Origin of the sequence: Virgibacillus profundi, from assembly GCF_002287375.1 — a bacterium.
In the GTDB taxonomy this organism is placed as follows: domain Bacteria; phylum Bacillota; class Bacilli; order Bacillales; family Amphibacillaceae; genus Virgibacillus_K; species Virgibacillus_K profundi.
The window spans coordinates 57672-115342 of the sequence record NZ_NPOA01000010.1 but is presented as its reverse complement, the minus strand read 5'-3'; the positions used below and the strand labels follow the sequence as shown (position 1 = coordinate 115342).

The 57671-nt window shown below is 38.4% G+C and carries 39 protein-coding genes, 1 pseudogene and 1 riboswitch; of the genes and pseudogenes, 26 read left to right on the top strand and 14 right to left on the bottom strand.

All coding sequences use genetic code 11. From position 1 onward, the window contains the following. Nucleotides 1-529 precede the first annotated feature (529 nt). Together CIL05_RS14705 and CIL05_RS14700 are read left to right on the top strand one after the other, a co-directional pair. The gene (locus CIL05_RS14705; RefSeq protein ID WP_095656308.1) at nt 530-1723 is read left to right on the top strand and encodes an exonuclease SbcCD subunit D; all 1194 of its coding nucleotides are present in this window, start codon (nt 530-532) and stop codon (nt 1721-1723) included. Nucleotides 1724-1747: 24 nt separating this feature from the next. Beyond that, nucleotides 1748-4840: an AAA family ATPase gene (locus CIL05_RS14700; protein ID WP_095656307.1), complete on the top strand. Its 3093-nt coding sequence runs from the start codon at nt 1748-1750 to the stop codon at nt 4838-4840. Nucleotides 4841-5007: 167 nt separating this feature from the next. Here the strand turns inward: CIL05_RS14700 and CIL05_RS14695 are convergent, their stop codons facing one another. Further along, the gene (locus tag CIL05_RS14695; RefSeq protein WP_095656306.1) at nt 5008-6486 is read right to left on the bottom strand and encodes a glycine betaine uptake BCCT transporter; all 1479 of its coding nucleotides are present in this window, start codon (nt 6484-6486) and stop codon (nt 5008-5010) included. Between the two features lie 294 nt (nt 6487-6780). Here CIL05_RS14695 and CIL05_RS14690 point away from each other — a divergent pair, with 294 nt between their 5' ends. After that, nucleotides 6781-9522 (top strand): UPF0182 family membrane protein, encoded by a 2742-nt coding sequence (locus CIL05_RS14690; protein ID WP_240510205.1) that lies wholly within the window; start codon nt 6781-6783, stop codon nt 9520-9522. 74 nt (nt 9523-9596) lie between these two features. Here CIL05_RS14690 and CIL05_RS14685 read toward each other — a convergent pair whose 3' ends face one another. Then, complete coding sequence (locus tag CIL05_RS14685) at nt 9597-10976, bottom strand: sigma-54 interaction domain-containing protein (RefSeq protein ID WP_095656304.1); 1380 nt, start codon at nt 10974-10976, stop codon at nt 9597-9599. Nucleotides 10977-11254: 278 nt separating this feature from the next. Here CIL05_RS14685 and pruA point away from each other — a divergent pair, with 278 nt between their 5' ends. The 10 genes and pseudogenes from pruA to CIL05_RS14635 all read left to right on the top strand — a co-directional run bounded on the left by pruA (nt 11255) and on the right by CIL05_RS14635 (nt 21856). After that, nucleotides 11255-12802 carry an L-glutamate gamma-semialdehyde dehydrogenase gene (gene pruA, locus CIL05_RS14680; protein WP_095656303.1) on the top strand — a complete coding sequence of 516 codons (1548 nt, stop codon included), beginning with the start codon at nt 11255-11257 and terminating at the stop codon, nt 12800-12802. Nucleotides 12803-13125: 323 nt separating this feature from the next. Continuing rightward, on the top strand, nt 13126-14133 hold the full coding sequence (locus CIL05_RS14675; protein ID WP_095656302.1) for a proline dehydrogenase family protein: 1008 nt from the start codon (nt 13126-13128) through the stop codon (nt 14131-14133). A 161-nt stretch (nt 14134-14294) separates the two neighbouring features. Then, the gene (putP, locus tag CIL05_RS14670) at nt 14295-15779 is read left to right on the top strand and encodes a sodium/proline symporter PutP (protein WP_095656301.1); all 1485 of its coding nucleotides are present in this window, start codon (nt 14295-14297) and stop codon (nt 15777-15779) included. Between the two features lie 149 nt (nt 15780-15928). Further along, nucleotides 15929-16037: riboswitch (SAM riboswitch) on the top strand. A gap of 138 nt (nt 16038-16175) precedes the next feature. After that, the gene (gene ssuE, locus CIL05_RS14665; RefSeq protein ID WP_095656300.1) at nt 16176-16727 is read left to right on the top strand and encodes an NADPH-dependent FMN reductase; all 552 of its coding nucleotides are present in this window, start codon (nt 16176-16178) and stop codon (nt 16725-16727) included. A 20-nt stretch (nt 16728-16747) separates the two neighbouring features. Next, nucleotides 16748-18124, top strand: a complete 1377-nt coding sequence (locus CIL05_RS14660) for an LLM class flavin-dependent oxidoreductase (protein WP_095656299.1) — start codon at nt 16748-16750, stop codon at nt 18122-18124. Nucleotides 18125-18281: 157 nt separating this feature from the next. Next, a pseudogene (locus CIL05_RS14655) lies at nt 18282-18471 on the top strand (GNAT family N-acetyltransferase); the annotation flags it as partial. 3 nt (nt 18472-18474) lie between these two features. Continuing rightward, nucleotides 18475-18888 carry an HIT family protein gene (locus CIL05_RS14650; RefSeq protein ID WP_095656298.1) on the top strand — a complete coding sequence of 138 codons (414 nt, stop codon included), beginning with the start codon at nt 18475-18477 and terminating at the stop codon, nt 18886-18888. Nucleotides 18889-18943: 55 nt separating this feature from the next. Beyond that, the gene (locus CIL05_RS14645) at nt 18944-19864 is read left to right on the top strand and encodes a DUF4349 domain-containing protein (protein ID WP_095656297.1); all 921 of its coding nucleotides are present in this window, start codon (nt 18944-18946) and stop codon (nt 19862-19864) included. 391 nt (nt 19865-20255) lie between these two features. Next, nucleotides 20256-21161: a hydroxymethylglutaryl-CoA lyase gene (locus tag CIL05_RS14640; protein ID WP_095656296.1), complete on the top strand. Its 906-nt coding sequence runs from the start codon at nt 20256-20258 to the stop codon at nt 21159-21161. 137 nt (nt 21162-21298) lie between these two features. After that, nucleotides 21299-21856: a helix-turn-helix domain-containing protein gene (locus tag CIL05_RS14635; RefSeq protein WP_276245348.1), complete on the top strand. Its 558-nt coding sequence runs from the start codon at nt 21299-21301 to the stop codon at nt 21854-21856. A gap of 242 nt (nt 21857-22098) precedes the next feature. On the opposite strand, the gene CIL05_RS14630 is transcribed toward CIL05_RS14635, so the two are convergent. Then, nucleotides 22099-23496, bottom strand: a complete 1398-nt coding sequence (locus CIL05_RS14630; RefSeq protein ID WP_095656294.1) for a purine-cytosine permease family protein — start codon at nt 23494-23496, stop codon at nt 22099-22101. 511 nt (nt 23497-24007) lie between these two features. Here CIL05_RS14630 and CIL05_RS14625 point away from each other — a divergent pair. Next, complete coding sequence (locus tag CIL05_RS14625) at nt 24008-24703, top strand: coiled-coil domain-containing protein (RefSeq protein ID WP_095656293.1); 696 nt, start codon at nt 24008-24010, stop codon at nt 24701-24703. Nucleotides 24704-24911: 208 nt separating this feature from the next. Here CIL05_RS14625 and CIL05_RS14620 read toward each other — a convergent pair whose 3' ends face one another. The 4 genes from CIL05_RS14620 to CIL05_RS14610 all read right to left on the bottom strand — a co-directional run bounded on the left by CIL05_RS14620 (nt 24912) and on the right by CIL05_RS14610 (nt 29356). Beyond that, nucleotides 24912-26453: a multicopper oxidase family protein gene (locus tag CIL05_RS14620; protein ID WP_095656292.1), complete on the bottom strand. Its 1542-nt coding sequence runs from the start codon at nt 26451-26453 to the stop codon at nt 24912-24914. 219 nt (nt 26454-26672) lie between these two features. Further along, on the bottom strand, nt 26673-26861 hold the full coding sequence (locus tag CIL05_RS22870; RefSeq protein WP_338066946.1) for a hypothetical protein: 189 nt from the start codon (nt 26859-26861) through the stop codon (nt 26673-26675). 338 nt (nt 26862-27199) lie between these two features. Beyond that, nucleotides 27200-28750, bottom strand: a complete 1551-nt coding sequence (floT, locus tag CIL05_RS14615; protein WP_095656291.1) for a flotillin lipid rafts scaffold protein FloT — start codon at nt 28748-28750, stop codon at nt 27200-27202. 63 nt (nt 28751-28813) lie between these two features. Next, nucleotides 28814-29356 carry an NfeD family membrane protein gene (locus CIL05_RS14610; RefSeq protein WP_095656290.1) on the bottom strand — a complete coding sequence of 181 codons (543 nt, stop codon included), beginning with the start codon at nt 29354-29356 and terminating at the stop codon, nt 28814-28816. A 216-nt stretch (nt 29357-29572) separates the two neighbouring features. Between CIL05_RS14610 and CIL05_RS14605 the strand changes: the two genes are divergently transcribed. Then, entirely contained in the window at nt 29573-31525 is a 1953-nt protein-coding gene (locus CIL05_RS14605) for an elongation factor G (RefSeq protein WP_206207785.1), read from the top strand. Nucleotides 31526-31548: 23 nt separating this feature from the next. Here the strand turns inward: CIL05_RS14605 and dpsA are convergent, their stop codons facing one another. After that, on the bottom strand, nt 31549-32442 hold the full coding sequence (gene dpsA / locus CIL05_RS14600) for a dipicolinate synthase subunit DpsA (RefSeq protein ID WP_095656288.1): 894 nt from the start codon (nt 32440-32442) through the stop codon (nt 31549-31551). A gap of 189 nt (nt 32443-32631) precedes the next feature. On the opposite strand from dpsA, the gene CIL05_RS14595 reads away from it, so the two are divergent. Continuing rightward, nucleotides 32632-32994: a YuzC family spore coat inner layer protein gene (locus CIL05_RS14595; protein WP_095656287.1), complete on the top strand. Its 363-nt coding sequence runs from the start codon at nt 32632-32634 to the stop codon at nt 32992-32994. 104 nt (nt 32995-33098) lie between these two features. After that, on the top strand, nt 33099-33536 hold the full coding sequence (locus CIL05_RS14590) for a CBS domain-containing protein (protein ID WP_095656286.1): 438 nt from the start codon (nt 33099-33101) through the stop codon (nt 33534-33536). Nucleotides 33537-33625: 89 nt separating this feature from the next. On the opposite strand, the gene CIL05_RS14585 is transcribed toward CIL05_RS14590, so the two are convergent. Further along, on the bottom strand, nt 33626-34921 hold the full coding sequence (locus CIL05_RS14585) for a S8 family peptidase (protein WP_095656285.1): 1296 nt from the start codon (nt 34919-34921) through the stop codon (nt 33626-33628). A 399-nt stretch (nt 34922-35320) separates the two neighbouring features. Here CIL05_RS14585 and CIL05_RS14580 point away from each other — a divergent pair, with 399 nt between their 5' ends. Then, entirely contained in the window at nt 35321-36148 is an 828-nt protein-coding gene (locus tag CIL05_RS14580) for a 3D domain-containing protein (RefSeq protein ID WP_095656284.1), read from the top strand. A gap of 100 nt (nt 36149-36248) precedes the next feature. Here CIL05_RS14580 and CIL05_RS14575 read toward each other — a convergent pair whose 3' ends face one another. Beyond that, on the bottom strand, nt 36249-37163 hold the full coding sequence (locus CIL05_RS14575; protein WP_095656283.1) for a ketopantoate reductase family protein: 915 nt from the start codon (nt 37161-37163) through the stop codon (nt 36249-36251). A 212-nt stretch (nt 37164-37375) separates the two neighbouring features. Then, nucleotides 37376-38629: a Y-family DNA polymerase gene (locus tag CIL05_RS14570; RefSeq protein WP_095656282.1), complete on the bottom strand. Its 1254-nt coding sequence runs from the start codon at nt 38627-38629 to the stop codon at nt 37376-37378. A 236-nt stretch (nt 38630-38865) separates the two neighbouring features. Here CIL05_RS14570 and CIL05_RS14565 point away from each other — a divergent pair, with 236 nt between their 5' ends. From CIL05_RS14565 to CIL05_RS14545, 5 genes are all read left to right on the top strand, one after another. Further along, a complete protein-coding gene (locus CIL05_RS14565) occupies nt 38866-40458 on the top strand; it encodes a long-chain-fatty-acid--CoA ligase (protein ID WP_095656281.1) in 1593 nt (530 codons plus the stop codon). 107 nt (nt 40459-40565) lie between these two features. Further along, complete coding sequence (locus CIL05_RS14560; RefSeq protein WP_095656280.1) at nt 40566-41756, top strand: CaiB/BaiF CoA transferase family protein; 1191 nt, start codon at nt 40566-40568, stop codon at nt 41754-41756. An 817-nt stretch (nt 41757-42573) separates the two neighbouring features. Next, entirely contained in the window at nt 42574-43110 is a 537-nt protein-coding gene (locus CIL05_RS14555) for a glycerol-3-phosphate acyltransferase (RefSeq protein ID WP_095656279.1), read from the top strand. After that, nucleotides 43107-44744, top strand: coding sequence for a GNAT family N-acetyltransferase (locus CIL05_RS14550; RefSeq protein WP_095656278.1), 1638 nt, complete (start codon nt 43107-43109; stop codon nt 44742-44744). The genes CIL05_RS14555 and CIL05_RS14550 overlap by 4 nt, the downstream gene beginning before the upstream one ends. Next, complete coding sequence (locus CIL05_RS14545) at nt 44716-46569, top strand: LTA synthase family protein (protein ID WP_095656277.1); 1854 nt, start codon at nt 44716-44718, stop codon at nt 46567-46569. Before CIL05_RS14550 ends, CIL05_RS14545 begins: the two co-directional genes overlap by 29 nt. A 45-nt stretch (nt 46570-46614) precedes the next feature. Here the strand turns inward: CIL05_RS14545 and CIL05_RS14540 are convergent, their stop codons facing one another. Then, a complete protein-coding gene (locus tag CIL05_RS14540) occupies nt 46615-47238 on the bottom strand; it encodes a flavodoxin family protein (protein ID WP_095656276.1) in 624 nt (207 codons plus the stop codon). A 215-nt stretch (nt 47239-47453) separates the two neighbouring features. Here CIL05_RS14540 and dacB point away from each other — a divergent pair, with 215 nt between their 5' ends. Both dacB and CIL05_RS14530 read left to right on the top strand, forming a co-directional pair. Then, nucleotides 47454-48812: a D-alanyl-D-alanine carboxypeptidase/D-alanyl-D-alanine endopeptidase gene (gene dacB, locus CIL05_RS14535; RefSeq protein ID WP_095656275.1), complete on the top strand. Its 1359-nt coding sequence runs from the start codon at nt 47454-47456 to the stop codon at nt 48810-48812. A 143-nt stretch (nt 48813-48955) separates the two neighbouring features. After that, on the top strand, nt 48956-51079 hold the full coding sequence (locus tag CIL05_RS14530) for a glycoside hydrolase family 3 protein (RefSeq protein WP_095656274.1): 2124 nt from the start codon (nt 48956-48958) through the stop codon (nt 51077-51079). Nucleotides 51080-51206: 127 nt separating this feature from the next. Here the strand turns inward: CIL05_RS14530 and CIL05_RS14525 are convergent, their stop codons facing one another. Continuing rightward, nucleotides 51207-52043, bottom strand: coding sequence for a TetR/AcrR family transcriptional regulator (locus tag CIL05_RS14525; protein ID WP_095656273.1), 837 nt, complete (start codon nt 52041-52043; stop codon nt 51207-51209). 105 nt (nt 52044-52148) lie between these two features. On the opposite strand from CIL05_RS14525, the gene CIL05_RS14520 reads away from it, so the two are divergent. Beyond that, the gene (locus tag CIL05_RS14520) at nt 52149-55244 is read left to right on the top strand and encodes an efflux RND transporter permease subunit (protein ID WP_095656272.1); all 3096 of its coding nucleotides are present in this window, start codon (nt 52149-52151) and stop codon (nt 55242-55244) included. A gap of 273 nt (nt 55245-55517) precedes the next feature. Here CIL05_RS14520 and CIL05_RS14515 read toward each other — a convergent pair whose 3' ends face one another. Continuing rightward, nucleotides 55518-57140, bottom strand: coding sequence for a BCCT family transporter (locus tag CIL05_RS14515; protein WP_439144842.1), 1623 nt, complete (start codon nt 57138-57140; stop codon nt 55518-55520). Nucleotides 57141-57671 lie beyond the last annotated feature (531 nt).

The window sequence follows — 57671 nt, the reverse complement described above, 5'->3', positions numbered from 1 at the left end:
CCGGTCATATATAATCCTCTTATATGCCCGAACGAAGCTGAACTAGATGCAACCGGGTACATATAGCGCCTCTTTATCTCCGAATGCTGCACTTTACATCTTTTATGACAAAAAAACAATAATTCCTTTTGATGGGTGCAGACAGTGCGTAATCCGAATTTATTTTAGTAAATAATCACGAAAAAAATTTATACTTACATTGGGAAAAAAGATTTTCTGAGCTGGGTTTATGGGTGAATCATGAAAATGATACAATGGAAAAATTAGATAATTATATTTTCACTATATTATACCCCGTTAAAAAGGAAATTTCTGCATTTGCATAAACTGAAGAGACTATTATAATGGCATTAAGACAATTAAAAATTAGATAATGTGAAGCATGGTTTAAGCTGATTACTATTGCACCTCTAAGTGTATTTCTACCTTTCCTACTAGATAAGTTCCTCGTTATTCCACATGATACTAGCAATACTTCTACTGAAAAATATATAACAAAATTCTATTAAAATATGAAAGGAGAAAAATCATGAAATTTTTCCATACAGCAGATTGGCATTTAGGTAAATTAGTACAAGGTGTGTATATGACAAATGACCAACGTTATATTCTTAAGCAATTTTTACAGGCAATAGAAGGGGAGAAGCCCGATGCAGTGATTATTGCAGGAGATTTATATGACCGTGCTGTTCCACCAACGGAAGCTGTCCATCTTTTAGATGAAATACTTGAGACAATTGTCATGAAATTAAAAACACCGGTTCTTGCCGTGGCAGGTAACCATGATAGTCCGGGAAGATTAAACTTTGGGAGCAGTATTATGAAACAGAATGGCTTTCATATTGTTGGAAACCTCACAAAGGATCTAAAGCCGGTTACTTTACAGGATGAACATGGGGAAGTGCATTTCCACCTTATTCCATATTGTGACCCGAGTGTTGTTCGTACTGTTTTAGAAGATGAAGAGATTCGCACACATAATGATGCTGCAAAAAAGATTGTAGAACGAATCACTTCTAATTCAGATCAGGATGCCAGACATGTATTTGTAGGACATGCTTTTGTTACACCGTTTGGGGAGGAAAAGGAGAATACGAGTGATTCTGAGCGACCACTTTCCATTGGCGGCGCAGAATATGTCGATGCCCATCATTTTTCACCTTTCCAATATACAGCGCTTGGACATTTGCACCAGGCCCATTATGTTTTAAATGAAACGATCCGTTATTCCGGTTCCATTTTAAAGTATTCTATTTCTGAAGAAAATCATAAAAAGGGCTTCCACGTCGTTGAGATGGATGGAGAGGGGAGCGTCTCTGTCAATAAGCGACCACTTGATCCAAGAAGAGATATTCGTACAGTTGAAGCTACAATTGAAGAGCTGTTAACACATCCTATTAATGAAGATTATGTTTTTGTTCGATTAATGGACGTGGCACCTGTGCTTTCACCAATGGAAAAGGTTAGGTCTGTGTATCCGAACGCCATGCATGTGGAACGTAGAAATCATTCATTTTCGCCAATGTCCGTTGACGGAGAAAATCTTGCGGATCGCAGTAAAATGAGTGACCTGGATCTGTTCAGAGCCTTTTACAAGGAAGTAAAAGGAGACGAGCCAACCGAAGAAACGGAGCATATTTTTAAAGAAGTATTTGATGAGCTTTTAAAAGACGAAAATGAGCGTTCTAAAGAAGTGAAACAAAAAGAATATATATCGAATTAAGATTTCGTGGAGGGAGAATTCGAATTGAAACCACTGAAACTAAGAATGACGGCATTTGGACCATATAAAAATATAGAAATAATTGATTTTAATGAGCTGGAGCAAAATAATTTGTTTGTTATTTCTGGAAATACCGGTGCTGGTAAGACAACCATTTTTGATGGAATATGTTTTGCCTTGTATGGCAGTGCGAGTGGAACGGACAGGGAAGATAACAGAATGCTAAGAAGTGATTTCGCTGATGACAATACCCATACTTCTGTTGAACTGGAATTTGAATTAAAAGGCAGATTTTATCGTATTTTACGTCAATTGGGTCATGTGAAACTGGGGAATAAGTCCAGGACTGGGGAAAAGTATGAGTTTTTTGAAAAAGTTGATGGAAAAGAGATTCCCTGTGTAGACCGCCAGATGGTCTCAGAGATTGATAGAAAAGTGGAGGAAATTGTCGGCTTGACCAAGGACCAGTTTAAGCAAATAGTAATGCTTCCACAAGGCGAATTCCGTAAGCTGCTAACTTCGGAAACGGAAAATAAAGAGGCGATTTTACGCAGGCTATTTAAAACTGAGAATTACAAGCATCTGAGTGAGCTTCTGAAAAATAAAAAAAATATCATCATGCAGGAATTTAACCAGGTAAATCAAATGAGAGATAACTATATTCAAAGTATATCTAACGTCTTACCAAAGCGGGAAGAGTCTCTCTTATTCGACGTGCTTTCTTCAGAACATTATAATGTGAATCAAATCGTCACAGGTTTGGAAGAGGAAGCTGGATTTTACAGGAATCAAATTGAGCTGGATCAGAAAAAATATGAAGATACTTATCATAAGCATGATGGGAAGCAAACAGCGTTTCATCAGGCAAAAGCTTTAAATGAACGATTTGAGGAATTGGAAAATAAAGAAAATCAGCTGAAAGAATTACACATTCAATCCCCTGTTTTTACGAAGAAAGAAAAACAACTGGAGGACGCAGAAAGAGCCGGTAATATAGAGGTTTTTGAAAAACAGGCTAAAGAATGGCGCAAAGAGGAAAAAGAAAAATCGGTTATTTTAGATAGTGCCAAAAATGCAGGTAAAAATGCTGATGGTAGATTTGAAAAAGCTGAAATGTATTATAAACAGGAAGAAAGCAATAAAAGTAAGCGGGAAGAAACCAGTAAAAAATTAGACCGTTTAACTGAGTATTTGCCGATACTTAAGGATATAGATGAAAGAAAAAGAGGTTTGCAGGAGCTAGAAATTAAGGGGAAAAAGTCGGCAAGCGAACTGGAAATAGTAAAAAAGAATGTAAAAGAGAAAAACGAAGCAATTGAAGAAAATAACGGGAAAATTAAATCAATGGATGATGCTGTCAGTCAATTAACTGAAAAACAACAAACATTGAATGAGATGAGAGAACAGGCAAAGGTATTAATGGATTTCATCAAAATAAACAATAGACAAATAGAACTTGATAAAGATCTTCATGTAAAGGAAACAGCCTTTCGGAAAATAAAAACCAAGTACGATGATCAGGAATTAGTCTGGGTGAATAACCAGGCAAGCTTATTGGCGACCCACTTACATGATGGGGAGGCCTGTCCCGTTTGTGGAAGTCTTGATCATCCAGGCGGAGCATCGGATGAAGAAGAAATGGTAACCAAAGAACAGTTGGAAATATTAAAAAAAGAGCTGGATGAAAAGGACGGTTTATACCGAAGTGCGGTAGCGGATTTAAAAGCAAATTCTGTCCAAATGGAAGAAAAAGGGGAAGAGGTAGCAAACTATAATATCCACACTGATCAGGTTACAGAGGTGAAGAATAGCTTAGTTGATCAGGGAATACGATTAAAAGAAGAAGTAGACCAGTTAAAAAAACTTCGTGAAGCGCTTAAACAGCTAAAAAGCTCTGTGGAAAAAGAAAATGTTGAAGTAAAAGAATTGGATGCAAAAAAAGAGCAGCTTGATAAATTATACCAGGATCTGAGGACGTCCTACGAAACTTCACGGGCCCTATATAAAGAAAAGCTGAATAATGTACCGAAGGAAGTAAGGGTCTTATCTGAACTGGAAAAACAAATAAGCGAAACAAAAGCACTTAAATTAAAACTTGAAAAAGCCTGGGATGAAGCGCAGACTATGTTCCAGCAGGCTAAAGAAGAACAAACAAGGGCTGCTTCCAATTTAGAGCATGCAAAAAATCAATTGGAAGAAACAAAAGCTAAACATGAAAAAGCAGAGAATCAGTTTAAAGATGCACTAAGAAATGCAAGCTTTGAATCAGAAGAAAGTTACCATCAGGCAAAAATGTCTGAGGCTGATCGAGAGAAATGGAAAGATGAGATACGCAAATTCAATCAGCATTTATCTGCCCTGACCCAGCAGGTAAATGAATTAAGAGATGCACTGAAAGAGAAGAAAAGGATTGATTTGACTGTACTTCAACAAGAATTGAAAGAATTAAAGCAGGCTTATGAGTTGGCCCTGAGTAAATTACAGCTGTCAAAAGAAAATTATCAGGAAGCCACCAATTTGAAAGTGAATATAATCGATGCCGAGAGTCAAGTGAAGGAGCATGAATCACAGCTTTCAACGATTACGGATTTGTATGATGTTATCAGAGGGCAAAACAGCCAGAAAATATCCTTTGAAAGATATTTGCAGATTGAATATTTGGAGCAAATTATTGAAGCTGCAAATGGCCGATTAGCACGTTTATCGAATGGGCAATTTAATTTAATCCGAAGTGATCGTCAGGAATCGCATGGAAAGCAAAGTGGACTTGCACTTGATGTCTATGATTCGTATACTGGACAAACCCGTGATGTTAAAACATTATCAGGCGGAGAAAAGTTTAATGCCTCCCTATGTTTGGCACTTGGAATGTCTGATGTTATTCAAAGCTTCCAGGGGAATATTACGATTAATACAATGTTCATTGATGAAGGCTTTGGATCCTTGGATGAAGAATCATTGAATAAATCGATTGATACATTAATCGACTTGCAACAATCAGGACGAATGATCGGTGTTATTTCACATGTTCAGGAACTGAAAACAATGTTTCCGGCAATACTTGAGGTAACAAAAACGAAAGAAGGATATAGTAAGTCTGAGTTTGTTTTAAAATGATCCCGTAGAGAAGTTCTGTTTTATTAATATGCAAAACCCTGTGGGGCTTAATTCACAGGGTTTTTTATGTTTATTATTTTTTTAGAATAAGTCTGTTTCCGCCAAGTTTACCTTTAGAGTAACCTGATTGACCTTAAATAAATCTATGAATCTCATAACCCAAAATCTTATTTGTTTTTTTCTTCACTTAATGCTTTGAACAATCCAATTATCATAAAAATCATGACAAAGGAGAATGGCAGTGCAGCAACAATGATCGTATTCTGAATTGCTGTTAAGCCACCGACATACAATAGTATCAGTGCTACGGCGGATTGTGCCAAGCCCCAAACAATTTTTACAGTTGTTGGTGGTGTTAGTGAGCCTTTTGTTGTCTGCATACCTAAAACGAATGTGGCTGAGTCAGCAGATGTAATAAAGAATGAAGCAATAAGTAATATTGCAACAATAGATAGGAAAAGTGATAATGGAACATGGTCAAACATGTTAAATAACACTAGTTCCGTAGAAAATTGTGTAAGATCTACTGTACCACTATTTTGAATATCTCCTGCTGTTGAACCGAATGCGGCAAACCAAATGGAAATGAATAGAGTTGGTATAACAATTACACCTGTTATAAATTGGCGAATTGTTCTTCCGCGTGATATCCGTGCAATGAACATCCCAACAAATGGTGCCCAGGAAATCCACCATGCCCAATAAAATATCGTCCAGCCATCAAGCCAAGAGCGATTATCTCCTTCAAGTGGTGCGGTACGAAAACTCATTTCCAATAAATTCTGCAAGTACAAACCAAATGTCTCTGTGAACATATTTAAAATCAGTAATGTTGGTCCGACAATGATTACAACAATTAATAGTATTACCGCAAGCACCATATTCGTATTGGATAAATACTTGATTCCCTTGCTCAGTCCTGACCATGCGGATAGGAGGAAAAGCAATGTTACGACAGCAATAATTACAAATTGTGATGTGAAGCCTACTTCAATACCGAATAAATGGGATAATCCTCCATTAATTTGCACAGCACCAAAGCCGAGAGATGTTGCCACACCGAATACAGTTGCAAAAACAGCAAGTACATCGATGAGAACACCAAGCGGTCCATTCATTTTATCACCAAACAATGGCTTCAGTGTTGAAGAAACTAATGCTGGTTCATCTTTACGAAATTGGAAATATGCTAATGAAAGTGCAGTGATTCCATACATTGCCCAAACATGAATCCCCCAGTGAAAATAGGAATAGGATAATCCATCTTTGAATGCTGCTCCTGATCCAACTTCAGCTATTGGTGAATCAAAAGCATAATGGAATAGTGGTTCAGCTGCACCGTAGAATACCAGCCCGATTCCCATTCCTGCCGAAAACAACATGGCAATCCATGAGGGTGTTGAAAAGTCTGGACGTTCATGATCCTTTCCAAGACGTATTTTCCCATAAGGACTTACTGCAATGATAATTGAGAATATGACCATGGCAGACATAAGCAGCATGTAATACCACCCAAATGATGTTGCAACAAATGATTTAATATTTCCGGTTATTGTTTCAAATTGCGCAGGAAATGCTGCACCAAATGTAACCGCTATTGCTACTAATACAAGTGTGATGTAAAATACCTTTGAAACTTTCTTCATAAAACCCCCTAAAAAATTTTGACATTATTACCTTAAATACATTACCAAACTTCGATAAACAAAGCAATTTACTAGGTAGAAATGGTGGGAATACTTGTCTGGGAGTTTGAATATTCATTTTGGGTTGCATATATCTGCCCAGGAGCGATCATCATTCAGCCATGAAGGTAAACAGCAACTTCCTAAATTATGAAACTTCACCCCCCTTTAATCCGTATACAAATAGAAAGATAATATTCCATATATCTGCTATGATAGATATAGATATTAATAGAATAAAGAGGAGGTTAATTGTTGGATTCCAACGTAAATTTAAGTGCGAAACAAATTCAAAAATTAAAGAAAATTGGTAAGATTGCCGGGATTATTCTGGGGGTCATCGTAGTCCTGGGTATTCTATTCTTACTCTCTTTTAATTGGATCACTGATTATATATGGATGGGGTCTCTGGGGTTTGAGAAAGTATATATGACTATTTTGGGAAGTAAAGTACTGTTAGGAGCGATAGGTTTTTTCCTGTTTCTAGTGCTTACATATGTTACCCTTACCTGGATTCGAAAGTCTTACATTGGGCATTTTCATAATAATCAGCTGCCACCAATTATCGAGAGTCGTAAAACAAGCAGAGCAATCATGCTTGGGGTTGCAATTTTCATAGGTGCGATTGGCAGTTCAATTGTACAAGGTATTGGCTGGGAACCATTGTTGAAGCTAATGAACCATGCTTCTTTTGGAGAAGCAGATCCATACTTTAACATGGATATTTCATTTTATATATTTATCCTTCCATTTGTAAAATTCATCGTTTATTTGCTGCTTGGGCTAAGTATATTCTTCCTTGTTTTGGAAATTGGAGCATATTCGGTTTTTAATATGTACCGAATGAGCCGTTCAGCTCAGCTTCATATGGGTGTCACATTGGGATTCATTGGCTTGCTTTTAGCATGTCTCCATTTACTTTCACCATATGAAACGTTGTTGACAAATCAGGTGAATATATTCCAGGAAAGCGTCGTTCACGGATTGAGCTATACGGATAAATTGATCAATATTCCGGTCTCTTACATTCTTGCAGCGGTGGCTATTATCGGTACTGTTTGGATGATTATCGCTTTGAACCGTGGAAAAATAAATTCGATGGCAATTCCTGTCATTGCGTATGTTGTACTAGTTATTGCAGGACAGTTGACATCTGCTGGAGTACAAAACTTCATCGTTTCACCAAATGAATTTTCCAAAGAGAAGCCGTATTTGGAACATAATCTTAACTTTACAAGGGCTGCTTATGATCTGGATAATATTGAAGAGCTGGAACATCCAGGGAATTATACACTGGATGAGGAAATGATAGAGCGGAACGATTTAACGATTGATAACATACGGATCAATGATTCAAGGCCTTTACTGGAAGTATACAACCAGTTGCAGACATTCCGTACGTATTATCAATTTAATGATATGGATATTGATCGATACGAAATTGATGGGGAATATGAGCAAGTGTTTATTGGAGCCAGAGAATTAAATACAGATGGACTCCCATCACAGGCTAAAACATGGGTTAACCAAACCCTGAGATATACACATGGATATGGTATAGCCATGAGTCATGTTAATCAGGTGACAAGTCAGGGACAACCAGAATATATGATGAAAAATGTTCCACCCGAAGGTGTATTTGAATTAAATCGTCCTCAGATTTATTTTGGGGAAGAGGCTTACGGGAATGTTATTGTTAATAGTGAAGTAGATGAATTTGACTATCCATCAGGTGACGAAAACGTATCTAATCGTTTTGAAGCAGATTCAGGAATACCTCTGACAGGAATTAATCGACTCCTGTTTGCCTTTAACGAGGGTTCTTTTCGAATGTTTGTCTCTGATCAGGTAACAGAAGAAAGTCAGCTGCTTGAAACACGTAATATAATGGATCGGGTAAATAGAATCGCTCCATTTTTCCAATATGATGAGGATCCATATGTGTTTGTCAGAGATGATGGAAGTCTGGCATGGATTATTGATGCTTACTTAACAGCAGAACAATATCCATATGCTGAAGCACATCGGGGCGAAGAAAATTATATCCGGAATTCGGTTAAAGTCGTTATTGATGCATATACCGGGGAAGTGAATTTTTATATAGCAAATCCAGAAGATCCGCTATTACAAACATATCAGAATATGTTCCCGGATTTATTTACAGAAGAAATACCGGAAGATGTGCAAAGTCATTTCCGATATCCTGAAATGCTGTTTAAGATTCAAGCTTCCATGTATGGAACATACCACATGTCAAATCTGGAGATATTTTATAACAGAGAAGATTTCTGGCAGTTCCCAACGGAAAAATATTTCAATGAGGATATTGAGGTAGAACCGTACTACATTACAATGAAACTACCTGAATACGATGAAGAAGAATTTATTTTAATGATTCCGTACACACCGAAGAACAGGCAAAATATGATCGCATGGATGGGTGTGCGAAATGACGGAGAAAATTATGGTGAAATGTTTGTACATCGTTTTCCAAAACAAAAAAACATTTATGGAACACAGCAAATTGAGAACAGGATTAACCAGGACAGTACAATTTCTCAACAGCTGAATCTGTGGTCACAAGGTGGATCTGAGGTTATTCGTGGTAATTTGCTGGCGATACCGATAGAGGATACGGTTATGTATGCGGAACCGATATATATAGAATCCTCCAATGAAACATCACTGCCTGAAGTAAAACAGATTGTACTTGCTTATAATGATCATATTGTCATGGAAGAAACATTTGATCTCGCTCTGGATAAAATGCTTAATCTAATTGATCCCGAGCGTAAGGCAGATGAAGAATCGGCTGAAGAGACAGGTGAAACCGATGAATCTGATGAGCCTGAAGAGACAATTTCAGGTTCAGAGGAAATTCTCACAGAGTTATCCGGCATGTTCGATGAATATCAGCAAGCTTTGTCAGAAGGAAATTGGGAAGAAGCTGGAAAGGTTATGGCAGAGATAGAAAGTCGTTTGAATGAAGTTGAATAAGTAAATTAGAAAAAGTGCTCCGTTTTTGCGGAGCACTTTTTATGGTAAAAAAAACAAAATCAGATTGTTGCAGCCTACTGGTTTTCAATTCCATACTTTTTCATTTTGCTATAGATTGTTACCCTGGAAATACCTAACCTTCGGGCTGCATCAGATTTATTTCCATTTGTTTGTTTAAGCGTTTCCTCGATTAGTTGTTTTTCTATATTTTCTTTTTCATTTGATAATGATGGTTTTTTTACACCTTCCGATGTACTCAGATCTTCGGAAACACTTGGAAAATAAGTTAAAAGATCCCGCTTGCTGAGTATAGGCTTTTCAGAAAGTATAATAATTCGTTCCATTAAATTTCGTAATTCCCTGACATTACCCGGCCAGTTGTACTGAAGCAGCAAATGAAATGCATCCTGTTTAAATTCTGGAATTGGTACCTGGTATTTGGCAGCAAATTGTTTAAGAAATAGGTCTGTCAGTTCATGAATATCATCAATTCGCTGTCTTAATGGTGGCATCGTTACTTGAATAACATTTAACCGATAAAATAAATCCGATCTGAATTTCTTTTCTTCCATAAGCTGTTCAAGATTTTGATTGGTAGCAGCGATAAAACGTACATTAACATCTCTCCCTGTAGAATCACCAATTCGGTAAATGCTTTTCTCCTGTAGAACACGGAGCAGCTTAACCTGCATTTCCAAAGGGAGTTCACCGACTTCGTCCAAAAACAAAGTACCACCATCAGCCATTTCAATCTTTCCTGCTTTTCCGTTTCTATCTGCACCTGTGAATGATCCACCCTCATATCCGAAAAGTTCACTTTCGAATAAAGGAGCCGGAATTGCTCCACAGTTTACTGGTATAAAAGGGTCGTCTTTTCGGGGACTTGCGTCATGGATCGCTCTTGCGCAAATTTCTTTGCCTGTCCCACTTTCACCAAGAATTAATGTAGTTGCTTCTGTTTTTGCAGCTTTAAGTGCAATTTGTATGGTCTTTTGTAACTGATGGCTTTTTCCTCGTATTGCCGAAAAGGGCGTCTCTGATTCATTTGCATATATCTTTTGCCTTAATTCATTCAATTCGGCAGAGGTTGTTTCAAGATTATCATTCAGTTTTACAATTTGAGTGATATCTCTTTCGACAGATACTGCTCCAATGATTTGATTCTCCTCATTAAATACAGGGGCAGCATTTATTACTACATGTTTATCTTTGCGTGGTCGATGATAGATGTTGTTTACAGGTTTCTTCGTTTCCAATACTTCTAAAACCATTAAATCATCACTGTTAAAGTAATTTGTGATTTTTTGATAGGCAATATCTGACTGACTTATATTGTATGTTTTTACACTGGCCTCATTCCAAAAAAGGACTTCCTTATTATTATTAATAATAGTTATCGCATCATCTTCTGCGGCAAGGACCGTATTTAAATATGACAATATGTCACGGGACATTGGATTCACCTCATTTAATTGTAAAGTGACTATTTACATAATTGTACAATTTATTTACAATTGTGTAAACAAATCATACTAATTTTTACAAGGAATGAGTAATAATTTGTATATAATAATTTTTTTAACCCTTCAACAGTAAGCGTTTACATTGAAAAGTAAATGTATCGGGAAAAGTTGGCATGTATTTTGCTATATAATGAGTGAAGTGAATAAAGGAACTATATTATAAACTTTTTCATTTTTCAAGAAGTAATAAAATACAGGAGGTTTTTAATTTGGTTTTACCTTTCAAACATGAACCGTTTACAGATTTTACAGACGAAAAAAATAGTGCAGATTTTGAAGCTGCCTTAAACCTGGTGAAGGGCGAATTAGGCAAGGAATATCCACTGGTTATCAATGGTGAAAAAATCTATACAGATGACAAACTTGTATCTAATAACCCTTCCAGTAAAGATCAGATAGTAGGGAAAGTATCTAAAGCAACAAAAGAACATGTGGATCAGGCGATGGACGCTGCATTGACAGCATTTAAAACATGGAGAGAATGGACAGCAAAAGAACGTGTGGATGTTCTTCACAGAGCTGCCGCAATTGTACGCCGCCGTAAGCATGAGTTTTCTGCATGGCTCGTATATGATGCAGGTAAACCGTGGGATCAGGCAGATGGTGATACGGCAGAAGGGATAGATTTCCTTGAATACTATGCTCGCCAGATGGTGGAACTTGGTAAAGGAAAAGCATTAAATGATCGTCCAAATGAGCATAATTCCTATTTTTATCAGCCAATGGGTCCTGGTGTAACAATTCCACCATGGAACTTCGCATTTGCAATTGTATGTGGAACAGTAGCTGCACCAATCGTAGCTGGAAACCCTGTGCTCCTAAAGCCATCGGAGAACACACCAGTTATTGCCTATAAGCTGATGGAGGTATTTGAAGAAGCAGGATTACCTAAAGGAGTACTGAATTTTGTTCCTGGTGACCCTGCTGAAATTGGTGATTATCTTGTTGATCATAAGGATACACACTTTATCAACTTTACAGGTTCACGTGCAACTGGAACACGTATTATGGAACGTGCAGCAAAAGTCCAGGAGGGCCAGCAATTTCTTAAGCGTGTCGTAGCAGAAATGGGTGGTAAAGACACAATCATTGTGGATAAGGATGCAGATCTTGATCTTGCAGCAGATGCCATTGTAAATTCTGCATTCGGTTTCTCCGGTCAGAAATGTTCTGCTTGTTCAAGAGCAATTATTCATCAGGATGTTTATGATGAAGTGCTGGAGAAATCTATTAAACTAACGAAAGAACTAACAGTAGGAAACCCATCTGAAGAAAATGTTTATATGGCTGCTGTTGTTAACCAAAAACAATTTGATAAGATCAAAGATTATATTGAAATCGGAAAAGATGAAGGGGAACTTGCCTACGGTGGAGAAACCGATGATTCAAATGGTTATTTTGTTTATCCAACCATCTTTAAAGATTTAGATCCAAAAGCGAGAATCATGCAGGAGGAAATATTCGGGCCGGTTGTTGCGTTTGCTAAAGCTGCTGATTTTGACGAATTACTGGAGATTGCCAATAATACGGAATATGGTTTAACAGGTGCAGTTATTTCAAATAATCGTGAACATTTGAACCGCGCAAGATATGACTTCCATGTCGGCAACCTTTATTTCAACCGTGGATGTACTGCTGCAATAGTTGGTTATCATCCATTTGGAGGATTTAAAATGTCAGGTACGGATTCTAAAGCCGGCGGACCGGATTATTTGCAACATTTCCTTGAAGCTAAAACAGTATCTGAAATGTTCTAGTTTGTATTAATTTGCGGCAGTTATTTAGCCTGCCGCAGATTATCTATTAATGCGTGTTCAAAAAGGAGGATAAAAAGGACCGAGAAGTTCGAGGCGGCGCAGCTATGAGCAGACGATCTTGCACGCAGGAAAAGTGATTTTCTTTTCCAAGGAGCGGAACGTATGCAGTTAATACGTGAGCAGCGGAATAGCAAGCCAACGAAGAAATTCGATGTGTCATTTTTGCCGGACTTTTTGAACATCCTCTATTAATAAAACAGTGAATGTGTTTTTAGAGACAGACGATAAACTGTATAAAACACATAGTTAAAGGAGCTATTAACATGGCCAATCTTACAAGAGATTTCTTCATCGGTTTATCAAATAATAAAATCTTAAATAAACATGCAAAAAAATGGGGATTTCGACTGGGTGCTGAAAAGTTTGTTGCCGGTACGAATATTGAAAGCGTTACAGAAATTGTGAAAGAGCTGAACCAGGAGGGTATCAGTGCAACACTTGATAACCTTGGTGAATTTGTAGCAGATAAATCAGAAGCTACCATGGCAAAAGATGATATTATCCAGATTCTGGACATAATCCATCATGAAAATCTGGATTGTCATATTTCGTTAAAATTAACGCAGCTTGGTCTTGATATCGACATAGAATTTTGTATTGAAAATATGAAAGAGATTCTGGACAAAGCGTCTGAATATGATATTTTCATTAATATTGATATGGAAAAATATATTCATTATGAAAAAACGCTGGATGTACTCCATACAGTTCTAAAAGAATACAGTAATGTTGGTACAGTTATTCAGTCCTATCTTTATCGTGTAGCGGAAGATCTTGAACAACTAAAAGATGTCAGAATTCGTTTGGTTAAGGGTGCTTATAAAGAAAGTGAAGCTGTAGCCTATCAGTCCAAAGACGATATTGATCGTAATTTTATTGAAATGGCGAAAAAGCGCCTGCTTAAGGATACGTTTACTTCCATTGCTACACATGACCATCATATTATCAATGAACTGAAGCAATTTATCGAGGGAAATAAAATCAGCAGAGATAATTTTGAATTTCAGATGCTGTATGGTTTTCGAACAGAGATGCATTATAGCCTGAAAGAGGAAGGGTACAATTTCTGTACGTATATTCCTTTTGGAGATGACTGGTTTGGCTATTTTATGCGCAGACTGGCTGAACGGCCGCAAAATATGAATCTGATTCTTAAGGATGTCCTTTATACAAAAGAAAATAAACTTAAGAAAAGACCAATCGCAGTTGGTGCACTTGCAATTTCAGCAATTGGATTGTTAAGTATATGTAATAAAAAGAAGAAAAGTTAATAAGTTATCATAAAGGGATAGAAATGAAAAACAAAGACATATTTCCTTCCTATCCCTATAATATAGATGAAAAGAAACAGAGGTTTTTTATAATTTTAGATTTCAGAAGATTCACAGTTTTTAAACAAGGGGTAAAAAAATTACTTTAAAGGGGTGTTAGTATGTCGGGAGATATTTATCAGCTTATATCCATTATTATTTACATGATTGGGATGTTATTGATTGGGTGGTATGCATATAAACGAACAAGTAACTTGTCAGATTATATGCTTGGCGGACGCTCACTTGGTCCTGCAGTTACAGCGTTAAGTGCAGGGGCATCGGACATGTCAGGTTGGCTCTTAATGGGGCTTCCTGGTGCAATTTACTTATCGGGACTTGTGGAAGTATGGATTGCTATTGGGTTAACTGTCGGTGCTTACTTAAACTGGTTATTTGTTGCACCACGTCTTCGTGCATATACGCAAGTGTCTAATGATTCGATTACGATACCGAGCTTTTTGGACAACAGACTGAAGGAAAACTCAAGAATACTAAGGATCGTATCTGGTGTTATCATTTTAGTATATTTCACATTCTATGTTTCTTCCGGAATGGTTGCAGGTGGTATATTCTTCGAGAGCTCTTTCGGACTTAACTATCATACAGGTTTGTTAATCTGTTCTGCGGTTGTTATTGCATATACGCTTTTTGGAGGTTTTCTAGCAGTTAGCTATACAGACTTTGTACAAGGTCTGATTATGTTCTTAGCACTGATTCTTATACCAACATTTGGTATCTTTCTCACAGGTGGCCCTGCTGAAACGTTTGAATCTATTCGTCAGGTGGATCCAAATATGCTCAGCTTATTCGCTACTGCGACAGCTGCGGGTGTTATTTCCAACCTGGCCTGGGGTCTTGGTTATTTTGGTCAGCCACATATTATTGTACGTTTTATGGCGATTAAGTCAGTTAAGGAAACTAAATCAGCAAGACGAATTGGGATTGGCTGGATGATACTGAGTCTTATCGGTGCAACATTTACAGCATTAATCGGGATTGCTTATTTCCAACAAAATCCAAGTGCTTCTCTGACAGATCCGGAAGCAATCTTTATTGATTTGGGTCAGGTTATTTTCCATCCTTTCATAGCTGGAATTCTGCTTGCAGCGGTACTTGCAGCGATTATGAGTACAATATCCTCACAATTGCTTGTTACTTCTTCCGCATTGGTGGAGGATATTTATAAGGATTTATTTAATGCAAAAGCAACTGAAGAAAGATATGTTACATTAGGGCGGATTGCGGTATTGGTTGTCTCCATTGTTGCAATGATCTTCGCATGGCAGCAAAATGATACCATCCTTGGATTAGTTGCATTTGCCTGGGCAGGATTTGGTGCATCATTTGGACCGATTATTTTACTATCCATTTACTGGAGGAAAATTACAGGTATTGGTGCACTATCCGGTATGGTAGTAGGGGCAATAACTGTATTTGTCTGGGGCAACACAGCACTATCCGGGGTATTGTATGAGATTGTTCCAGGTTTCGCATTAAACCTGATTATCACAGTTGTTGTCAGTCTGATGACATATAAACCAAATGCTGAAGTGGATCGTGAATTTGACGAAACACTTAAGATCGTTGAAAACGAAAATAAATAAGGTGATATGGTTAACTTACACGAGAGGTCAGTCCAAATATGGGTTGACTTCTTTTTAGATGAATGAAGAAGGTTTATTTTTAGTTAAAATTAAATTCATACTTGATTTATCGGATTAATTAGAATACAATATACGGTAATAATTAAATATTCTTATCAAGAGAAGCTGAGGGATTTGGCCCTGTGAAGCTTCAGCAACCTCTGACTGCTGTCAGAAAGGTGCTAATTCCAACCAAGAGTGATTCTTGGGAGATAAGAGCGGAAATGTAAATGCAACCCTCTTTTCTCAAACAGAAAAGGGGGTTTTTAATATTTCTGAAGCAGTATTTCAGTATAGATTAGTTTCGTAAAAGGCTTGAAGCGTTATGCGAAATAAAGAAAATGGAAGGATGATTATGTGAGTGAAATCGTAGTTTTATCAGGTAGTCCCTCAGAACATTCCCGCTCAGAGCAGGTATTGAAGTATTTGGGGAAACTATTGAAACAAGAGAATTTTTCGGTCACCCATATTTCTATTCAGGATGTTCCGCATAAAGATCTGTTCCAGGGAAGGTTTGACAGTCCGGCATTTATAGACATTGCAAATTTACTCCAAAATGCAAAAGGTGTCATTGTCGGCTCACCGGTATATAAAGGTGCTTATTCCGGTGTGCTAAAAGCATTGCTTGACGTTTTACCGCGTGATGTACTAAAACATACTCCGGTACTTCCCTTAATGACAGGTGGAAGCATGTCCCATTTACTAGCATTGGAGTATACTCTAAAACCCTTATTGGCAACGTTAAAGGGACATAATTTAAAAGGGTTATATTTTCTGGATAGCCAGATTGATAAATATCAAACGAATCCGATCATTGATAATGCAATTTTAGAACGTACCAAAAAACAGCTTTATTATTTTATTGAACTTGTTAATAATCAGAGATCACTAACTTTGTCAACTTACTAAATATCAAGGAGGAATAGCTTTTGACTAAAAAAAGAATTTATCTGAATGCATTTGATATGAATAGTGCTGGGCATCAATCCCCCGGGTTATGGACACATCCTGATGATGAATCCCATCGATACAAGGATAGTGAATATTGGACCCGGCTTGCTCAATTATTGGAAAAAGGAAGATTTGACGCAGTGTTTATTGCCGATGTTTTAGGTACTTATGATGTATACAAAGGTTCAAGAGATGCAGCTGTTCGGCAGGGGGCGCAGTATCCGGTAAATGACCCGTTATTGGTAGTTCCTTTAATGGCAGCAGTAACGAAGCATCTGGGGTTTGGTGTTACAGCCTCTGTCACACATGAACACCCATATCCATTTGCCCGTCGGATCTCTACATTGGATCATCTAACAAAAGGGCGTGTAGGTTGGAATATTGTCACTTCTTATTTAAAAAGTGCAGCAGTTAATATGGGGCTGGAAGATCAACTGAAACATGATGAGCGTTATGACCTGGCAGCAGAATACCTGGATGTCTGCTATAAGCTCTGGGAAGAAAGCTGGGAGGAGGATGCTGTTAAGCTGGATAAAGAAAATGGCATTTACACAGATCCGGACAAAGTGCATGATATCCATCATGAAGGGAAATATTTTAAAGTTCCCGGTGCACATCTGACTGAACCATCTCCACAACGAACACCGGTTTTATTCCAAGCAGGGGCATCAACAAAAGGTCGCACTTTTGCTGCGAAAAATGCTGAACTTGTGTTTATCGGTGCGCCAACTATCAACGTCGCAAAAGAAACAGTTAGACGGCTGCGGGCTGATATTGAGAAAATAGGTAGATCGCAAGACGAGCTAAAAATACTCACAATGCTTACACCAATCGTTGGAAAGACGGAAGAAGAGGCTATCGAAAAATATAATGATTATAAAAAACATATCAGTCATGAAGGAGCTTTGGCTTTATTTGGGGGCTGGACCGGAATTGATTTATCAGAGTATGATCCGGACCAGGTTATCAGCTATATAGAAAATGATTCGATTCGCTCTGCACTTGAAGGTTTTACTAAAATTGATCCAGATAAGCAGTGGACAGTTGAAGAGATCAAAAACTTCGTAGGGATTGGCGGCATGAGCGCTTATGCTGTTGGATCACCGGAACAAATTGCTGATACATTGGAAGAGTGGGTAAACGAGGCTGGAGTTGATGGCTTCAATATTGCTTATGCCATCACCCCGGGAACATTTAAGGATTTCATTGAATATGTTGTTCCTATTTTACAGGAAAGAGGCCTTGTTCAAAAAGAATATGAAGGAACTACTCTAAGAGACAGTTTATTTGGTCATGGTGATCGATTACTGGATCATCATCCGGGTAAGAATACGAAGGAATTGGTAGTGAAGTAAAAAAGGTGGTTATTAAAATGGAGTCGCTTTTAAAGAGTACTCCATTTTTTTAAATGTATACGATAAAGACAAGAAATAATAAATTAGTAAAAAAAGGCATTTCTGAATTTTTCAGAGGTGCTATTTTTTTGCAGGAATTATAGAATTCTAAATCGAAATAAGAGTATATAGGTTCAAGCCAATGATAACATTGTATTATGGACGGTTTTGTCTGGGTGTGTGATCTGGTTACTGATAAAGACTATCGTTCAAAAGGCTATGGCAAAGAACTTCTTACATACATTCAGAACTGGGCAGCAGATAATGATTATGATAAGGTTAGCTATGTTTTTAAAAAGGAGCTTTAATTTATGAAGAAGGATTGTGTTTTTTGTTACCCCGAGCTTGAAAAAAGACAGAGAGTTATTTTAGAAAATGAATTTTGTATGTTTCTTCGGTTGGAACAAGCAGAAATCAAAGGGTCCCAGTTGGAAGGTGCCGGATTAATCGTTCCAAAGATTCATAGAGAGACTGTATTTGACCTGACGAGTGAGGAGTGGAATGGTCACTTTGAGCTTTTACGGGATGTGAAAGATTATTTGGATAAAAAACATCAACCTGAGGGATATAATCTTGGCTGGAACAGTGAAGCAGTTGGCGGACAGCATATTTTCCATGCTCATTTTCATGTGATTCCAAGATACAAAGATGAACCATTGTCAGGGAAGGGTATCCGGTATTTGTTTAAGAGTGAGGAAAACAAGCGGAATCATTTTTACCTGTAACCTTTTCCAATAAATTCCGTCTATATTTAAAAGACAAATAAAGGGTGGGGTCAAAATGAAAAAGAGATTAATGGTACTGCTTCTTCTCCTCCTCGGGGTCATGATAACAGCATGCAGTAATGATTCAGAGAGTAGTGATTCCAGTAATGAAGTTGTAGTGCAGGAAAGTATGGATGGGGAAGCCGAAAAGTCTGCGGTTGGGACAGATGATTCTGCGAGTGAGCAACAGGATTCCAGTGAAGAGAGTACATCGCCCGAAGAAGCTGAAGTCAGCAAAACCGATCGAAAAATAATTTATACTGCTTTTCTTCATATAGAAGTAAAAGATTATCAGCAGGCAGAAAGTGACATTCAGACACAAACTGCAGATCATGGCGGATATATTGTTGATTCGAATATGCATGTAGATTCTGAAAGCGGATCCGCCAATGGAGAGATAACTGTACGAATTCCTCAGGGTGAGTTTAGAGAATTTGTCAGACTGGTGGAGGAAGGCAGCAGTACGGTTGTGGAGAGTTCAATTTCCGGAGAGGACGTTACAGAAGAATATGTAGACCTGGAATCACGTTTGAAATCGAAACGTGTGGTGGAGGATCGACTGTTTTCTTTTATGGAGCAAGCTGAAAAAACGGAGGATCTATTAACCATTTCCAAAGATTTAGCAAAAGTACAAGAAGAGATTGAACAAATAACAGGTCGGATGAATTATCTTGAAAACAAATCGGATCTAGCCACGGTTACCATCAATATTCGGGAGAATAATGTTAAACTTTCAGGGATCAATGAAGATGATTTAAATACCTGGGAAAAAACGAAGCAGCAGTTTTTAAAAAGCATTAATTTCCTGATAGCAGCATTTTCCGGTGTCATCGTATTCTTCATTGGGAATTTACCTATACTTATTATTATAGCCGGGATTGGGCTACTTTCACTTTGGATTTTTAAGAAAAGAAAGAAAAATAGTGAAGGAGATTAAATAATACCTTTTTCTTTGGGATTGACTATCTTAAAATGAGTGATAATGAATAGCATTCCAGTCATTATCACTCATTATATTTAGTTTTCTTTTGATTCCTTTATTAGTTCCTCCTGCATTTTTTTCAATACCTCTCTTTCGTGTATTAAAAATCCTTCATCAGAAAATAATATTCTAACATTGACATTGTTTGAATATTTATTATATACTTGATTCAACAAAGTTGAATTATAATAAACTCAGGTGAATATATTATATCAAATGGTAAATAAACAGCAAAAAGGGGAATAAACAAGATAGATGCCATTTTTTAAATGGATTATTTGAAAACGCATTCATATTTTTTCATATATTATAGGATCATCAGTTTAAAAAAATGGGAGGTATACTCATGGCACGATTGCCTAATTATGTTCAAATAAAGGAAGTAGCACCTCGTGACGGATTGCAAAATGAAAAAAAGTTCATTTCAACTGCTGATAAAGTAGCGTGGATTAATATGCTTTCGGAAACCGGGGTTAGTGAAATTGAATATTCTTCATTTGTTAACCCGAAATGGATACCTGCACTTAAGGATGCCAAAGAGGTTGGCAAACAAATTAAGCGAAATCCTGACGTAATGTATTCTGCGCTTGTTCCGAATATGAAGGGACTGGAATTTGCACTGGAGGCCGGGATTGATGGTGCTAATGTGTTTATGTCGGCGAGTGAATCTCATAACAAAAAGAATATTAATAAATCGATAGCAGACACGTATCCTGTACTTGATGAGGTTATTAATGAAGCGAAGCAGGAAGGAAAACGTGTAACAGGCTATGTATCTACCGTATTTGATTGCCCATATGAAGGGAAAATAGACCCGGAAGATGTTATTCGTGTTTGTGAAAAGTTATTTGCATCCGGTGTTGATGATATTTCACTTGGTGACACGATTGGTTCCGCGGTTCCAACACAGGTGGAACAACTGCTTTCACCATTATTATCACGCTATCCCAGTGAAAAACTTATCCTGCACTTTCATGACACAAGGGGAATGGCCATTGCTAACATCATGACTTCCATGCATTATGGAATTCATCGCTTTGACAGTTCTGTCGGGGGGCTTGGTGGATGTCCATATGCACCAGGGGCAGCTGGAAATGTTGCTACAAATGATGTTTTGTACCTGTTGGATGGATTGGGAATTGAAACAGGAATGAATGAAAAGCGAATTCAAGAAGCATCCTTATTTATCCAGAAGAAACTGGGAAAGCTGCTGCCAAGTAGGTCATTGGCCTATTTTGCCAACGCACAGTAAAATAAAAATAACTTAATCCGGTTCTAAGGCGATGCCGATGCTTTAGAACCGGTTTTTGTACTTCTTGACTATAGTCTGGGGCTAATTTATGATGAGAAAGACTAGTATCTGAAATTTTCGGAAAGGGATGAGTTTCCATAGAGCTTGGAAGTATTGGAAAAAAGATTAGAGAAATGCGTCTACGAAGAAAAAAAACACAACAACAAATTGCCGATCAATGTGGGATTTCCAAGAGTTTATTATCCAAAATTGAAAATGGACAAACCGCTTCTGCTGTTGCAACACTATCAAAAATAAGTGAGGCACTGGAAGTACCATTATCCTGGGTGCTTGATGATAAAATAGAGCAGGAACTTGTGCTGCAAAGGAAAGATAATAGACAATCCAAAGTTGGGGACGAGAGTATGGGGTATTCCTATGAACTGCTTGCCAACAGATCCCGATACAGTGGAATCGAACCAACCATTGTTTATGTCAGACCTAAAAATATTAATCAGCGAACAGAACCCTTTACCCATACACAGGATGAATTTATCTATATTATTAACGGATCAATCTATCTTGTTTATGATGGCAATAAGCATTATATGGAAACAGGGGACAGTGCATATTTTCAAGGGTCAAAACCGCATCTGTTCATGCCTGTAAGTAATGAAGGTGCACAGGTATTGACCTGTTTTATAGACCGGACTTAGAAAATACATAGGTCATGTTATTTTCTTGTAGAATAAGGCAGAGTAGAAGTCTTAAAAGCAAATATAGTTTATAAAAAAGAGCATAATCCTGAGGATTATGCTCTTTGGCGGGGAAAATATTGAGACTTGCGAATCTAATTTTAAATTGTTTACAATAATAAATCGAGGTTATTTAATGGAAGGTAAGATGAACGATACTGAATAAAATGTAAGCATACCTTGCCTGTTACCTTTGGAGAACCCTATGCAATGTAATCTTCCTTAGAGACGTCATTGGATTCCTTTTTGATATAATAATTTCCTTTTGTATATACAGCCAGGATTACTGTGAGAATTGCTGCAAGAATAGCCGCAAAAAATGCTGCAGTACTTTGCAGGAATGTACCCATAAAACCAAGTGCAGCTATCGTGCCTAAACCACTCGCTACGATTAAGGAGATAACTCCAACAGGGTTCCATTTAAATAGATTTCCTTGTTTAGCTTCGTAATAAGCCGGACCAATTTTCAATAATTTTTTCACAATGAGTGCATCTGTTACTAAAATTGCAGCCCATGTCAATAGGAAAACTCCTTGGAAAGTCATTACTGCAGTTAAATAATCTACTATTCCACTTAGCATTAAAATAATCGCAGCTACCCCGGTTACAACGACCCAGAATCTTCTGCCAGGTTTAAATTTAAAGATATTTTCAAAAAAGTTCGATAAAGATAATGAACCACTGTATATATTGGTAATATTAATTCTAATCTGTGTAAGCATTGTAAATAATACACCGCCAATACCGAGAAGCAATACGATATAAACTCCCGGATTTGGTTCTCCCAAGCGTACACCAAACCAAATACCAAGACCGCCCATAACTCCAAAACAGAAAATTTGTGGAATGAAGCCAATTGCAAGTGATCCTATTTTAAGATCTTTTGGTTTAAGAAAGCGGGCATAATCTGAAGCTAGAAGGGGAGTAAGACCCATAATTCCGTGTTGCATTCCGATACAAAGCAGTAATGCTGTCCCTCCAACCTGTACTCCTTCCGGCATAAATGTCCAGAAACTCCCGCCATACACGGAAGGTGTGTTGAAGGCCATAACGATTGCTGCAATTAAAAACACAAAAAATATCGGTAAGGACCATTTTTGTAATTTATCTAATTGCTTTATACCAAACCAATTTAATGGGATAACGATCGTACCGAAGAAAACGATTAACACCCACTCTGGTATAACGGGGAAAAAAGTATGCACAGCAGATACTAATATTAAGCCTTCCAGTGCACAATACATAATAAAGTTTGTTGCGTAAATAAACGAGGTTAATGACGCACCGATATAACCAAATCCGCCCCCTCTGGATAATAGGTTTACGTTCATACCGGATTTTGCTGATAAATAGGCAATGAATGTACCAAGTATACCTGCAACAATAATGGCATAAACAGCTGATATAATAGCATTAATTGCTCCAAACTGAAGTGCCATGACACTTCCCATTTGAAAATAAAAAATGGCAGTTGCTATCCCAAATGTAATATTTGTGATCGTCAACCAACCCATGTTTCTTTTATCACGAGGCACCCTATCTAAAGAATAATCATCACTTGTTTGTTCAACTTTGTGATCTGCAGTTTTAACAGATCCCATAGTTATCATCTCCTTCTTTGATGTTCATCGATTCACAATGTTTACCCCGCCTTTTTGTGAGAGTTTCACAATCTAGTCCATCAATAACCTTATCAATATAAATGAGAGTAATCAAATACGGTTATGTCATGTATTCTGTTATTAAACCGTGAAAAACTATCGCTATCTTTCAATTCCTACTAATATCATGGAAATAATAGTGCTATCTGATAGATTAGAAGGTAATGAAAATAGTTACTTACCAGAAAACATTGCACGTTTATGAGAAAAGACTTATCTAAATTTATATATTTCTACTGCAAAATTGAAGTACGGTTAAAGCAAATTGTCCAGATCCTAAAAAAAAGTGAATTATCTCATATAATTTTTAAACTGTATAATCATATACCAACACTGACCAAGTGCACTTATTGGGTATTAGATAATATTAGAAGAGTAAATATTTAGAAAAATGAGGTCTTTAGTAATGAATTTATGGTAATATATAGAAAAGGTTAGGGGGGTTAGGTGTATGGAAAAAGTCACAGCGATATTAAAATCTAAAAAGTTTTGGATAGCTGTCGGTTTATTGGTTTTAATATCTATTACTTATGGTGTTGGTGGTTCAGGGGCAAAGATTGCTCTAGGGGAAACAAAAGTAGGTCATGATGAACTTGTATCTAAAATTGAAGAATTGGAAAAGGAACAAGGAGTAGCTGAACAGGAATTAGAAGACATCAAAGCGGAAATTGACGAAACTAAGACAGCATTTAATAATGAAGAATCCAGATTAGATGAGAAGCGAAAAGAAGTTGACGAGACTTTAGCCTTAATTGATGACCGTGATCAATTAGCAGATGAAATCAAGGAATTAGAAGACAATTTAAAAAGTAATCAAAGCACATTGGACACGCTAACAACTAATATAGAAGGTAAAGAAGCTCAGCTGGAAAAATTGGAAAATGCGATCGTACAGAAAAAAGAAGATCCTGTTGAATTATTGTCAGGGGTTTATGTAGTAGGCTCGGATGTGGCTGCAGGACGGTATCAGGTAACTAACATCGGTAGAGGGACAAATTTTTTTGTTTACAGCTCAAGCGGGTCTAATAAAGTTAATACAATCCTGGGAGATAGCAGTATAGGAAGTGGGGACTACGTATTTTTCGCAAATGATGGTGATGTTATTGAAACAAACGGAAAAGTAAAATTAATACCTGTTGAGGAATAATTACTTTTAGAGATTAACAACCTTTTAAGGTAAAACATCCATTACGGCATTGTCTTATAGTGACCAAATAAATAGTATAAATACTGGTATGGCAGGGTTTATGCGGGTTTAATCACAGGACAGCATGTGAAAACCAAAAGGGCTAATCTATTATAAGATTAGCCCTTCTCCATTGTTAATTATCACTTTTTTTGTCATTTGCTGTAAGCTAATCATCCGGGATGTCCTTTGGATCAATCACGGTAAATGGTCTCATCATATCATAATCCTCATGTTCCAATATGTGGCAATGCCATACGTAGTCTCCGGTATATGGCCCGAATTTTGCTATAACACGGGTAATCTGAGCAGATGGAGCAGCTATTGTATCCTTCCAGCCTCTTTCATTTGGTTTTGGAGCCTTGGTTGATCCAGTGAATACAATGCTCCCATCCTTATTGTATTGATCAAGGTCAAAGGGCTGTCTGTCCAGAACCTGAAACTGTATCAAGTGGATGTGCATGGGGTGTGTGAATCCGGTGATATTCATAAATGACCAGATTTCGGTTGATCCTAACTTAGGCTTCTCAGTAATGGGATCCATCCATTTTCTATTATCGAGCAGAAGCAGTGGGCGTCCGTAGTTATCCTCAGACCCAATTAATTTTAAATTTCGTATAGTTTGTATTTCACCCTGTTTTAAGGAAGGTATATGCGAAAGATAGGAAGGAAGGCTGCTTTTGTCCTCTCCGGAAAGTGGCAGGCTTACTCGGAATTGGATGATATCATCTGTTTTATCTTCAGGGTCAGCATCTGGCCCAAGATCATTTTTTAAAATGATTTCTTCACCCGAATACTGGGAAAAGTCCACGATTACATCAACTCTTTCTGCAGGCTCCAATGCTATTTTGTCCAGTTTAACTGTCCGCTGCATCAATCCTCCATCTGAGCCAATTTGATAAAAGGGTTGACCGGAATCAAAATATAACTGATATGTTCTTGTATTCGAAGCATTTAATAATCGGATACGGTATTTCCGTGGCTCAACTTCATAATAAGGCCAAATTTTTCCGTTTACTACAATTTTGTCTCCAAGAAAGAAAGGCGTAATAGAAGGATCCGGCAGGTTTTCAGCAGGATCATCCGGTTGGCCAGGATAAAAAAGGGATCCATCCGCATTCAATGTTCTATCCTGAATTGCAAGAGCAACCTCGTATTTTCCTGAAGGTAGATTAAGCTGTTTTTCTTGTTGATCCCGAATAATATACATCCCCACAAGCCCCGCATATACATTCAATCTGGTAATTCCCATTGCGTGATCGTGGTACCAAAGCAAAGCTGCCCGTTGATGATTTGGGTATTCATAAACCTTCCTCTCGAAAAACGAACCAACCTCTTTGAAGTCTTTGGTATACCATGCATCAGGATAGCCGTCGCTGGAAGCCTTTGTTTCACTGCCATGCAGATGGGTAACTGTACGTACTTCCGGCTGATGGGCCACGTCATGTATCGACCGATCAATAGGAAGTAAATGTTTTGAAGGCAGATTGTTTATCCATTTTACTTGAATTTGCTCACCTTGATTGATATCAAATGTGGGACCTGGAAACTGGCGATTATACCCCCACAATGTTGTTGGTCTTAAGTCTCGATGGAGTTTTTGTTTAAATTCCTCCATTTGAACTTCATAATAAGAGAATCCTTTATTTTTATGCTTTGGTTTGATGGTATCTATGATAGGAAGCGGATCTACAAATTTCTTAAGTTCCATTCTCTTCACTCCTAAATTTTGGGTGTTAATACAGTAAATGATAACTGGAGTTATATGGAATGGGCAGATTGATTAATTATGAGATATTTTTAAAATAACCCGGCGGATATGCGTAAATTTGTTTAGAGTGAGGGCTAACGACCTATATAAAATCCGTTTTCTAAAAGATTGGAACCATGGTTCGTTAGACCAAAAGAATTATTGTTTTCGCCACAAAATCTATAAAAGACGACGTAATCTTTGATGTGACTTCCTTCCACCCTTTAAAAGATGAGTGCTAGTACAGCGCTCCGGAAACACATTTCGCTTTCCGCGGGCGGCTGGTGAGCCTCCTCGTGCTACGCACTGTGGGGTCTCACCGAGGCCTTTCCTCCCGCTGGAGTCTACATGTGTTTCCTCCGCTGAAATTCTGGTTACTGCCGATGAACTGCATTAGTAATCAACATTCAAAACATCGAACCACCTCACTAGTTTGGGTGAGCGAAGGGCGGTGACTCCTGCGGGAACAGCACGTGTCTGAAGACCCCGCAGAGTGGTTTTCTCGAGGAGACTGAAGCCGTGCCCGCGGAAAGCATCCGCCCGGAGCGATCCCGGACGGCAGCAATAGCACTTATCATGGAAATTTAATTTTAATTTACGACGCACTTTAAATCAACTATGATAATTCAATAGCTACAAAACTTACGAAAAGAGTCAAAAAAAAAGAGAGGGATCTCACATCCCTCTAACTTGTGGCTAAACCTTTTTTAATTATCATTTTCCGTTTCACTTGCTGCTAATTGTTCATTTTCTTTCTTTTCGTATCGCAACTGATCAAGATCAAGATCATCAGGCAGGCTGTTCTTTCCTGTTATATTTTCAAGTAATTCCTTCACATCAATACCGGATGAAGCTTTTAGTGATTCCTGAAGGGTAGACATCAAATTGGTTGCATAGCCTGATACTTTATTCGCTCCACCTTCACCATTGGCACTGCCTGTATCAACAACTGTGATTTTGTCGATATTGCCAAGTGGTGCAGCAACTTCCTTCGCATATTCAGGAAGCATCTTGATAACCATGTCGAGTACAGCAGCCTGACCGAATTGTTCGAATGCCTCGGCAATTTTTTCTTTGGCTTCCGCTTCTGCCAAACCTTTCAGGCGAATAACTTCTGCTTCTGATTCACCTTGAGCTCTTTCTGCATCAGCCTTTGCAAGACCATCTACACGTACTCTTTCTGCATCAGCTTTTGCCTGTGACTCAATACGGTATTGGTTGGCATCTGCATCTGCAAATTGTTTTGCCTTATCTGCAACAGCAGCCTGCTCCACAGCATAACGATCCGCATCAGCTTTCTTCTTAACTTCAGAGTCGTACTGTCTTTCACGACGGAGAATTTCTTTTTCCTCTAACTCAATTTGTTTTTGACGTTCAATGATTTTGATTTGCATTTCTTGTTCTGTAACTTCCTGCTTGGAACGAGCTGTTTCCAGATCATATGCCTGGTCGGCACGTGCTTTAGCAACATCCTGATCACGTCGATAGTCAGCTGTTTTCATTTGATTTTCTTTTTCAGATTCGGCAATTTCAGTGGCACGTTCGAGCTCTGCTCTTTGTGCATCCTTTGCAGCTTCAGCACGGAAAATACGTGTTTCCTTATCCGCTTCAGCTGTTGCAATATCTGCATCACGTTTTACTTGAGCAATTCTTGGTTTACCTAAGGATTCCAGGTAACCATTTTTATCTTTCACATCTTTAATCGTGAAGGAAACAATGATCAGTCCCATTTTTGCTAAATCCTGTGATGCAACACGTTGAACTTCCTGTGAAAATTTATCCCTGTTCTTATAAATTTCCTCTACAGTCATCGATCCCAGGATGGAACGAAGATGACCTTCCAGAACTTCTTTCGCCTCATTTTCGCGATCTTCCTTTGCTTTTCCTAAAAATTGTTCTGCAGCTGTAGCGATTTCACTAATTGATCCCCCGATTTTAATAATGGCAGTACCATCAGCCATTACGGGAACACCCTGCTCCGTATAGACTTCCGGAGTCGTAACTTCCAGTTTACTGGAAAGCAAGCTTAGTGGTTCAGCCTGCTGGAAAACTGGTAATACAAATGTACCTCCACCGCGAATGATTTTTACTTTATTCCCGGATTCATCAATATGTACATTCTTACCACCCAGATAACTCCCCGTGACAATTAATGCTTCATCAGGACCAGCCGTGCGATATTTTGAAACAAACACACCAATAAGTGCGAGAACTAGAAATACTACGATTCCAATAATGATCCAAAAGCCTTCAAACATTCCTTTTCCCCCTTTAATTCTAATAAAATTTTATTAAAATACTTATCCAAGTGGATGAGTAGATTAAACAGTATGCTCGGCATCTAAATTATTTTCATATGGAATTACATATAAGACACCTTTTTTTACTTCAATGACCAGTACTCGTTTACCACCAGCAATGGCTTCATTTTCATACCCTGTTGCCGGCTTTGAAATCATTCCGCTTTTACTCTCAATGACGATCTCACCAAAGCCATTTTCGGGAATAGGAATGATAATCTTTCCTACCCTGCCTTTTAGGGATTCCTCTGTATAACTGAGGGATTCTTCCGCAGAAGAGAGTGGAATAAGGACGAAAATATTAAGAAGTATGTCCAGCAGTAATGCGCTAATAATGGAGACAACCATAATAACCAGACTGGAAAATGATGTGACAGTTTCGAATATATAGCCGGAAGCTGAGAAAAAAGTAATAAAAGCTAAAATGAGAGCTGGATTTAACCCGATCGCTTCACCGATTCCTTCTAAAATATCTCCAAAGAAGATATATAAAACAGTCAGGCTCCCAGCTATAATAAGCATCGTTAAATAAATTGTTTCCATCGATGTACCGAAGAGCGTCACGTTAGTTCACATCCTTATTGTTTATATTAAAATTGTTTTCCCTTATAATTTACTTACGGATTACTTATGTAAAAGGTTTCGAAAAAATCAAAATAGTTTCATGAAATTAGGTTTTTATCGTACTTTTAAAGCCATACATATAAACTATATTCTAAATTTTTATAAAGATCAACTTATTTTTTAGGTTAATATAGCTATATGAAAGAAGGGGACGGAATGAATAAAACAATTGGTATATTGGCACATGTAGATGCAGGGAAAACGACCTTTTCCGAACAATTGCTATACCATACAAAAAGTATTAAACAAAGAGGACGTGTAGATCACAAAGGAGCTTATCTCGACAGTCATGAAATAGAGCGAGCGCGGGGGATTACTATTTTTGCTGACCAGGGAATGTTTAAGTATAATGAATCAACTTATTATCTCATTGATACACCTGGACACATTGATTTTTCACCGGAAATGGAACGGGCTATCCAGGTAATGGACTATGCAATTGTAATCGTAAGTGCAGTTGAAGGAGTAGAAGGCTTTACGGAAACAGTATGGCAATTGCTTCAGAAACATAGCGTTCCTGTATTTTTCTTTATAAATAAGACAGATAGAGAAGGTGCAGATATCACCAGGGTGCTTGATGGGATACGTTTAAATTTGTCAGAGGATGTATGTGAAATCTCAACTTCTTTTAGCGATGGAAAGATGAAGAATGATTTAATCGAATTTATTGCTGAGCGGGATGAGTTGCTCTTTGAAACGTATATGGAATCAGGATACGATAAAGATTTATGGCTACATTCATTCGTATCGATGATAAAGGAAGGTGAAATATTTCCGTGCTGCAGTGGTTCTGCATTACAGGATATTGGTGTTATAGCGTTTTTAGAGAAGCTGGATCAATTAACGGAAACTGCATACACTGACAATGTTGATTTTGCCGGGAAGGTTTATAAAATTCGTTATGATAATGATGGAAACAGAGTTACTTTCCTTAAAGCTTTACAAGGGACATTAAAAGTACGGGAGATAATCAGCTATGGGAACGGGGAAAATAGAACATCAGAGAAAGTAACACAACTAAGAGTTTATAATGGTGAGAAATACCAAATAGTTGATCATGTCCAAGCAGGGGAGCTTTTTGCCGTGATAGGGTTATCCAGGGCTGTTGTTGGCGATGGGATAGGTGAAGTTGTAGAGTGGGCAAGTCATGAGTTGATTCCTGCGCTAAAGTCCAAGGTTGTTTTTGATTCTTCCTATCATGTAAAAGATGTACTACGATGCTTTAACATCTTAGATGCTGAAGAACCGTCATTACGTGTACATTGGGATGAAAAATTCCAGGAGATTTATATCCAAGTTATGGGTATTATCCAGCTGGAGGTACTGGAACAACTTGTCAGGGAACGGTTTCAGCTTGAGGTTTCCTTTGAAGAACCGAAAATATTGTACAAGGAAACAGTAGATTCTGCAGTAAATGGGTATGGCCATTTTGAACCTCTGAAACATTATGCGGAAGTACATCTTAAAATAGAACCAGCGGAAAGAAATAGTGGGACTGCATTTGAAAATGTTTGTCATACGAATGATCTGTCAGTCGGGAATCAAAATTTAGTTTGTCATCATTTATTTGAGCGTGAACATCATGGGATATTAACAGGTTCAGCATTTACAGACGTAAAAATTACGCTACTGACAGGAAGAGCACATAATAAGCACACTTCCGGTGGTGATTTTCGTGAAGCTACATACCGGGCACTGAGGCAGGGTTTGGAAAAAGCAAATAATGTATTACTTGAGCCTTACTATGATTTTAAAATTAAAGTTGATTTAGACTATATTGGCAGAGTTTTATCAGATATTCAGCAGGCACATGGAAGTTTTGCACCACCGGAAACAGTTGAGGGAAAAGTGACAGTTACCGGGAGAGTGCCAGTCGCAACGTTCATGAACTACAATGCTATGTTTACTTCTTTTACACATGGAAAAGGGATACTGAATCTTAAATTTGGCGGGTATGATCGTTGTCATAATGAGGAAGTGGTTATTCAGAAAATATCCTATAATAAAGACACGGATCCGGAATATACATCTGCATCTATATTCTGTGCAAAAGGAAGTGGATATAAAGTACCTTGGGATCAGGCAGAAGAGGAGATGCACGCATTGTAAAAAAACACCAAAGCACTTTTAACTTAGTGTTTTGGTGTTTTTTCTATTTCTTTTAGTAACTCTAAAAGTACTTCGCCAATAATCCTTCCTGCTGTTTTAGGGGCGGTTTTTCCAGGCATACCAAGTGCATGAATTGCCTTGACTCCTTTTTTCTTAGCAAACGCAAAATCCATACCTCCGGGTTTGGAGGCAAGGTCAATAATCAGTGCAGATTTATCCATAGCTGAAATTACCTTTTCGTTCAAAATTTGCTGTGGGATTGTATTTATGCATATAGCCATATCGGTAATTTCCTGCTCCATTTCACTGACCTTGACAGATGTTAACCCCATTTCCTTAATGCGGGCGATTGCTGAAGGTCTTCTTGCTGCTACACTAACATTTGCTCCAACTGAATCAAAAAGTCGTGCTACAGTAAAACCGACTCTGCCAAATCCAAGCACCATGACATTAGCACCATGAATGGTAAAATCAGTTTCTTCTATTGCCAGATTTAATGCACCTTCAGCAGTAGGAATGGAATTGAATATCGCAATATCGTCACGGTCAAATAATACGATTAATTTACGGTTGGCTGATTTTACAGCAGTATTTAAAAAAGAATTAGTTGTACCTGTATAAATAATACAGTGTTCCGGTGTTTGAATAAGCATTTCTTCTGATAGATAAACAGTGTTGTCAGAGTATATAGCCTCTACTTCTCCTGCTGTATCCGTACCTGCAACCGGTAAGATGATTGCATCAATGGCTTTAAAGTTAATTTTATCTATTTTCGAATTTATAATGTTCGGGTTATTAAATGATAGTTGATCATACCCAATTAAATAAACCTTTACCCCTTCATTAACCAACTTATCAATGATTTCCAGATACCTTGCATCTCCACCAATTAATAGAACATGAAGATCTTTTAACAAAATAAATCCCACCTTTCCATCATATATATTTTTATTTTTTAAAAATAGGCTATTAAATTTTCATTCATAAATTTAAACTATGATTCTTTATGAATGCTTATGTTTAATTTATATAATATCAGACTTTTCTATTTTCATAAATTAGCATTGTTACATATGCTGTAATTATCCTGGGAGGGAGGTATGATCATGTATTACTTGTATTATAGAGGATATTATCCGCTATATTTTTATAATCCTTACTTACCTATTCGTGAATTTCCGCCAGTTGATCCTGAATTTTTTCATCAATCTGCTAATGAAACAAAAAAACTAATGGAAGATGCCAGTGTGATCTTGGATAAATTAGCGGATTCAAAGGAATTTGATGAGGAATTAATGTATGCGGCACAAACTTCGGATATAGAAGAGGTTGAACGGTTAATAAACTCCATCGATATTTCCTCAGAAGTAGAAGTCCATTTCAATCCGGATAATTTGCGGTTGGAGTTCAAATCGCATGTAGAAGAAACAGAATGCTGCAAACTAACAGTTGCACTAAGGTGGAGATGACAATTTCCTGGACTATATTTTCATGTCAATAAAACTTGAAAAAACTGCCTATAATAATTTCCACTTTTTAAGCCATCCTAATGAAGTGAAAGGGAGGTTTTTACATGGAACAGCAATTACGAAATTTAATGACATCAAATGTGTTTACAGTCAATGAATCACAGACAATACAGGAAGCAGCAGCTATGATGAGTGAAAGTAATATCGGGGCACTTCCAGTTATTAATAACAATGGTCAAATGGTTGGGATTATAACTGACCGTGATATTACGCTCCGTTCCACTGCGCAGGGAGAAGCTGCCCAAACACCGGTATCCCAGGTGATGACGGCACAGCAGGTTGTGCAGGGTACACCTGATATGGATGTCCGTCAAGCGGCAGAATTGATGTCGCAGCAACAAATTCGCAGGTTGCCTGTCGTGGAAAATGGCCAAATTATAGGAATGGTTGCTTTGGGTGACTTGGCTGTGGATAATCAGTTTGATGGTGCAGCTGGACAGGCATTATCCAGTATTTCAACCCCTTCAGCACCACAAAAATAAATTAGTAATTGGTACTCCCGTTCAATAGAAAGCCCAAAAAGGTTTGCTGCCTTTTTGGGCTTTTGATTAGGTGTATAAGGTTACTTCAATTAATTTACTTTCTGTTTTTTCCCGGAATAGCTTTCTGCCATATCTACTGCACTTTGTGCCTCAACATAGCCCCATAAGTCATCAAGTGCTGGCTCGGAAGTTGTCTGAAGAATGCTTTTCACATCATTAGGACTTAGATTGGGATTGGCTTCAAGCATTAATGCGATTACACCCGCACAAATCGGGGTTGCCATTGATGTACCAGATAATTGTATATAATTTTCATCTATAATTTGTTCCGGAATTTGCTGTTCCAGTGCAGATCCTGGTGCCAACAGGGAAATGATATCAGTTCCAGGTGTATAAATATCTGGTTTTATTAATGAATCAATAGTTGGCCCACGACTGGAGTAGTTTGCGATTTGATCATCTGAACGTGCAATAGTATTTTGATCAACGGTGGATCCGACAGTAATGATGAATGGATTGATGGCGGGTGTACTGATTGTCATTGGGTTTGGCCCACTGTTTCCTGCAGCAGCACAAACTACAATGCCATCATGCCAAGCCTCCTGTACGGCCAGTGATAAAGGATCGTCCCGATAGGATTCATATGCCTGGGCACCGAGAGAAAGAGAGATAATTCGAATGTTATATTCCTCTTTATGTTCAATACACCAAGCAATCCCCTGAATAATTGTTGATAATCTACCACTGCCATCTTGATCCAGTACCTTCAAACCAATAATTGAAGCTTCAGGAGCTGGACCAATGTATAGGCCGTCTGACTGATAAGCATTGCCCGCTACATCACCGGCGCAATGGGTTCCGTGCCCATTATCATCGTAGGGTTGTTCTTGATCATTAATAAAATCCTTAAAAGCAACAATTCGATTCGTAGGATTTATTAAGTCGTCGTGAGGAAAGACACCTGTATCAATTACAGCAACCGTTACACCTTTTCCAGTGAAATTATATTGCTCCTGTACATTGACTGCTCCTATTTGCTTGCTGGCAATATCAAGAAAAGTAGTTACTTTACGGTCATAGAAAATTCGATCGACTGCTTCATGGTCCTTAACCTGCCTGATCATCTGAGGTGTCAGATTTCCACATACGGTATCGCCAAATCCTAAAGCCTTTTCCAATGAATTATTTTTGTCTTTTTGACAGGTTTGAAGTAATTCATTCTTTTTGTCTTTTTCAATATTCCTGGAGAAGTAAACAATCACTGGGATGTTGTCATTACTTGTTTCGTGGGGATCTTTTTTTCTTCTGAGATGTAGTTGTTCCACTAAAGCTGGATCCAGTCTGCGGCCGGCATCTTCAAACCATACTTTTTTTCGGTTACTCATTTTTTGCCTCCTCCGTGATTTTTGGAATCTGCTAAATGAATCAAAGTTTTATGTGAATAACCCAGTTGCCGTACAAAATGTATTCCAAGGTGGTGAGTTGAAGTATAATGTTTTTTAAACAGGACTAGTTCTTTCATTTAGCATAGCAGGATCGTATATAGTAAACAATACGACGAATTTACTAATTATTTACATGAAAATAGACCCGGACATAGAGGCCTCTATTATATTTTATGCAAGAGAGAGAGGAAATAGAACTGATTAATCTTAACTTATTTCATTTGTAATGTTGTCCTTCGAATTGTAACTTGTGTCATCCTCTTTTAAACAGGCTGTAACCACAGATAGGGGGTAACCGTGGTACGATTGGTTTGTCAATAATTAAAGGGGGACTACATAATGAAAAAGTTAGTATCTTTGTTTGTAGGTTTAATTATTTTATGCATTTCTGCAGTGTCCGTTTCCGCAGCTGAAGCTGAATATGAAATTCAAGAGGGCGACACGCTTTGGGATATAGCAATTGACCATAACACAACAGTGGAAGAATTGATGGATATGAATGGTTTAAATTCTACTTTAATTCATCCAAAACAGGTATTGAAAATTAATGAAAGTCAAATAGAGTATTATGATGTAAAAAAAGGAGATACACTGACCGACATCAGCAAAGCTTACGGCAATGCTGTAACAGTTGAGAGTCTGAAAGTATGGAATGATCTTTCATCTGATTTGATCATCACAGGACAACAGTTGATAGTAAATGGGGAGGTTCCTGTACAACAGAAAGCAACAAAGCAAGTGGAACAAACAGCTGATACAGAGACTGAATCTACTAAATCCACGAAATCTGAGTCAGTTGCCAGTGTGAAAACAAGTGAGAAAGTAAGTAAACCTGAAAAGAAAGAAGAGCCGGAGAAACAGCAATCAAAAGCAGAGGGCAGAACATTTTCTGTTGAAGCAACTGCATATACAGCTTACTGTACAGGGTGTTCCGGGATCACCGCAACAGGTGTAAATTTAAAAGAGAATCCGCATGCAAAAGTGATTGCCGTAGATCCAAATGTTATTCCGCTTGGCACAAAAGTTTACGTGGAAGGCTATGGGCATGCTGTGGCTGCTGATACCGGTGGCGCTATTGTTGGAAATCGAATAGATATCCACCTCCCAACGAAGGATCAAGCATACGACTGGGGTAGGCGAACAGTAACCATTACCATTTTAGAGTGATCAAGCAGGGGCGAGGGGAACAACCTTGTCCCTGCTTTTAATTGCTTCTTAAAAACAGTTTTTTGCCTCAGAGGGACAGTAACACTGTTCCTTTGTCCTGCTAAAACGCTTGCTCCATCTCACTAATTCTACGGTAAAGTTCCCTGTTCACAGATGTCCGGGCCCCATGTTTCTTTCCTAATTCCACCACGGTGCCTGCAAATAATTCCAATTCGCTCATTCTCTTTGCTTCCATGTCCTGGCGCATGGAAGGTTTGCCACACAGACCTAGTTTGTCTACAATATCCAGCCAATACTGTAAGTCTGCTTCGGTTAAATTGATTCCTTCATATTTGGATAGGTCTAAAACTTCCTGCATAGCAGAAATCATCATTTCCCGTGCTTTGCCTTCCTTTTGAATCTCACCGTAATCACTCTCAAATACTGCCACTGTCTGATTTACCCCGACATTGAGCATGAATTTGCCCCATTGTCTCTTGATCATGTTTACATCCAACTCGAAAGGCATTTCCACCTTTTTGAAGAAATCTGCAATCCTTTTAACCTTTGGTGTATCAATTCCTTCCTTTTCACCAAAACAAAGGATGCCAAAATTATCATAGGTCTGCTGATTATCTTCTTTAACTGCATCCATGCCTTGCGCAACACAATAGATAATTTTATCGAATCCATAATATGTACCAATTTTCTCTTCACTTGAAATGCCGTTTAATGTAGATAAAAAGATTGTGTTATCGCCAATGTGGTTTTCTACAGCTTTGATGGCATCTTGAAGTCCGTTGTATTTTACAGCAAAAATAATTAAATCTGCTGATTCCACGGATTCCTCGGGGGTTACAAACTGAAAATTACAACGCTCCCCATTACAGTAAATTCCCTCCTTTGTATACTTTTCTATACGTTCCTTGTCAGCAATAATTCGTAAATTTTCTTTGGGTATCTGTTTGGACAAATGGTGTCCGTACAAAATCCCCAAAGCACCTAATCCGATAATAGAAACATTTTTAATTTCCATGAAATTACTCCCCCTTATTTTTTAGCAGTTAAGAAAGTGTAAAACACTTTCTTACTGCATAAGTGCAACTAAGGCTGTCACCCAAAGGCTTGGTGACAACCAAGTTTTCTAAGAAATATGAGAATTCATCTATATGTTGAGGTAATTATATCATTATTATTGGAACGAGGGGACCTTAGAAGCATAACTCCGGGAGGCATATCCCCAAACCATCACGCCTTATGCCCGCCAATTTTTCCACTCCGATCCAGTGTAATCCCTGCATCTGTATAACTGGAAGCACGCAGAATTGCGGTTGATCCGAATCTGTCACGGATCCCGTCCATCACATAACCAATATCATTTTTTTTGGTGCGATCCTCAAATAAATCCAATTGTGTTTCTTCTTTTTTGTATAAATTATCCAGGGTTGCATAGACACGTCTTATTTTACTTTCTCCATCATAAAATTGGTTGAACAGCTGCATACATACCCGGTACATATCCATTGTGACATTTGTGGGGATTTCAATGGATCTGGAGCGGGAAAATCCACCTCCCCCTGTTTCTTTTGAATAGGCTATTCCAAGGTGAATGGTTTTTCCGGCCTTATCTGCGGTTCGTGCTCGACGGCATACTTCTTCACAAAGATCAAGGATACAAACAGCTGCCTCTTCACTGGAATAATCCCGTAATAAAGATATTCCGTGCCCGTATCCTTTTTGTTCTGACTTCGTAAAATCACCAAAAACAGGACTTAGATCAATTCCCCAAGCATGCCAATATAATTGTTCTCCCATGATACCAAAGCGCTTTTTAAGATGTTTCAGATTAAATCCGGCGAGCTGCCCCAATGTGACGATACCCATGCGATTGAGGTTTCGCTTCATCCTGCCGCCAATGCCCCAAATATCTTCAACAGGAAATGGCCATAGCATTTCTTCCACATCCTCATATTTGCATTCAGCAATATCCGCCTTTTTACCGTGTAAATCCATGACTACTTTTGCCAGAAATTTATTATCACCAATACCAATCGAAGAAGTAATTCCAAAGTTATTCAGAATGTCCTGCTTAATTTTTTTAGCAACTTCCCAACGATCACCAAAAAGCTTTTGCAGGCCGTTTACCGTTACCCAGACTTCATCAACGGAGTACTGATGAATCGCTTCCTTTGGCACATATTGATTAATCAGCTTTGTAATTTCAATAGAAACATGAAGGTAGTCAGCCATATGAGCAGGAACAATATGAATATCCGGATCGTTGGGCAGCTCGAAAAAACGACTAACATTACTGATCCCATGTTTTCTTTTTAACTCCGGGGATGCGGCAAGGACAATACTTCCCGACCTGCTTGGGTCACCGACGACCGCCAGTAATGTTTTCATTGGGTCAAGCCCTAGCTTAATGGCCTCCACACTTGCATAGAATGAACGCATGTCGATACAAAGTACATCATTGCGAGGATAAGAGGAATAGTCCATCGTATTTCACACCACCATAGGAACATTTGTTCTAAGTATATGCAATAACTGAAAAATTATCAATGGAAATTTATTCTTGCAATATTAACCCACTTATTTAATAATTGAAAAAATTATCCACATTATTCTTGTAAGTCGTAAATAAGTATATTATCATTTAGGTTATAAGCGTTATCTGAAAATACAGAGTAAAAAGTTTGCATATTTAAAAAACTATTAAAAGGGAGTTGACTATAATGTTTTCCGCATTAACCCCACTTGACTGGAAACGCAGGGCAGTAAAATATTATCCGCAAAAAACAGCTATTATCGATGGAAAGAAGCAATTTACGTATAAGGAATTTGGTGAACGTATAAATAGGCTTTCTATTGCTTTAAATGAAGCAGGTATACAAGAAGGCGATCATGTAGCGGTGATGCTGCCAAATACACATTATATGCTGGAAAGTTTTTATGGTATCTGCCAGCTCGGAGCTGTAATGGTACCGCTAAATTATCGGATATCCGCAGCAGATATGGAGTATATCATTAAACACAGTGATGCGAAGATGTTAATTGTTGATGAAGAGTTCAGTGGACCCATTGCGGAAATAGTGGACAATCTCTCACTAGAGCGGATTGTTATCGTTTCAGTCCCGGGGCAGGATACTTCCTTAAAAGGAGTAGATTATGAATCATTTCTTGAACATATTCCTGAAAAAGCGGCACTCCCGGAGGTTGAAATAGATGAAAATCAGTTGCTGACATTGAATTATACGAGTGGGACGACCTCGAAGCCTAAAGGTGTCATGTTAACACATCGCGGTAATTACCTGAATGCAGCCAATTTTATGTATCATCTTGGTGTAAATCATGATGATGTTTATCTTCATACATTGCCAATGTTTCATGCAAATGGCTGGGGTGGTGTGTGGGCTATCACGGCGGCCGGAGCAACTCATGTGTGTTTAAGAAAAGTTGATCCCCCGCTAATTCTTGATTTGTTTGAAAAACAAAACATCTCATTGCTATGTGGAGCACCAACAGTTGTTAATATGCTTGTAAATGAACCAAAGGCAAAAGAAGCAAATATCAAAACACGTCTGCGGATGGCTACAGCAGGAGCCCCACCTGCGGCAGCACTGATTCAAAAGGCGCAGGATATTTTTGGATTAAATATGATTCACGTATACGGTTTGACCGAAACTTCTCCATTTATTTTATATAATGAATGGAAAAAAGAATTTGATGAAAAAACTTTGGATGAACAGGCAACAATAAAGGCAAGACAAGGGATTGAACTTGCTTTTAATGGAGAAACAAAGGTTATCCATCAGGATGGGGAAGAAGTTGCCTGGAATGGGAAAGAACTTGGGGAAATTGTCACACGGGGCAATGTCGTAATGGATGGATATTATAAGGATCCAGAAAAGACTGCAGAAGCAATGAAGGACGGATGGTTTTATACAGGTGATTTAGCAGTTACCTATCCGGATGGGTACATTGAAATACAGGATCGAGCCAAGGATTTGATTATTTCCGGAGGGGAAAATATTTCTTCTACAGAGGTGGAAGGGGTGTTGTATAAACATCCAGACGTAATGGAGACAGCGGTTATTGCCATTCCTGATGAAAAATGGGGGGAAGTCCCTAAAGCAATTATCGTATTGCACCCTAATAGAAAGGTGACAGAAGAAGATATTATTTCCTTCTGCCGGTCAGAGATGGCTCATTTTAAAGCACCTAAAGCAGTGGAGTTTGTGGAGGCTTTACCAAAAACAGCTACAGGTAAACTGCAGAAGTTTCGCCTGAGGGAAATGTATTGGAAAGGTCCGAAGAAAGTAAATTAGATGATTGAAAAAAGCTGTAAATGTAGTTTGCGAGTTTAAAAAACCGTTTGTTCCAATGTTTTAATGCATTGGGGTAAATGGTTTTTCTCTGGAAAGGGGAGAAAAATATGTTACATCATATGAAAATACTTGATTTTTCCAAGTTGCTGCCAGGGCCATATGCTACAATGATGCTGGCTGATTTAGGAGCAGAAGTATTACGGGTTGAATCACCAAATCAACCGGATTTCATTAGAGAAATTCCACCATTGGATGAGGAAGATTCCGCAACACACCAGCATTTAAACCGATCGAAACAATCAATTAGCTTGGATTTGAAAAAGCAGGAAGCAGTTGAAATTGTTAAACGTCTTATTCAGGACTACGATATTATTCTGGAGCAATTTAGACCTGGTGTAATGGAAAGGCTTGGATTGGATTATGAAACACTAAAACAAATAAATCCAAATATTATTTATTGTTCCCTTACTGGTTATGGTCAGACTGGTCCATATCGTGAACGTGCAGGGCATGATAATAACTATCTTTCTATTGCAGGGATAGCTGGATATTCAGCACGACAAAATGAGCCGCCAGCTCCGATGGGGGTACAGATTGCCGATCTTGCTGGCGGGTCATTACATAGTGTCATTGCTATTTTAACAGCAGTTATCCACCGTTCAAATACTGGAAAGGGTCAATATATTGATCTCAGCATGACAGATAGCAGTTTTGCATTAAATGCTATGTTTGGACCTGGTTATTTAACTGCAGGATGGGAGCCGGAAGCGGAAGGAACAGAACTCAATGGGGCAACATTTTATGATTATTATGAAACGAAGGATGGCAGGTATTTCTCAGTTGGAAGCCTTGAGTCTCCATTCAGGAAAAAGTTATGTGAAGCGTTAGATATTCCATACATGATTGATTTGGCTGAAAGTACAAAAACTGAAGACATTCAAACATTTAAAATAGCTGTAAAAGAAGCATTTCTGGAAAAAACATATGATGAGTGGATGGAAACTTTTAGTGAGATTGAAGCATGTGTCGAACCTGTCCTTACATTTTCCGAGGCTGCAGAGCATCCACAAACAAAGGCACGGAATATGGTTGTTGATATACCTCGGAATGACGGAACATATCAAAAACAGATTGCATCACCAATTAAATCAACAGTCTATAACCAGAAATACAAACACATTGGAGGAAAACGCGGGGAAAATACGATAGATGTCTTAAAGCGGATTGGTATGGACGAGAATCAAATCAAAGAATTAATTGAAAAAGACTTATTTGGGAAGATAGAAATCAAAAAATAAGGGGCCAATTATTCGGGAGTTATGAATTTTTAATATAGGCTCTTTTTGTAAACTTTGGGACTGCAATTTGTTTGCCTCACCAAAATACTGTTGCTTTTTTAACTTTCGTAGTTTCTATAGAATGCGAAGTAACTTTTAATGATAATATGTGCTAAATCTACCGCTACGGAAACACACTTCGCTTTCCGCGGGCGGCTGATGAGCCTCCTCGAGCTGACGCTCTCCGGGGTCTCATCTAGGCCTTTCCTCCCGCAGGAGTCTTCGTGTGTTTCCTCCGCTGGCAATATGCTTTCAACTTCAAAAAGTGATCTGCCACTTAATTGAATCAAACAAGTGATATCCTCTTTTATAGCGGTTGATTGGAGCGTAGGGCAGTCGACTCCTGCGGGAAAAGCACGTGTCTGAAGACCCCGCAGAGTGGTTTTCTCGAGGAGACTGAAGCCGTGCCCGCGGAAAGCGACTGCACGAAGTGGAAATCAACATAGCAGTTACTTCGCATTTTACATCAACTATGGTGTAGAATAACAACAATTCTTTTGATGGGACGAGTAATCGCAGTCCCAATCTATGCGAAAAAGGGTTTAATAAAAGAATAAAGGGAGATCGTTTGTATGTGATAAAACTATAAACGATCTTCTTGTTCATTTATTCCAAAGTACTTACAGGTAACGCACAAACATACAATTACCGACAAATTCTCAATAGAAATTTTACCCCTTATAAAATCACACCGTTCACCTAATTAGAGATTAATGGTAAAATAACAAATAATATGATTTTTGAAAAGTAAGGGGTGGATCCTCTGTTTATTTTTATTATGATATTCCTGTCTTACTTATTCGGATGTTTGAATGGGGCTTACTATGTGGGGAAACTGGCTGGAAACCAGGATATTAGAGAGCTTGGAAGTACAAATGCCGGGGCAAGAAATGCGGGGAGGGTATTTGGGCGTTCTGCCTTTATTTATACGGTAATTATTGATGCTTTAAAAACAATCATCCCATTGCTTGCAGCCGCTTATTTGTTTCATGCCAGTAACTTCTTATTGGGGTGTATGGCAATAGCTGTTTTAAGCGGGCATATCGGGCCTGTGCAGCTCCAATTTCGTGGTGGTAAGGGTGTTGTTGTATATTTGGCTGCAGCTCTCACGCTTACACCTTTGACACTGATTGCGACCGGAGTGATTTTATTAATAGGCTTGCATCTTAAAAGAAGCTTTACTATTGCCGGCCTGGTTGCACTTACTGCCATTCCAATCACATTGTTAATCATTTCAGAATATATGCTGGCGGTGATGTTTTTAATCATGCTGTTTATCGTTATACTTGTACACAGAAAAGGGGACCCAAGATGAGTAAATCAAACCAGATTTTATATAAAATTGCGGAGCATGCTGATGAAATAGAGCAAATCCATCAGCTGAATTATGAAACGTTTGTGGAAGAAATTCCACAGCACACTGCGAATCATGATAAGAAATTAGTCGATCGTTTTAATGACGAAAATACATATATCATTGCTAAAAGAAATGATGAGATCATCGGGATGATTGCAGTTAGAGGAAACCGTCCTTTTTCACTCGATCAAAAGCTTGATCATCTTGATACCTATTTGCCTGACAAAGCTGTCGCTTGTGAAATCAGACTGCTTTCAATAAAACCGGCTCATCGCGGTGGACGTATTTTTTATGGATTATGTGAAAAGCTTGTCTCCTATTGTCTGGAAAAAGGATATAACATGGCATTAATTTCCGGGACAACAAGACAAACAAAGCTGTATAAGCATATCGGCTTTCAAGCGTTTGGACCACTTGTCGGAACAGAGGAAGCACCCTATCAGCCAATGTATTTAACGAAAAAGAACTTTGAATCAGCGTCCAGACTTTTTGAAAGACTTATTCAAAGAGAAGAGAAAGCCTTTTACCATAATTTCCTTCCTGGTCCTGTAGAGCAGTCTGAAAGTGTAAAAAAAGCATGGCAGGAACCTGCAATTTCCCATCGTTCTAATAGATTTCAAGAAATTGTTGAGGACGTACAACAAAGGCTGTGTCAGCTCACCAGGGCAAAGTATGTGGAGATAGCAGTGGGAACAGGCACACTTGCGAATGATATGATTGCAGCACATTTATCCACCACCAACGAAAGAGGGCTGATACTTTCCAATGGGGAGTTTGGAGATAGATTAATTGATCATGGAAATAGATGGGGTCTTTCTTTTGAACAGATAAATAAGGAATGGAACACTGCCATTGGACTGGATGACATAGAAAATATATTAAAGCGAAATCCAGATATTCAGTGGCTTTGGACAGTTCATTGTGAAACTTCTACAGGCCATATCTACCCTTTGAATGATCTGGAGGGAATTTGTGAAAAACACCGTTTGAAGCTTTGCCTTGATGCATGCAGTACGGTTGGTGTTCTTCCAGTTGATTTCAGCGGGGTATATATGGCAAGTACAGTCAGTGGAAAGGGACTGGGATCCTATCCAGGACTTGCTTTTGTTTTTCATCAGGAAGAAATTATACCAAATAAACAGGTGCCGGCATATTTGGATCTTGGAATTTATCAGGATTCCAGTAGTGTACCTTTCACCCATTCATCCAATGGACTTGCGGCTTTACAGGCAGCGTTATGTAATCCGCAGCCAGCGAACGGAGAAGTGTCTATGGAGATTCGCCGTGATTTTAAAGCATCAGGTATGACAGTGCTTCGTGGTGACGAAGGATACTCACCCGGAATCATTACTGTAAGCTTGCCGGAGGGTATATCGGCAAAGGATTTTGGTGATCAATTAAAAAAACTTGGTGTTCATGTAAGCTATGAAAGTAGTTATTTAATAAAAAGAAATTGGTTTCAGTTAGCATTAATGGGAAAACAGGAACCCGATAAAGTCTGGAAGGCTATTGAAATTATTAAGCAACAATTTGATTATTATTCCAAAGAAAAGGGCAATCAACATGCAAAAAATGAAAACATTCTTATCTAATCATATAATCGCATCAGCAATTATTTTCCTATGGGTGAAAACAGTCATTGTCATGCTATTTGGCTTTGGTTTATCCTACTTATCCTGGCTGGAAATCCTACTACTCGTTATCAGTCCAGTTGGAACCCTTATGCTGTTCATCGGATTTAGTTTTCTTTTCAGCAAAAAGGTTCATCCGGTTGGTTTAATGATTATTTACTTTCTGATTACAGGACTGTTATTTGCCAATTTACTTTATTATCGCTTTTACATCGATTTCGTAACAGTATCTGTTTTGCTGCAATTAAATAATGTTGGCGGACTTGGAGCAAGTACGATGGAATTGCTTTCTCCATTCGATATTTTATTGTTTATTGATATTATCGTGATTGGATTGATAGTATTTTCAAGAAGAAAGAAACAAATTAACATGCCAAACAAAAGAAAATACGGACTGGCCGGCATAGGATTAATTGTCATTACTATTATTCTGGGTATGTCGCAAAATCAATATATATTCGAAACGGAGTATGACAGGGAGGGGCTTGTTAAATCGCTTGGATTGTATAATTATCAGGTAGTCAATATGATATTTGGAGCAATGACCCCTGTTGAAAAAATGTTTTCCAGTGAAGTTGATGCAGATACAGTAAACAGTTATATCAAGGAGGAGGAAAATACGCAAACTGACTTATTTGGAATTGCTGAAGGGAAAAATGTAATCCTAATCAGTATGGAATCGACACAGAATTTTGTTATTAATGAAAAAGTAAATGGGGAAGAAATTACACCATTTCTAAACGATCTCATTCAGGATAGCTTTTACTTTTCCAATATTTATGACCAGACTGCTCAGGGGAAAACATCTGATGCAGAGTTTATGGTTGATACAGGATTATATCCACTTCCAAGCGGTTCTGTTTTCGTGCGCCGTCCGGAAAATGAGTTTGAATCACTGCCTGATATTTTGCAGGATCATTCTGGTTATCATGCATATACCTTCCATGGAAATGATGCTGAATTTTGGAATCGAAAACAAATGTATGAGAATATTGGCTATGAGCATTTTTTTGCTAAAGAAAACTATAACGTAACTGAGGAAAACTCCATTAACTATGGGATTAAGGATATTCCTTTTTTTGAGCAGTCGATGGAAGATCTCATCTCACTGCCTGAGCCATATATGGCAAAATTCATCACATTGACGAATCATTTTCCTTTTCTATTGGAAGAAGAGGATCAGCTGGTCGAGCCAGCCGAAACAGAAGTGGATGTTGTAAACCGGTATGTTACTACAGTAAGATATCAGGACAAGGCATTGGAACGTTTTTTTGAGCTACTGAAGGAAGAAGGTTTGTATGAAGATACTATTTTCGTGATTTACGGCGATCATTATGGAATTTCAAAAAAATATGAAGACGGTGTCCATGAATTGCTTGGACAAGAGAATACACCACTCAATCATTTAGAGTTGCAGCAGATACCAGTTATCATGCATGTCCCGGGGCAACAGGGGAAAACAATAGAAACAAATGGAGGAGAAATTGATATTCGGGCAACACTGCTTCATCTATTGGGCGTTTCTACTGAAGATCGGATATCCTTTAGCCAGAATTTATTTACAAGAGATGCAGACATGCCAGTTATTTTCAGGAATGGGGATATGGTTGCAGCGGATTATGCTCATACAGAGAGTACCTGCTATGAAAGAGGTTCTAAAAAGAAAGTAAGCAATAATAAGTGCTCTTCCTATCTGAAAACAGCACGTGAGGAGCTGGAGCATTCGGATGATATCATATTTGGGGATTTGTTTCGGTTCATTCCACATGCAGGGGAAGAAAAGTAAAAAGCTTAGGAGGTCAATACCCAGACTCCTAAGCCCTGAATTGATTTATTCTAATGTGTTCCCTCGGGCAGGGATTGGATTTTCCTTAAGCATTCTTGCAAAATGAATCAAATTATAGGACATGAATTTCACATGCTGCATTGTGAAATCATTTTTATGTCCTTCTGCTTCAATAAAAGAAGCACCTGGACCGGCTTCGCCGACCCAGTAGGTATCGACATTTGGCGGGATAGTCAATCCCATATGTGTTAAGCCATAAAGGATGGACCTAGCTGCGTGTTTTGCGCCATCTTCATTTCCTGTAACAACAACACCGCCAACTTTGTTATAAAAAATAGATTGACCATTGTTATCTGTGAATGAGCTTGCTCCGTACATTCGTTCAATCACCTGTGTGGCTATACTGCTCTTTTCACCAAGCCAGAGTGGTGTTCCGATGACAATAATATCTGCTGCCTTAATTTTCCCAGAAATGCCAGGCCATTCATCGCCAACTCCCTCATCATCAGAAATTCCGTGCGCCACATGATAATCTGCCACACGGATCACTTCGGAATTGATTCCTTCTTTATCAAAAATTTTAATTGCCTCATTCATCAAGCTTTGTGTATTTGATTCATTGTCTCCTGATTTAAGTGAACAGTTTAATAGTAATGCTTTGATACTCATGCTATTCCTCCTCTCTCAATCCTATTCCCATTTCAATTTGAACTAAACAGAAGGTTAGAAAACTTGGCTTATCGCCAAGCCTTAATGGCGAAAGCACAAAGCCTGCACTTATACTGATTTCCTAAGAAAGTTATGCTTTACTATCAGTGCAAAAAGAGGAATCATCAAAATAGTGTAGAAATATATAGAAAAGGTAGTATTGGGGAGGAAAACTGATGAAACGACAACTGGATCAATTTTTGAAGAATGAAACGAAATTGCAGGGTGCATTGATTGGGATAAGTATTCGCTGTGCAGAAAGTGGCAAGATATTATATGAACATATGTCTCAAATCCGTTTGCATCCAGCATCCAATATGAAGCTGCTCACTGCAGCGGCAGCATTGAATGTTTTAGGAGAAGATTACAGATTTAGCACAGAATTAAAAACAGATGGATCAATGGACGAAGGTATACTCCAGGGTAACCTCTATTTAGTAGGAAAAGGTGATCCAACATTGCTTCCATCTGATTTTGAAAAGTTTGCAAGCAAGGTTCGTGAGCAGGGAATCACTGAAATCAACGGGGATATCATTGGTGACGACAAATGGTATGATGACATCAGGCTTTCGGCAGATTTAAACTGGAGTGACGAGCATTATTATTACGGCTCACAAATATCGGCATTAACTGTTTCTCCAAATGAAGATTTTGACTCGGGTTCTGTCATCGTTGAAGTAGCTCCGGGCGCTGTAGGGGAGCCACCTGCTGTCCATGTATCTCCTGAGACGGATTATATACTTGTATTTAATGAAGCAATTTCAGCCGAGGCAGCTGAAGAGGATGAATTAATCATTACTCGGGAGCACGGCGGAAACATCATTACCGTACATGGAGCAATTGGGGCAGGTGAAGCGGTTAGAAAAGAATGGATTTCCGTATGGGAGCCAACAGGCTATGCATTGGATCTTTTTCAGCGAGCATTAAAAAGACAAGGTATTTCATGGACAGGAACTGTCAAAACAAGAAAGGCTCCAATTGAAGCGGAATTGTTGTTTTTTCAACAGTCCATGACCTTGAGTAAATTACTAATCCCATTTATGAAATTAAGTAATAACGGTCACGGTGAAGTTTTAATAAAAGAGATGGGAAAGATCGTACACGGTGAAGGAAGCTGGGAAAAGGGCATAGAGGTGCTTGAAAAAGAGATGATCAAGCTGGGAATGAATCAGGATACAATGGTCATTAGGGATGGTTCAGGTATTTCGCATGGTAATCTAATCCCGGCAAATGAGATTTCGACTTTATTGTATGCTATGCAACGAGAAGGGTGCTTTCAGGCATTTCTAAACTCGCTGCCAAATGCCGGGAAAGAGGAGCGGATGGTTGGCGGCACACTCCGGGAAAGAATGAATAGATTAACCGTACAAGCAAAGACCGGTACAATATTGGGAGTAAGTACATTGTCCGGTTATGCAGAAACAAAAAATGGGGAAAATCTGATTTTCTCTATAATGATTAATAACCTTCTTGATGAAGAGGAAGGAAAAGATATCGAGGACAGGCTGCTGGAGATTATAATTAATAATTATTAGTAAATATCCTGGGCTGTTAGATTCATCGCTTATCATTAGAGATGTTTGACTAAATTCAGTATAATTATCATTATATAGTAAAAATAATAGTTTCACCTCGAAGATATTATGAAGGAGACACCAAGTTTACAGGAGGCGTAAAAGTGAAAGACAGTCATAAACAACCAGAGTTAGAAGTCAGAATCAAGAACATTATTGATGTGGATGGATTAAAATTTAAAGACTTGAATAATGACGGAAAGTTAGATCCATATGAGGATTGGCGTTTAACTCCGAATGAACGTGCAAAGAACCTTGTTTCATTGATGAATATCGATGAGAAGGTCGGTATGATGTTGATTAACACACGTCAGATGGGGCTTTCACAAAAAGATAAGGAGAAAACCAGTCATAAGGGTGTGTTAGATGAAGCAGTTGTAGAAAAGGGAGAAAATATATTTGCTGCAACAAAAATATATGGAACAACACATACGATTGAAAAAAGAAACCTGCGACACTTTATTTTAAGAGACAACTTTAGCCCGGCTGAAATGGCAGAGTGGATTAATAAAATGAATGAAGTAGCTGAGCAAACCCGTTTAGGGATTCCAGTCCTGATTACATCTAATTCAAGAAATGAAAATGCAGAACCTATTTTTGGTATGAATGATGCAGGTGGGATATTCTCAACATGGCCTGGTACCCTAGGTCTTGCAGCTGCAGCACAGGGAGAAATTAAAAACGGCGGGGATGCGTCACTTATTAGCGAATTTGCTAAAATCGTACGTGAAGAGTGGAATGCTAGTGGAATTCGAAAAGGCTATATGTATATGGCCGACACCGTTACAGATCCAAGATGGCAAAGAACATACGGTACGTTTGGAGAAGATTCGGAATTTATTGCTGATGCTATCGCTCGCCTTATCGACGGAATCCAAGGTGAAGAGCTAGGGAAAGATAGTATAGCAATGACAACAAAGCATTTTCCGGGTGGCGGAGCAAGGGAAAATGGATTCGATCCCCATTATGAAGAGGGTAAGTGGAATCTATACCCAACTCCAGGAAGCTTGGAAAAATATCATTTGCCACCATTTAGGGCAGCGGTAGAGCATGGAACTTCATCGATCATGCCATATTACTCTATCCCAAGTATCAAAAAGAGTGTCGTACAAGAATTCGAGGAGGAAGATATTCCTTTTGAAGAAGTAGGTTTTACTTTTAATCATTATTTCATCAATCATATTCTTAGAGAAAAACTTGGATTCAAAGGCTATATAAATAGTGACAGCGGTATTGTAAATAAAATGAGCTGGGGCGTTGAAGATTTGAGCGAGGCTGAACGTTTTGCTAAAGCAGTCAATGCAGGGACAGATATTGTAGCTGACACAAATGATATCGAAAATCTTAAATTAGCTGTTAGTAAAGGCTGGATTAGTGAAAAACGTATTGATGAAGCGAATGAGAGGCTCCTTACTGAAATGTTTACTTTAGGTCTTTTTGATGAGCGTACATATTATTCACCAGAAGCGGCTACATCTATCGTCAGTAACCAAGCTAATTGGGATGCTGCGTATGCCGGGCATAAAAAATCCGTAACAATCCTTAAAAATCAAAGCAAGACATTACCATTAACAGCTGAAAAGCTTAATAATAAGAAGGTTTATGTGGAAGTTTTACACAAAGAATCCGAACGAGCAACAGCTTACACGGATAAAGCAAGAAAAGAATGCCAGGAGCTTGGCCAGTTTATACTGACTGATAATTATGAAGAAGCTGATACAGCGATTATGTTCTTACATCCGAAATCCGGCTCTTATTTCAACGCGACACCAGGACTCTTAGAACTTGATATTTGTGAGGATAAAGTAGTATCAGCTTTGGATGGATCATTATATCAAGAAACTACCCTAACTGGTATGAATCATCTAAAAGAAGTGGCGGACAGTATTCATAGTCGAGGTGGAAAAATGGTTATCAGTGTTAATGTGACATTGCCATGGATTCTTGAAAGTGTTGACCCGTTGGCGGATGCATTAATTGCTGGATATGATACCTTCAACAATGCGCAGTTTGAAGTTATCGCAGGCAATAGTCAACCAGTAGGTGTTTTACCATTAACATTACCAGCAAGCGAGGAAGTAATTGCTGTTTATCAGAATGGTGACTGTGTGTCCAGAAATGATGTACCAGGCTATGACAAAGATAAATATATGCCTAAAGGACTAACATACGCATATGAAGATAGTGATGGCAATATTTATAAACTTGGTCATGGACTGAGATATTAATAGTAATAAAAAGATGATTTCTGTATGAAAACAGAAGTCATCTTTTTTTTAACTGAAAAGGTTGCTGGTCCTAAAGAAAAAACCAATTGATAGCAGTCAGCACATTGAAGTGGTATTGAATACATATCTAATCAAAATCAAAATAACTTCTCAACACGTAATATGTCGATTTACACTGGACCTGATGCCGAATGTTTTCCAGCAAGCCTTTAATAAGTGCTCGATTTAATGATGGTTCCTTAAGTTCCTCTTTTAATAAAATTAAAGATTCCTTTTCAATCGATTCTTCAATTTCATCTATATCTTGTTCAATCATTTGGATTATTTGTTCCTTTGCAATGCCTGTGTTCAATGGCTGTTTTATCATTTCAATCAGATTCTGTGATAAAAACGGGATAGTCGTGTGCCTAGCTAATACATTTGTTTTTTCTACAAGAGATTTGCATAATGTATCAAAATCTGCCGGTAGGTTATAGAAGAAAAATAGCTCCATATACGTTTTGATAAAGCCTTGGATACAATAAACCAGATCATACTTGGTATATTGCGCAGTATCACCATATACGTATTCAATTATGGAAAGGATTGATTTCTCTATGAGTTGATTGTAATAATGCATTTTCGAAATAAGTTTATCATTCAAATGATGTGTTTGTTCCTTGATAAAAATCAAAGCGGATTCAGAATGCTGGTTAACAGAGTCGAAACATAGATAGTAGAAATCATATAAGAGTTTCTCTTTATCATTTGCATTTGTGACCAAACAGTCAATACTGGAAACGGTTTCCATCATAAAGTGATCAATTAACGCCAATATCAATTCATCTTTGGACTTGAAAGATAAGTAGAACGCACCTTTGGAAATGCCGCAATGTTCCGTTATTTGCTGAACTGAAGTAGCATCAAATCCTTGAGAAGCAAATAATTCAATTGACTTTTCCATAATTAATTGCTTTTTTGTCATTTTTATTTTCTCCACACTCCCAACGCTCTTATCATTGACACGTGACCAATTAGTCATTATTATAAGTAAATGGAACCAATTAGTCAATAAGGGGAAGGTGTAAAAGTGAAAGGTATAGTTAATTTTGTCCTGCGAAACAAACTTGCAGTATGGCTGCTAACCATCATTGTTATTGTTTCAGGTATTTACGCTGGGACACGAATGAAAACGGAGACGATTCCTGATATTTCAATTCCATATCTTATGGTAATGGATGTATATCCAGGAGCAACTCCTGAACAGGTTATGGAGGACGTTTCCATACCATTGGAAAATGCAGTTGAGAACCTTGAAGATATAAAGGCTGTTTATTCAAATTCCTCATCCAGTATGGCGAATATTCAAGTAGAATATGATTATGGCGTCGATATGGATGAGAAGAAGAGGGAACTCGAAGCGGCGATTGATGGTGTAACATTGCCAGATGGTGCGCGTGATCCATCAATTACAGCTATTAGCATGAATATGATGCCCGTTGTGGCGTTAAGTGTGAGTAGTACAACAGAAGACATTGTTGAGTTGACATCAACAGTGAATGACATTCTACTTCCGAAAATCCAAAAAATTGACGGTGTGGCCTCTGCAACCATCACGGGGCAGCATATTGAGGAAGTAGAACTCACCTATGATGAAGAAAAGATGGCGGAACTTGAAGTTACGGAAGATACTGTAAAAGAAATGATTCAAGCAAGTGATATGGCAGTTTCTTTAGGACTTTATGAATTTAAAGAAGGCGAACAGGCGGTATCTGTGGATGGCAAGTTCATGACTGAAGATGAACTGAAAGAAATGCTCATTCCAGTCACACCTTCTGAAGCTAATCCATCTCCATTTGTAAAACTTAGCGATATTGCGACAATTGAAACGGTAGGTAAAGTACAATCTGTTTCCCGCACCAATGGGGAAAATGCAATTGCGATCCAAATCGTAAAGGGTCAGCAGAATAATACCGTAGATGTTGTAAATGCAGTGAAAGATTTAGTGAAAGAGGAAGAATCGAATATTGATGGTCTTGTAGTTGATATTTCACTGGACCAAGGTGAACCAATTGAAGAATCCGTTAGTACAATGATTGAAAAAGCACTATTCGGTGGATTGATTGCTGTTCTAATCATTATGCTGTTCTTACGTGATTTTAAATCGACAGTTATTTCGATTATCTCAATTCCAGTATCCATTTTCATGGCATTATTGCTTTTAAACTGGATGGATATCACGTTAAATATTATGACACTTGGTGCAATAACAGTAGCCATTGGGCGTGTAATTGATGACTCCATTGTAGTTGTGGAAAATATTTACCGGCGAATTCACTTAAAAGAAGAGAAACTTTCAGGCCGAGCACTTGTACGTGAAGCGACCATTGAAATGTTCAAACCAATTTTATCTTCAACATTAGTAACGGTTGCTGTATTTGCACCACTTATTTTTGTTGGTGGTATGGTTGGCGAATTATTTATGCCATTTGCATTAACGATGACATTCGCGCTTATTGCTTCACTACTTGTTGCGATTACAATCGTACCTGCACTGTCACATTATTTATTTAAAAAGAAATTATACAGTGAGAAGATGAAAAGTAATCACCATAAAAAACAAGGCAAGCTTGCAAAAAGTTATAAAAAGGCGCTTGATTGGACACTAAACCATAAAGTGATTACATCAGCTGTAGCAATTCTGTTGTTGGTTGGCAGCTTAATGCTTACACCATTAATTGGCTTCAGCTTCTTAGGAAGTGAAGAAGAAAAAGTCATGTATTTAACCTATACACCTGAGACAGGTGAATTAATGGAGGAAACGCAGGATAACATAGCAGTTGTTGAAGAAGAATTATTAAAACATGATGATATCGATATTGTTCAATTATCATTAACTGAAGCCGGGGATGAAATGTCAGCAATGATGGGCGGAGGTGCTGGTGGTGCATTAATGTACCTAATCTTTGATCCTGAAATGGATAATTTTCCTGAGGCTCGTGAAGAAATCGAAGAATATGTGTTTAACATTGGGCAATCCGGCGAATGGAAGAGCCAGGATTTCTCCTCTATGGGTGGTATGGCAACAAATGAAGTCAGTTATACTTTCTATAGTGAAGATTTAGATAAGCTGAACGAAGCCGTTACTATGGTGGAAGGTGTAATGAAAGACAACGATGGCCTTGAAGATGTTTCTTCAAGTGAAGAGGATGCGTATGTTGAATATGTATTAAACGTGGAACAGGATGAACTGCTGCAGTACGGTTTGACGACAGGTCAAATTGTTGCAATGTTAAGTACACCTGCTTCACAAGATGTTTTAACAACTGTTGAAAAAGATGGCGAAGCACTTGATGTGATTGTACAGCAGGAAAAGGCAGCTCAGCCACAATCAATTGATGAGCTTTTAGCAATGCCTGTACCACTGCAAACAGCACCTGGTACTACAATGCCGCTTTCTGAACTTGTCACAGTTGAGGAAGACACAACATTAAATACGTTATCACGTAGTAACGATGAATACCATGCAACGGTTTCTGGAACGGTTATAGGTGATGATATATCAAAAGCGACATCTGAGGTTGATTCAGCGATTGATGAGCTTGATATGCCAAGTGGTGTGGAAGTCGGTGTAGCTGGTGTTGCAGCAGATATGCAAGAAACATTTACCCAGCTTGCAATCGCCATGCTTGCAGCAATCGCAATTGTTTACTTCATTCTTGTTGTAACATTTGGTGAAGGTGTGGCTCCATTTTCGATATTATTCTCTTTACCGTTTGCAGTAATTGGTTCATTTGTTGGACTTCTGATTGCTGGTGAAACCATTTCGGTATCTGTAATGATGGGTCTCTTGATGTTAATTGGTATTGTTGTAACAAACGCAATCGTACTTGTAGATCGTATTATCCGAATGGAACGCAGTGGTATGACCTTACGCGCGGCAATTCTGGAAGCTGGGGCAACACGTCTTCGTCCAATTCTAATGACAGCACTCGCAACGATGGGTGCACTGATTCCATTAGCAATTGGCAATGGTGGCGGTGGCTTGATCTCAAAAGGTCTTGGTATTACCGTAATTGGCGGACTGGCAAGTTCAACGTTACTTACGTTGATTATTGTACCTGTCGTTTACGAAGTACTATCAAAATTATTTAAGAAAAACCGTAAAGAAATAGAAGAAAACTAGAATAAAACCCTACAGGATATCTTTCTGTAGGGTTTGTCTTTAACCTCTAATTAGTAACTTCATTTGAATGTGGGCAGATGTTGCTGTTTATCCCACGCTCCATGGCGCTTAAAAGATGTTGATAGCAATGTCAGCGGAAATTATCTGTGCTTCACATTAAACTCTTTCTATACTTAAGAAACAAGTTTTCATAGAATGGGAGACAGGAAATATAGAAACACTTAAAAAAGCTGTTCAGAGTAGGATATCCCCTATTCTGAACAGCTTTGTTTATTAAAGTTCTTTTCCATCTTCAGCATCAGGAAGTGATTCCTCAAATCCTTTGCGCATTTTTCTGAGCTCTTTCTGCTGTTTTTCCCGGAACTTCGGATCATGTTGGCGTTGTCTCGATTCCATTTGCAAAATGCCATGTTCGCTTTTAAGTGCTTTGAGGAGCGAAAAACACATAAAGATCATTAAAATTGCGAACGGGAATGCTGCAATCAACATGGCCATTTCAAGTGCCTTTAGCCCGCCTGACCATAATAGAACCGCAGCAGTTCCGGCAAGGATGACCCCCCAGACAAGTTTAACTCCGGTGCCTGGATTTAACTTACCTCCTGTTGTCAGCATGCCAAGTACAAATGTACCGGAATCGGCAGAAGTGACGAAGAAGGATGCAATCAAGAGCACTGCGACACCCATAACAACGGCTGCCATAGGCTGTGACTCAAGAAATGCAAATAACGCTACTTCGTTACCTATTTCGCTCATTAACTGGTGGATAGCACCGCCTTGAGCCGTATTTGTTTCGAATCCGGCAATACCGAAAACAGAGAACCAGAAGGCACTGAATATTACCGGTATAGCAGTTACCCCGAGAACAAATTCACGAATCGTTCTTCCTCTTGAAACCCGGGCAATAAAGGTTCCTACAAATGGCGACCAGCCAATCCACCAAGCCCAGTAAAAGAGTGTCCATGCATCAAGGAATCCCCTGTCACCCTCAAATGCATTCATGCCTAATGTCATACTTGGAAGGTTTTGAATATAATTACCAAGTGTTGTTGTAAATGACTCGATCATCTGTACAGAAGAACCGAGAATGAATACAAAAGCCATCAATCCGATAGCAAGAATAATATTTAACCAGCTCATGTAACGGATACCCCGGTTGATCCCCGTAGTAGCAGAAAGCATAAATAATACGGTGATAACTAAAATAACAATTAGATTGGTAGCCAGTGTATTAGGAATTCCTTCAAAGGTAAAACTTAAACCTGCTGTAATCTGCGTTGCACCAAGTCCAAGAGATGTTGCAATACCAAATACAGTAGCAAAAACGGCCAGTGTATCAATGGCAACACCCAAGCCCCCCTTAGAACGCGCACCGATCAGTGGCGCAAAAGCGGAACTGATCAAAGCAGGAGCCCTGTGGCGGAATTTAAAATAAGCCAAAGTCAATGCAAGCACTGCGTATGTAGCCCATGGATGGAATCCCCAATGGAATAAGGTGTACTGCATGGACTGTTCTGCAGCAGCTATCGTTTCAGGATCAGCAGAAGGAGGTGAATAATAATGTGTTAAAGGTTCCGTCACGCCGTAGAATACGAGACCGACCCCCATACCAGCGGTGAATAGAAACGCAAACCAGGTAAAATAACTATACTCCGGCTTATCATCAGGCTTTCCAAGCTTGATTTTTCCATATGGCCCGAAGATCAGAAACAGTGCAAGCAAAACAAACCCTGTAGTAACCAACAGATAAAACCAGCCAAATGTCTCTGAAATAAAACCATCAACTAAGCCTAATACATAGTCAACATTTGTTGGGAAGAAAGCTCCCCAAATAATAAATACAGATATTAACGCAATAGATACCCAAAAAACGGATGTAACTGCTTTGAATTTAATAATAAGACCTCCCTATATTTTTTTGTAGATAAGTATAAAACTTTCTTATCCTGGGGCTCCGATTACTCGCCCCACCGAAAAGATTTGCATAAGTGCAACCAGGGCTATCGCCTAAAGACTTGCTATAGCCAAGTTTTCTAATCAAAACGATTGTAGTATAACATGAACAGATAATATGTCAATTTTTCCTATATATTGACAAACTCCATAATTACGCTGGTTGCATTTTTAAAGCGCTTCTCACTGGATAGTTGTTTGAAATCAGACCACCCATTTGCACCACCACTTAATTTATACTACTTCCTGCACCGTTGCTTGATGTTACCCTTCTTTTTATAACATTAATCATAGTCTCAGGTAAAACATTCCGTCTCGCAGCCTCATTCATTGTTTCACCAGCATTGTTTTTACTCCCAATACAATTTTATTTCCAGTACACATTCCTCATGATTTCAACAATTTTCGGGTGCAAGGCATGTTTAGTTTGTCCGAACTGGAAAATTATAACCACTAACAAGATGTTGGATCTACGTC

Bases quoted from the DNA above. Each gene is read 5' to 3' on its own strand.
- CIL05_RS14705 (WP_095656308.1), top strand. From the start codon at position 530: ATGAAATTTTTCCATACAGCAGATTGGCATTTAGGTAAATTAGTACAA.
- CIL05_RS14695 (WP_095656306.1), bottom strand. From the start codon at position 6,486: ATGAAGAAAGTTTCAAAGGTATTTTACATCACACTTGTATTAGTAGCA.
- CIL05_RS14685 (WP_095656304.1), bottom strand. From the start codon at position 10,976: ATGTCCCGTGACATATTGTCATATTTAAATACGGTCCTTGCCGCAGAA.
- CIL05_RS14675 (WP_095656302.1), top strand. From the start codon at position 13,126: ATGGCCAATCTTACAAGAGATTTCTTCATCGGTTTATCAAATAATAAA.
- putP (WP_095656301.1), top strand. From the start codon at position 14,295: ATGTCGGGAGATATTTATCAGCTTATATCCATTATTATTTACATGATT.
- CIL05_RS14650 (WP_095656298.1), top strand. From the start codon at position 18,475: ATGAAGAAGGATTGTGTTTTTTGTTACCCCGAGCTTGAAAAAAGACAG.
- CIL05_RS14645 (WP_095656297.1), top strand. From the start codon at position 18,944: ATGAAAAAGAGATTAATGGTACTGCTTCTTCTCCTCCTCGGGGTCATG.
- CIL05_RS14640 (WP_095656296.1), top strand. From the start codon at position 20,256: ATGGCACGATTGCCTAATTATGTTCAAATAAAGGAAGTAGCACCTCGT.
- CIL05_RS14630 (WP_095656294.1), bottom strand. From the start codon at position 23,496: ATGGGATCTGTTAAAACTGCAGATCACAAAGTTGAACAAACAAGTGAT.
- CIL05_RS14625 (WP_095656293.1), top strand. From the start codon at position 24,008: ATGGAAAAAGTCACAGCGATATTAAAATCTAAAAAGTTTTGGATAGCT.
- CIL05_RS14620 (WP_095656292.1), bottom strand. From the start codon at position 26,453: ATGGAACTTAAGAAATTTGTAGATCCGCTTCCTATCATAGATACCATC.
- floT (WP_095656291.1), bottom strand. From the start codon at position 28,750: ATGTTTGAAGGCTTTTGGATCATTATTGGAATCGTAGTATTTCTAGTT.
- CIL05_RS14605 (WP_206207785.1), top strand. From the start codon at position 29,573: ATGAATAAAACAATTGGTATATTGGCACATGTAGATGCAGGGAAAACG.
- CIL05_RS14595 (WP_095656287.1), top strand. From the start codon at position 32,632: ATGTATTACTTGTATTATAGAGGATATTATCCGCTATATTTTTATAAT.
- CIL05_RS14590 (WP_095656286.1), top strand. From the start codon at position 33,099: ATGGAACAGCAATTACGAAATTTAATGACATCAAATGTGTTTACAGTC.
- CIL05_RS14585 (WP_095656285.1), bottom strand. From the start codon at position 34,921: ATGAGTAACCGAAAAAAAGTATGGTTTGAAGATGCCGGCCGCAGACTG.
- CIL05_RS14580 (WP_095656284.1), top strand. From the start codon at position 35,321: ATGAAAAAGTTAGTATCTTTGTTTGTAGGTTTAATTATTTTATGCATT.
- CIL05_RS14575 (WP_095656283.1), bottom strand. From the start codon at position 37,163: ATGGAAATTAAAAATGTTTCTATTATCGGATTAGGTGCTTTGGGGATT.
- CIL05_RS14570 (WP_095656282.1), bottom strand. From the start codon at position 38,629: ATGGACTATTCCTCTTATCCTCGCAATGATGTACTTTGTATCGACATG.
- CIL05_RS14565 (WP_095656281.1), top strand. From the start codon at position 38,866: ATGTTTTCCGCATTAACCCCACTTGACTGGAAACGCAGGGCAGTAAAA.
- CIL05_RS14560 (WP_095656280.1), top strand. From the start codon at position 40,566: ATGTTACATCATATGAAAATACTTGATTTTTCCAAGTTGCTGCCAGGG.
- CIL05_RS14555 (WP_095656279.1), top strand. From the start codon at position 42,574: ATGATATTCCTGTCTTACTTATTCGGATGTTTGAATGGGGCTTACTAT.
- CIL05_RS14550 (WP_095656278.1), top strand. From the start codon at position 43,107: ATGAGTAAATCAAACCAGATTTTATATAAAATTGCGGAGCATGCTGAT.
- CIL05_RS14545 (WP_095656277.1), top strand. From the start codon at position 44,716: ATGCAAAAAATGAAAACATTCTTATCTAATCATATAATCGCATCAGCA.
- CIL05_RS14540 (WP_095656276.1), bottom strand. From the start codon at position 47,238: ATGAGTATCAAAGCATTACTATTAAACTGTTCACTTAAATCAGGAGAC.
- dacB (WP_095656275.1), top strand. From the start codon at position 47,454: ATGAAACGACAACTGGATCAATTTTTGAAGAATGAAACGAAATTGCAG.
- CIL05_RS14525 (WP_095656273.1), bottom strand. From the start codon at position 52,043: ATGACAAAAAAGCAATTAATTATGGAAAAGTCAATTGAATTATTTGCT.